Annotated in this window: 45 protein-coding genes and 2 riboswitches (1 of these 47 only partly in view); of the genes, 19 read left to right on the forward strand and 26 right to left on the reverse strand. The window is 68.9% G+C overall.

Annotated features, from left to right (window positions below; translation table 11 throughout):
• The first annotated feature begins 91 nt into the window (after positions 1 to 91).
• Positions 92 to 979, forward strand: a complete 888-nt coding sequence (locus LRX76_RS06460) for a LysR family transcriptional regulator (RefSeq protein WP_231803252.1) — start codon at positions 92 to 94, stop codon at positions 977 to 979.
• 210 nt (positions 980 to 1,189) lie between these two features.
• Here LRX76_RS06460 and LRX76_RS06465 read toward each other — a convergent pair whose 3' ends face one another.
• Together LRX76_RS06465 and LRX76_RS06470 are read right to left on the reverse strand one after the other, a co-directional pair.
• Positions 1,190 to 1,852: a VOC family protein gene (locus LRX76_RS06465; RefSeq protein WP_231803254.1), complete on the reverse strand. Its 663-nt coding sequence runs from the start codon at positions 1,850 to 1,852 to the stop codon at positions 1,190 to 1,192.
• Between the two features lie 39 nt (positions 1,853 to 1,891).
• Positions 1,892 to 2,302: an acyl-CoA thioesterase gene (locus tag LRX76_RS06470; protein ID WP_231803256.1), complete on the reverse strand. Its 411-nt coding sequence runs from the start codon at positions 2,300 to 2,302 to the stop codon at positions 1,892 to 1,894.
• A 297-nt stretch (positions 2,303 to 2,599) separates the two neighbouring features.
• Between LRX76_RS06470 and LRX76_RS06475 the strand changes: the two genes are divergently transcribed.
• The 3 genes from LRX76_RS06475 to LRX76_RS06485 all read left to right on the forward strand — a co-directional run bounded on the left by LRX76_RS06475 (position 2,600) and on the right by LRX76_RS06485 (position 6,093).
• Positions 2,600 to 3,946, forward strand: a complete 1,347-nt coding sequence (locus LRX76_RS06475; RefSeq protein WP_231803258.1) for an MFS transporter — start codon at positions 2,600 to 2,602, stop codon at positions 3,944 to 3,946.
• A gap of 208 nt (positions 3,947 to 4,154) precedes the next feature.
• Complete coding sequence (locus LRX76_RS06480) at positions 4,155 to 5,042, forward strand: fructose bisphosphate aldolase (RefSeq protein ID WP_231803377.1); 888 nt, start codon at positions 4,155 to 4,157, stop codon at positions 5,040 to 5,042.
• A gap of 256 nt (positions 5,043 to 5,298) precedes the next feature.
• Positions 5,299 to 6,093: a hypothetical protein gene (locus LRX76_RS06485; protein ID WP_231803260.1), complete on the forward strand. Its 795-nt coding sequence runs from the start codon at positions 5,299 to 5,301 to the stop codon at positions 6,091 to 6,093.
• Between the two features lie 279 nt (positions 6,094 to 6,372).
• Here LRX76_RS06485 and LRX76_RS06490 read toward each other — a convergent pair whose 3' ends face one another.
• Both LRX76_RS06490 and LRX76_RS06495 read right to left on the reverse strand, forming a co-directional pair.
• Complete coding sequence (locus tag LRX76_RS06490; RefSeq protein WP_231803262.1) at positions 6,373 to 6,651, reverse strand: hypothetical protein; 279 nt, start codon at positions 6,649 to 6,651, stop codon at positions 6,373 to 6,375.
• Positions 6,652 to 6,775: 124 nt separating this feature from the next.
• Positions 6,776 to 7,870, reverse strand: a complete 1,095-nt coding sequence (locus LRX76_RS06495; RefSeq protein WP_231803264.1) for a glycerol dehydrogenase — start codon at positions 7,868 to 7,870, stop codon at positions 6,776 to 6,778.
• A gap of 289 nt (positions 7,871 to 8,159) precedes the next feature.
• Positions 8,160 to 8,255: riboswitch (TPP riboswitch) on the forward strand.
• On the opposite strand from LRX76_RS06495, the gene thiM reads away from it, so the two are divergent.
• From thiM to LRX76_RS06515, 4 genes are all read left to right on the forward strand, one after another.
• A complete protein-coding gene (thiM, locus tag LRX76_RS06500; protein WP_231803266.1) occupies positions 8,248 to 9,075 on the forward strand; it encodes a hydroxyethylthiazole kinase in 828 nt (275 codons plus the stop codon). It overlaps the preceding riboswitch by 8 nt.
• A complete protein-coding gene (gene thiE, locus LRX76_RS06505) occupies positions 9,072 to 9,740 on the forward strand; it encodes a thiamine phosphate synthase (RefSeq protein ID WP_231803267.1) in 669 nt (222 codons plus the stop codon). Before thiM ends, thiE begins: the two co-directional genes overlap by 4 nt.
• On the forward strand, positions 9,737 to 11,164 hold the full coding sequence (gene thiD / locus LRX76_RS06510) for a bifunctional hydroxymethylpyrimidine kinase/phosphomethylpyrimidine kinase (protein ID WP_231803268.1): 1,428 nt from the start codon (positions 9,737 to 9,739) through the stop codon (positions 11,162 to 11,164). Before thiE ends, thiD begins: the two co-directional genes overlap by 4 nt.
• A 164-nt stretch (positions 11,165 to 11,328) precedes the next feature.
• Positions 11,329 to 11,799, forward strand: coding sequence for an NUDIX hydrolase (locus LRX76_RS06515; protein WP_231803269.1), 471 nt, complete (start codon positions 11,329 to 11,331; stop codon positions 11,797 to 11,799).
• 437 nt (positions 11,800 to 12,236) lie between these two features.
• Here the strand turns inward: LRX76_RS06515 and LRX76_RS06520 are convergent, their stop codons facing one another.
• The 9 genes from LRX76_RS06520 to LRX76_RS06560 form a co-directional block, all read right to left on the reverse strand.
• A complete protein-coding gene (locus tag LRX76_RS06520) occupies positions 12,237 to 12,689 on the reverse strand; it encodes a hypothetical protein (protein ID WP_231803270.1) in 453 nt (150 codons plus the stop codon).
• Positions 12,690 to 13,099: 410 nt separating this feature from the next.
• A complete protein-coding gene (locus tag LRX76_RS06525; protein ID WP_231803271.1) occupies positions 13,100 to 13,438 on the reverse strand; it encodes a UDP-N-acetylglucosamine-peptide N-acetylglucosaminyltransferase in 339 nt (112 codons plus the stop codon).
• A gap of 104 nt (positions 13,439 to 13,542) precedes the next feature.
• Entirely contained in the window at positions 13,543 to 13,869 is a 327-nt protein-coding gene (locus LRX76_RS06530) for a nucleotide pyrophosphohydrolase (RefSeq protein WP_231803272.1), read from the reverse strand.
• Between the two features lie 224 nt (positions 13,870 to 14,093).
• Positions 14,094 to 14,420: a thioredoxin family protein gene (locus tag LRX76_RS06535; RefSeq protein WP_231803273.1), complete on the reverse strand. Its 327-nt coding sequence runs from the start codon at positions 14,418 to 14,420 to the stop codon at positions 14,094 to 14,096.
• Positions 14,392 to 14,901: a flavodoxin gene (locus LRX76_RS06540; protein WP_231803274.1), complete on the reverse strand. Its 510-nt coding sequence runs from the start codon at positions 14,899 to 14,901 to the stop codon at positions 14,392 to 14,394. Before LRX76_RS06540 ends, LRX76_RS06535 begins: the two co-directional genes overlap by 29 nt.
• A gap of 98 nt (positions 14,902 to 14,999) precedes the next feature.
• Complete coding sequence (locus LRX76_RS06545; RefSeq protein WP_231803275.1) at positions 15,000 to 16,040, reverse strand: ribonucleotide-diphosphate reductase subunit beta; 1,041 nt, start codon at positions 16,038 to 16,040, stop codon at positions 15,000 to 15,002.
• Between the two features lie 284 nt (positions 16,041 to 16,324).
• Positions 16,325 to 18,778 carry a ribonucleoside-diphosphate reductase subunit alpha gene (locus tag LRX76_RS06550; protein ID WP_231803276.1) on the reverse strand — a complete coding sequence of 818 codons (2,454 nt, stop codon included), beginning with the start codon at positions 18,776 to 18,778 and terminating at the stop codon, positions 16,325 to 16,327.
• A gap of 173 nt (positions 18,779 to 18,951) precedes the next feature.
• Positions 18,952 to 19,180, reverse strand: a riboswitch (cobalamin riboswitch).
• 289 nt (positions 19,181 to 19,469) lie between these two features.
• The gene (locus LRX76_RS06555; protein ID WP_231803277.1) at positions 19,470 to 20,135 is read right to left on the reverse strand and encodes a hypothetical protein; all 666 of its coding nucleotides are present in this window, start codon (positions 20,133 to 20,135) and stop codon (positions 19,470 to 19,472) included.
• A 743-nt stretch (positions 20,136 to 20,878) separates the two neighbouring features.
• On the reverse strand, positions 20,879 to 23,581 hold the full coding sequence (locus tag LRX76_RS06560; protein WP_231803278.1) for a bifunctional acetate--CoA ligase family protein/GNAT family N-acetyltransferase: 2,703 nt from the start codon (positions 23,579 to 23,581) through the stop codon (positions 20,879 to 20,881).
• A gap of 464 nt (positions 23,582 to 24,045) precedes the next feature.
• Between LRX76_RS06560 and LRX76_RS06565 the strand changes: the two genes are divergently transcribed.
• The 4 genes from LRX76_RS06565 (at position 24,046) to LRX76_RS06580 (ending at position 29,912) form a co-directional block, all read left to right on the forward strand.
• Entirely contained in the window at positions 24,046 to 24,843 is a 798-nt protein-coding gene (locus LRX76_RS06565; RefSeq protein WP_231803280.1) for a DUF4198 domain-containing protein, read from the forward strand.
• Positions 24,844 to 24,979: 136 nt separating this feature from the next.
• Positions 24,980 to 25,924, forward strand: a complete 945-nt coding sequence (locus tag LRX76_RS06570) for an EF-hand domain-containing protein (RefSeq protein WP_231803282.1) — start codon at positions 24,980 to 24,982, stop codon at positions 25,922 to 25,924.
• Positions 25,925 to 25,938: 14 nt separating this feature from the next.
• Positions 25,939 to 27,399 (forward strand): DUF2271 domain-containing protein, encoded by a 1,461-nt coding sequence (locus LRX76_RS06575; RefSeq protein WP_231803284.1) that lies wholly within the window; start codon positions 25,939 to 25,941, stop codon positions 27,397 to 27,399.
• A 131-nt stretch (positions 27,400 to 27,530) separates the two neighbouring features.
• Entirely contained in the window at positions 27,531 to 29,912 is a 2,382-nt protein-coding gene (locus LRX76_RS06580; RefSeq protein ID WP_231803286.1) for a TonB-dependent hemoglobin/transferrin/lactoferrin family receptor, read from the forward strand.
• A gap of 101 nt (positions 29,913 to 30,013) precedes the next feature.
• On the opposite strand, the gene LRX76_RS06585 is transcribed toward LRX76_RS06580, so the two are convergent.
• Positions 30,014 to 30,487, reverse strand: a complete 474-nt coding sequence (locus LRX76_RS06585) for a GNAT family N-acetyltransferase (protein WP_231803288.1) — start codon at positions 30,485 to 30,487, stop codon at positions 30,014 to 30,016.
• 168 nt (positions 30,488 to 30,655) lie between these two features.
• On the opposite strand from LRX76_RS06585, the gene LRX76_RS06590 reads away from it, so the two are divergent.
• The gene (locus LRX76_RS06590) at positions 30,656 to 31,291 is read left to right on the forward strand and encodes an alpha/beta hydrolase (RefSeq protein WP_231803290.1); all 636 of its coding nucleotides are present in this window, start codon (positions 30,656 to 30,658) and stop codon (positions 31,289 to 31,291) included.
• An 85-nt stretch (positions 31,292 to 31,376) separates the two neighbouring features.
• Here the strand turns inward: LRX76_RS06590 and LRX76_RS06595 are convergent, their stop codons facing one another.
• On the reverse strand, positions 31,377 to 32,456 hold the full coding sequence (locus LRX76_RS06595) for an Ldh family oxidoreductase (protein WP_231803293.1): 1,080 nt from the start codon (positions 32,454 to 32,456) through the stop codon (positions 31,377 to 31,379).
• A gap of 1,081 nt (positions 32,457 to 33,537) precedes the next feature.
• Complete coding sequence (gene mgtE / locus LRX76_RS06600) at positions 33,538 to 34,908, reverse strand: magnesium transporter (protein ID WP_269450740.1); 1,371 nt, start codon at positions 34,906 to 34,908, stop codon at positions 33,538 to 33,540.
• A 341-nt stretch (positions 34,909 to 35,249) separates the two neighbouring features.
• Here mgtE and LRX76_RS06605 point away from each other — a divergent pair, with 341 nt between their 5' ends.
• Positions 35,250 to 37,079, forward strand: coding sequence for a monovalent cation:proton antiporter-2 (CPA2) family protein (locus tag LRX76_RS06605; RefSeq protein ID WP_231803295.1), 1,830 nt, complete (start codon positions 35,250 to 35,252; stop codon positions 37,077 to 37,079).
• Positions 37,080 to 37,204: 125 nt separating this feature from the next.
• Here the strand turns inward: LRX76_RS06605 and LRX76_RS06610 are convergent, their stop codons facing one another.
• Positions 37,205 to 38,338 carry an alkene reductase gene (locus LRX76_RS06610; protein ID WP_269450762.1) on the reverse strand — a complete coding sequence of 378 codons (1,134 nt, stop codon included), beginning with the start codon at positions 38,336 to 38,338 and terminating at the stop codon, positions 37,205 to 37,207.
• An 11-nt stretch (positions 38,339 to 38,349) separates the two neighbouring features.
• A complete protein-coding gene (locus LRX76_RS06615) occupies positions 38,350 to 39,690 on the reverse strand; it encodes an SGNH/GDSL hydrolase family protein (protein ID WP_231803299.1) in 1,341 nt (446 codons plus the stop codon).
• A 113-nt stretch (positions 39,691 to 39,803) separates the two neighbouring features.
• On the opposite strand from LRX76_RS06615, the gene LRX76_RS06620 reads away from it, so the two are divergent.
• Positions 39,804 to 40,706: a LysR family transcriptional regulator gene (locus tag LRX76_RS06620; RefSeq protein ID WP_231803301.1), complete on the forward strand. Its 903-nt coding sequence runs from the start codon at positions 39,804 to 39,806 to the stop codon at positions 40,704 to 40,706.
• 317 nt (positions 40,707 to 41,023) lie between these two features.
• On the opposite strand, the gene LRX76_RS06625 is transcribed toward LRX76_RS06620, so the two are convergent.
• From LRX76_RS06625 to LRX76_RS06635, 3 genes are all read right to left on the reverse strand, one after another.
• Complete coding sequence (locus LRX76_RS06625; protein ID WP_231803303.1) at positions 41,024 to 41,974, reverse strand: alpha/beta fold hydrolase; 951 nt, start codon at positions 41,972 to 41,974, stop codon at positions 41,024 to 41,026.
• A gap of 66 nt (positions 41,975 to 42,040) precedes the next feature.
• Positions 42,041 to 42,268, reverse strand: coding sequence for a hypothetical protein (locus tag LRX76_RS06630; RefSeq protein WP_231803305.1), 228 nt, complete (start codon positions 42,266 to 42,268; stop codon positions 42,041 to 42,043).
• Positions 42,269 to 42,410: 142 nt separating this feature from the next.
• The gene (locus LRX76_RS06635) at positions 42,411 to 43,241 is read right to left on the reverse strand and encodes an SDR family oxidoreductase (RefSeq protein WP_231803307.1); all 831 of its coding nucleotides are present in this window, start codon (positions 43,239 to 43,241) and stop codon (positions 42,411 to 42,413) included.
• 104 nt (positions 43,242 to 43,345) lie between these two features.
• Between LRX76_RS06635 and LRX76_RS06640 the strand changes: the two genes are divergently transcribed.
• The gene (locus LRX76_RS06640) at positions 43,346 to 43,966 is read left to right on the forward strand and encodes a TetR/AcrR family transcriptional regulator (RefSeq protein WP_231803309.1); all 621 of its coding nucleotides are present in this window, start codon (positions 43,346 to 43,348) and stop codon (positions 43,964 to 43,966) included.
• 190 nt (positions 43,967 to 44,156) lie between these two features.
• Positions 44,157 to 45,530 (forward strand): D-serine/D-alanine/glycine transporter, encoded by a 1,374-nt coding sequence (cycA, locus tag LRX76_RS06645; RefSeq protein ID WP_231803311.1) that lies wholly within the window; start codon positions 44,157 to 44,159, stop codon positions 45,528 to 45,530.
• A 345-nt stretch (positions 45,531 to 45,875) separates the two neighbouring features.
• On the opposite strand, the gene LRX76_RS06650 is transcribed toward cycA, so the two are convergent.
• The 5 genes from LRX76_RS06650 to LRX76_RS06670 form a co-directional block, all read right to left on the reverse strand.
• Positions 45,876 to 46,232, reverse strand: coding sequence for a hypothetical protein (locus LRX76_RS06650; RefSeq protein ID WP_231803313.1), 357 nt, complete (start codon positions 46,230 to 46,232; stop codon positions 45,876 to 45,878).
• On the reverse strand, positions 46,229 to 49,543 hold the full coding sequence (locus LRX76_RS06655; protein ID WP_231803315.1) for an RHS repeat-associated core domain-containing protein: 3,315 nt from the start codon (positions 49,541 to 49,543) through the stop codon (positions 46,229 to 46,231). The genes LRX76_RS06650 and LRX76_RS06655 overlap by 4 nt, the downstream gene beginning before the upstream one ends.
• A gap of 51 nt (positions 49,544 to 49,594) precedes the next feature.
• Positions 49,595 to 51,790, reverse strand: a complete 2,196-nt coding sequence (locus LRX76_RS06660) for a DUF6531 domain-containing protein (protein ID WP_331716757.1) — start codon at positions 51,788 to 51,790, stop codon at positions 49,595 to 49,597.
• A gap of 160 nt (positions 51,791 to 51,950) precedes the next feature.
• Complete coding sequence (locus LRX76_RS06665) at positions 51,951 to 55,262, reverse strand: ankyrin repeat domain-containing protein (protein ID WP_231803317.1); 3,312 nt, start codon at positions 55,260 to 55,262, stop codon at positions 51,951 to 51,953.
• A complete protein-coding gene (locus LRX76_RS06670; RefSeq protein ID WP_231803381.1) occupies positions 55,255 to 55,515 on the reverse strand; it encodes a YcgL domain-containing protein in 261 nt (86 codons plus the stop codon). The genes LRX76_RS06665 and LRX76_RS06670 overlap by 8 nt, the downstream gene beginning before the upstream one ends.
• Before the next feature lie 224 nt (positions 55,516 to 55,739).
• Here LRX76_RS06670 and LRX76_RS06675 point away from each other — a divergent pair, with 224 nt between their 5' ends.
• Together LRX76_RS06675 and LRX76_RS06680 are read left to right on the forward strand one after the other, a co-directional pair.
• Positions 55,740 to 56,936, forward strand: a complete 1,197-nt coding sequence (locus LRX76_RS06675; protein WP_231803319.1) for a beta-ketoacyl-[acyl-carrier-protein] synthase family protein — start codon at positions 55,740 to 55,742, stop codon at positions 56,934 to 56,936.
• A protein-coding gene (locus tag LRX76_RS06680) for a beta-ketoacyl synthase chain length factor (protein ID WP_231803321.1) crosses the window boundary here: on the forward strand, positions 56,933 to 57,671 show its 5' portion. Its footprint extends 47 nt past the window's final position; only the first 739 of its 786 coding nucleotides appear in the window; the start codon lies at positions 56,933 to 56,935; the stop codon falls past the right edge of the window. Before LRX76_RS06675 ends, LRX76_RS06680 begins: the two co-directional genes overlap by 4 nt.

Raw genomic sequence — 57,671 nt, forward strand, 5'->3', positions numbered from 1 at the left:
TGTCGGGGTGGGTGTGACGCCAGTATTCGCCTGCGGCGACCTCGCGTCCAATATATGATCCACGCCACCTCCATATCTTTTGGATATGCCAGTGGACCTGCGTCACCTGCGCTACTTCCTGGCCGTGGCCGAGGAGGGCAACTTCACCCGCGCCGCCGCCCGCATCGGCATCGCCCAGCCGCCGCTGAGCCAGCAGATCCGCGCGCTGGAAGAGGAGCTGGGCACGCCGCTGTTCCGCCGCACCCACCAGGGCGCCGAGCTGACCGAGGCCGGCGCGGCCTTCGTGCACGACGTGCGCCGGGTGCTGGCCGACGTGGAGTCGGCCACCGACGCGGTGCAGCGCGTCGCCCGCGGCGAGCGCGGCCGCCTGCGCGTGGGCTTCACCGCCTCGGCCGCGTTCAACCCGGTGGTGCCGGCGCTGATCCGCAACTTCCGCCGCGCCTGGCCGGACGTGACCCTGGTGCTGCTGGAGACCAATACCGCCGGCCTGCTCAAGCAACTGCTCGAGGGCAAGATCGACGCCGCCTTCGTGCGTCCCAGCCGCTCCACCCCGGGCGGCCTGTCGCTGCTGCACTTTCCCGACGAGCCGATGAAGATCGCGGTGCCGGCCGCGCACCCGCTTGCCCGCAGGACGCGGCTGCCGCTGTCGGCGCTGGCCGGCGAGCCGTTCATCCTGTTCCCGCGCAACTTCGGCTCCAGCCTGTACGACGAGATCAGCGATGCCTGCCACCGCGCCGGCTTCCCGCTGCAGGTCAGCCAGGAAGCGCCGCAGATGTCGTCCATCGTCAACCTGGTGGCGGCCGAGCTGGGCGTGTCGGTGGTGCCGCAGGCGATGACCCAGGTGCGGCTGGCCGGCGTGCGCTACCTCGACATCGAAGGCCCGGTGCCGCGCGCGCGGCTGGCACTGGCGACGCTGCCGGACCCCACACCGCCGATCATCCTCGACCACCTGCTGCAACTGGCCCGCGAGCTGGCCTAGGCCGCCTAGCTTTCCCTTCCCCCGCGTGCGGGGGAAGGTGCCCGAAGGGCGGATGGGGGCTGCCTGAAGCATGGGAAAAGCAACAGCAGAAGCCCCCCATCCGGCGCTGCGCGCCACCTTCCCCCGCAAGTGGGAGAAGGGAAAGGGAACTGGCTTGTCACTGTCTGGTGATGAAGAGATAGCGCAGGCGGGAGAAGGGATGGAACGTTGCTAACTGCCAACGACACGCCAGCCGGCGGCATCCTCCAGCACGCCGGCCCGCACATCCGCCAGCGTCACCCGCAGCCCGTCGCCGCGCGGCAACCGGGTGTGGTCGGGAAACCAGCGCCGCCCGGCGTCGCCGAGGATCAGCAGGCCGTGGTCGTCGCCCAGCGGCGCGAACACGGGGGTCGGCGGCGAGAACGGCGCCAGCCCGAATGCCTCGGCGCAGGCGGCCGTGGCCGCGGCCACGTCATGCACGGGCAGGCCGATCTCGCTCACCGACAGCAGCTCGCCCGGGCCGAACGCACCGCGCCCTTCCACCTCGATGCCCTGGCGCGCGATCAGCTCCAGCACCGCGCCGTCCGGCCCGTCGAAGTACACCGATTCGGAGCGCCAGGCGCCGCCGAAGCCGAAGCGCGTGGTGCCGTGCGCATCGGCCAGCAGCGGCACGCGGGCCGACAGCCACGCCGCCGCCTCGGCCAGCCGGTTGCGCGGGATGTTGAAGGCGATGTGCCAGGCGCGCGTGCCGGCGGCCCCGGGATACGCCACGATGCGGCTGGCGCCGGCGAGCACCGCGCCGTCCGCCGCCAGCGGCAGGCCCAGCACATCGCGGTAGAACGCCACCGTCGCCGCCGGGTCCGGTGCCGGCATCTCGATCCGTACGATCCGCATCCTCGCCTCCCGTCGGCCGCGTCGTGGTCCGCTCCGGACTCAGGCCGCCGCGTCGGGCAGCGGCGGGGCCGGGGTGGGCTTGCCCTGCGTGTCCAGCGCCACCATCACGAAGTGGCCGCGCGTGCACAGCAGCCGCGTGCCGGTGAGCAGGTTCTCGGTGATCACCTCCACGTCCACGTGCATCGACGTGCGCCCGACCTTGACGATGCGCGCGATGGTCTCCACCAGGTCGCCCTTGTGGATGGGCTGCTGGAAATCCACCTGCTCCGAGCGTGCGGTCACCACCGTGCTGCGCGCATAGCGCGAGGCGACGATGAACGAGGCCATGTCCATCCATGCCAGCGCCTGCCCGCCGAACAGCGTGCCCAGGTGATTGGTGTGGTCCGGAAAGACCATCTCCAGCAACCGCGCCTCGGTGGGACGCTCGAGCGCTTCGGTGTTCGGTGCCATGCAGGGTTCCTTGAGTGGGGGGGCATCATGAAACCACAGCCGGGCCGACGGCCGCGTCCGCGACCCGGGCACCGGCGACGGCCCGCCGGCACGGCGCGCGGGCCGATCCCGGTCGGCGCGGTGCCGGCGAGGCCGCCGGCAGGAATGCCGCAGTGCACCATTGAACTGGGAGATGCGCGCACGATCGCCGGGCTTGGACGACGATCCCCGGTGTATGGGCGGAAGACCGGCAATGGCTCGTCTGCGGCGGGGCGCCCCGTATACTCCGGGATCGCTCAACCAACCCCAAGCTGACTGATGACCTCTACAACGACCTCTGCTCCGGTCGGGCCTACCAGCCTGCGCCGCTCTGTTTCCAACACGCTCAAGGGCTCCGCCGGCAACCTGGTCGAGTGGTACGACGTCTACGTCTATTCGGTCTTCGCCATCTACTTCGAATCCAAGTTCTTCTCCCCCGAGGACAAGAACGCCACGCTCTATGTCTGGGGCATCTTCGCGATCACCTTCCTGATGCGCCCGATCGGCGCCTGGTACTTCGGCCGCTTCGCCGACCGCTACGGCCGGCGCCTGGCGCTGACCGTGTCGGTCACCATGATGGCCGTGTGCTCCTTCGTGATCGCGCTCACGCCGACCAACGCCGCCATCGGCATCGCCGCACCGGTGATCCTGCTGCTGGCGCGGTTGCTGCAGGGCTTCGCGACCGGCGGCGAGTACGGCGCCAGCGCGACCTACATGTCCGAGGCCGCCATCCCCGGCCGCCGCGGCTTCCTGTCCTCGTTCCACTACGTCACGCTGGTCGGCGGGCACGTGCTCGCCCAGCTGACGCTGCTGATCATGCTGCAGTTCATGGAACTCGAGCAGATCTCGGACTGGGGCTGGCGCGTGGCCTTCGGCATCGGCGGCGCCTCGGCGATCGTGGTGTTCTGGCTGCGCCAGACCATGGACGAATCGCTGCAGTCCTCCTCGATCGAGGCGGCCAAGACCGGCCACGCCAAGAAGTCCGGATCCCTGCGCGAACTGTTCGTCCACCAGTGGCGGCCGCTGCTGCTGTGCTTCCTGATCACCGCCGGCGGCACCATCGCCTTCTATACCTACTCCATCACCGGGCCGAAGATGATCCAGAGCATCTTCGCCGGCGGCGACGTGCTGACGGGCACCATCATCAACCTCATCGCCCTGACCTTCCTGATGGTGCTGCAGCCGATCGGCGGCTGGCTGTCGGACATCGTCGGCCGCAAGAGCCTGCTGGTGTTCTTCGGCGTCGGCGGCGTGCTCTACACGTGGTACATGATCACCGCGCTTCCGCAGCAGACCGAATGGCTGCCGGCGTTCGCGATCCTGGCCGTGAGCTTCATCATCCTGACCGGCTACACGTCGATCAACGCGGTGGTGAAGGCCGAGCTGTTCCCGACCCACGTGCGCGCGCTCGGCGTCGGCCTGGGCTACGCACTGGCCAACTCCGCGTTCGGCGGAACCGCGCCGCTGCTGTACCAGGGCGCACTGAAGTCCGGCCACGTCAACGCGTTCATCGGCTACGTGACGGCGATCATCGCGGTCTCCCTGGTGGTCTACGTCTTCTTCCTGAAGAACAAGGGCGCGAACTGGCTCGACGACGAGAAGGCCATGCGCGAACGCGCGCGCTGATGCGCGGCTCCCCGGGACGTCCGCCGGCGTCCCGGGATTGCTGCAGCATCGGGACCACGGCTGTCTGCCGGGAACCGCGCCCGGGGCGAGCCGGCCCCGGTTAATCGTGCCGGCTGCCGCGCGGGGCATGATACGGGCCGCATCTTCGCGCCCATTCCAGGCGACATCCGCCCAACACATCGACAACACAGGAGAACCGACCGTGGCAGTGAACAAGCAGCAACTGGACAGGATCGCTTCCGGCAAGGGTTTCATCGCCGCGCTCGACCAGAGCGGCGGCAGCACGCCCAAGGCGCTGAAGCTGTATGGCATCGACGAATCGGCCTACTCCGGCGACGCGGAGATGTTCGACCTGGTGCACCAGATGCGCGCCCGTATCGTCACCAGCCCCGCCTTCAACGGTGAGCGCGTGCTCGGCGCGATCCTGTTCGAGCGCACCCTCGACGACAGCTTCGCCGGCCAGGAAGCGGCGACCTACCTGTGGGAAACCAAGCAGGTCGTGCCGTTCCTGAAGATCGACAAGGGCCTGGAGGACGAGGCCGACGGCGTACAGCTGCTCAAGCCGATCCCGGACCTGGCCGCACTGCTCGCGCGCGCCAAGGCCAAGGGCGTGTTCGGCACCAAGGAACGCTCGGTCATCAAGGCCAACAACGCCGCCGGCATCGCCGCCGTGCTCGACCAGCAGTTCGCGCTGGGCCAGCAGGTGCTCGACGCCGGCCTGATCCCGATCATCGAGCCGGAAGTGGACATCAAGGCCGCCGACAAGGAAGCCATCGAGGCCGAATTGAAGCAGGGCCTGCTGGCGCGGCTGGACAAGGTGGATCCGCAGACCCCGGTCATCCTCAAGCTCACCCTGCCGAGCGTCGACGGCTATTTCCAGGAGCTGGTCGACCACCCGAGCGTGCTCAAGGTGGTGGCGCTGTCCGGCGGCTACGCCCGCGACGACGCCAATGCGAAGCTGGCCCGCAACCCCGGCGTGATCGCCAGCTTCAGCCGCGCGCTGACCGAGGGACTGAGCGCACAGCAGAGCGACGACGCGTTCAACCAGGCGCTGGACACGGCGATCGAATCGATCTACCGCGCATCGATCGCCTGACGCGGACTGCCCCAACGGCGTAGCCCGGGCACCCGGGCCACGCAGGACCACCAGCGGGACCGTCCGTAGGAGCGACTTCAGTCGCGATGGGGCTCTACCGGTAGAGCCCCATCGCGACTGAAGTCGCTCCTACGGGTCGCTCCTGCCAACAACCTGGCTGCTTGTCATCGCTGCGCCCCGGCGACCTGCCCCTGTTCCAGCCGATCCGACTCCGCCTCGCGGCTCGCCCGATCCCGGCACCTTCCGGCTCGACCCCATGCGCGCATTCGCCCTTCTCCTGATCCTGCTGCCGTGCGCCTCGTATGGCGCCACGCATTCGCCGGAGCGAACCGACAGGATGCTTTTCGTCGGCAACAGCCTGACCTACTACGGCAACATGCCCGCGGTCTTCTCCGCACTGGCGAGCGCCAACGGCAGGCCGACGCTCAGCGACATGATCGCCAAGGGCGGTGCGACGCTGACCGAGCGGGTGTCCGACGGGTCGGTCGCGCGGGCGCTGGACGGACGCAAGTATTCCGCGCTCGTCCTCCAGGAACGCGGCGGCGACCTGATGTGCGCCTTCGGCCCCGACTCCTGCATCCAATCGCGGCAGGCCATCCAGTCCCTGGCGCAGCTCGCCAGTGAAAAAGGCGTGCACGTGGTGCTCCTGGGCACCTACCAGGCCAATCCGGCGGCATCCCGGAGCCTGGTCGAAAGCGAGTCCGCGGCTGCGGCAGAGGCGGGAATCCCCCACATCGAGGTTTCCGGGAAACTCCAGCGGCTGCGAGCCACCGCGCCGGAACTGTCATGGTTCGGCCCGGACGGCATGCATCCGGGAAAGGACCTCGCCCTGCTCGATGCGGTGCTGGTCTACCAAGCACTCCATGACTCGCTCCCCGAACCCGGGCCGCTCACGGTCAAGGCCCCGATCTACGGCAACAACAGCGGCCTCACCGAAGCACTGAGACAGGCCGACGCCCCGCCGCCGCTGCCATCCACCCCGGGCGAAGTGGAGTATCCGGCCGATACGCTAAAGAAGTTGCTTGATGCGATGAGGGACAGGGACAGCTGACGGCTGTCCATCCAGTCCGACGCGATTGCGCGATGCCGTGGAAACTGCACCGCATGCTGCGCTCCTCCATGGCTGCACGAATGCACCACCTGATCGGGTAAGACCGCCACGCCGCCTCAGCCGATGGGTTGGCGCCAGTCCACGGAGGTCGAGCCCGCCCCCCAAGAGCGGAGTACCGTGCCGCTGGCCCTGGAACGATGGTGCAGCCTCCTGGCCGGGCATGCACAACGACTGACCACCCGGCAGCCATCTGCGATACGCCCTGCCGGCGAAGCATCGTCAGGTGCCCGGTGGAGTTCCCGCCGCCCGCGGTGATCGCCGGGCAAGCAGAAGGCGCCAGCCACGGCCAAGCAGGCCGATGCCGGCGACGACGAGAAGGCCGTACGCGGCCAGCTGCCCCAGGGCATGGCCATGCGCGTAGGCGGCATCGTGCGTGGCCGGCCAGATCGCCGTGATGCTCGACGGAAGATGCCTGGCGCCACGGAGCAGCAACACGGCGCCGGAAAGCAGGAGCAGATACGGAGCGAATGCGCGAATGTTCGACATCACCTGAGCCATGCGAGTGGGTAGAGGAAAAGCTTTCTTGCCACCCGGCTCTCCCCGCTGCAACGGAGAGCGGGTTCGATCGAGTCGTCGGGAGGCAAGAAGCGGACCCTTCCGCCATTGGACCACAGACGCGCCTTCAATCCACCGCCTGGCTGAAGGCATCCACCGCGCGGATGGCGTGCGCGACATCCTCGGCGGAGAAGTTCGCGCTGAGGTTGCGCAGGGTGTCGCCTTCGTTGTTGGCCAGCGCCCCGATCCTGACCAGGTCCTCCCAGCTGGCATCCTCCAGGTGCAGTTCCTCGAGCGTGGTCGGCATGGCGATGGAGCGATAGAAGCGGATGTAGCTGGCAATCTCCTCGTCCGACCGCTGCTCCAGCACCATGTGCGCCAGCGTGCCGTAGGCCACCTTCTCGCCATGGGTGAGGTGGTGGATGTCGCCCTGGATCGCGGTGAACCCGTTGTGGATCGCGTGCGCCCCGGCCAGGCCGGCGTTCTCGAAGCCCAGCCCGGAAAGCAGGGTGTTGGCCTCCACCACGGCCTCCACCGCCGGCGTCACCAGCTGCTGGGCGACCGCGGTGTAGGCGCTGAACCCATAGGTGAGCAGGGTCTTCTCGCAGGCCTCGGCGATCGCCATCGCGGCGACCGTCGGTGCCCCGCCCACCATCGAGGCGCTGTTGGAACGCTTGACCGCAAGCGCCTCGACATAGGTGGCCAGCCCGTCGGCGATGCCCGAGGCGAACAGGCGGACCGGGGCCTGGGCACAGACCCCGGTATCGACCAGCACCAGATCCGGGTTCTTGTCGTAGAAGCGGTACTTCTCGAACACCCCGTCGTCGCTGTAGATCACCGACAGCGCGCTGCACGGCGCATCGGTCGAAGCGACCGTGGGCACGATCAGCACCGGCTGTTTCAACTCGTCGGCGACCGCCTTGACCGTATCGAGGGTCTTGCCGCCGCCCAGGCCCACCACCAGCGCGGAGCCGAACTTCCGCGCCAGTTCGGCGAGCCGCAGGATCTCGGAGTTGGAGGACTCCCCGGCGAAGGGCTCGCGCTGGTAGTCGACCTTGCCCGCGAGCGCGGACTCGACCCGCTCGCCGACGATGTCCCACACGATGTCGTCCGCCACCAGCAGGGCCCTTGGCCCGAACCCGGCGGCGTACTCGCCCAGCTGGTCGAGAACCCCGTTGCCCTGCACGTACTTTGCCGGCGAAGAGAAGATGAAATTGCGCATTTCCACACTCCCTGATCAAGACGGTTGGATGACGCACCTGCTGGCCCGATGGTATTCCAGGCGGCCTGGGCACCGATGCGATCGTTGGTCGCATCGACCGGCGTCATGGCCCCTGCCGTGTCGTGGCGTCCAGGCAACGGACACCGTAGCGAACGCCTGTTGCAGCTGGCGTTCGCGCCGGCCAGGCGGGTCTGCCGGGTACTTTGTCCGGGCCTCCGTCCACTGCAGGACGAGCGGACCGCGGGACCAAGCCGCCCGACCCGCGGCCGACGCCATGTGCTAGATTCCGCCCAATGATTCGGGGTGCCCGCGGTCGCGGGCTGAGATCACACCCGTCGAACCTGATCGAGTTAGGACTCGCGAAGGGAAGTCAAACGATGAACGCTGCAGTACCGTTTCCGCCGTCACCGGGCGAGGCCCTGCGCCTGCTCCGCGCCCGCACACCCCTGGTCCAGTGCATCACCAACTCGGTGGTGACCGGCTTCACCGCGAACGTGCTGCTGGCGCTCGGGGCGACGCCCGCGATGGTCGACATTCCCGGCGAGTCGTCCATCTTCGCCGCCATCGCCGACGGCGTGCTGGTGAACCTGGGCACGCCCACCCCGGGACAGAGCGCGGCCGCGCTCGAGGTTCCCGCCGCCACCCGGCGATGGGTGCTCGATCCGGTCGCGGTCGGCGTCCTGCCGGTGCGCACCGCCCTGGCCTCGCAGCTGCTCGCCGCCCGCCCGGCGATCGTCCGCGGCAACGCCTCGGAGATACTCGCGCTCGCCGGGATGGGAGAAGGCGGACGCGGCGTCGATGCGATCGATACCCCGGAAGCCGCGCTGGCGGCGGCAGCGGCGATCGCCCGGCGCTGCGGGGCGGTGGTCGCGGTCTCGGGCCCCGTCGACCTGATCACCGACGGCACCGAGGTCGTGCGCGTATCCGGCGGCGATGCGCTGCTGACCCGGGTGACCGGGGGCGGCTGTTCCCTCGGCGCGACCATGGCCGCCTTCCTCGGCGTGTGCGCGGCGCTGCCCGCGGCCATCGCCGCATCGGTGGTGCATTCGGCCGCCGCCGAGCACGCGGCGGCCCGCGCGGACGGGCCGGGAAGCTTCGCCGTGGCCTTCCTCGATGCGCTAGCGGCGCTGGAGCCGGCCGCGCTCGACCAGCCCGGGCGCCTTGCCCGGCTCGCACTGGACGCGCCCGCGGAGATGCTGCGATGACCGCTGGCTTCGACCTCGCGCTGCACCTGGTCACGGACGAGGAACTCCCCTTCCCGCGACTGCTGGAGATCACCGCCCAGGCACTCGACGGCGGCGTGACCGTGGTCCAGCTGCGGGCCAAGCGCACGCCCGCGCGGCGCCTGGTCGCCCAGGCCTGCGCGCTCTCCGAAGTCACGCGGGGACGGGCGGCGCTGATCGTCAACGACCGTACCGACGTGGCGCTCGCCGCCATCGACGCCGGCGCCCGCGTGGATGGCGTGCACCTGGGACAGGACGACATCGCCCCGGCCACGGCACGACGCCTGCTCGGGCCGCAGGCACTGATCGGCTGGACCGCGGACACGCCGTCCCACCTGGCCGAGGCGATCGCGATGCCTCCCGGCACCCTCGACTATCTCGGCGTCGGGGTGATCCGCGCCACCGGCTCCAAACCCGACCATCCGCCGGTACTCGGCATCGACGGCTTCGCCGCGTTCGCTGCCGCCTCGCCCCTGCCCTGCGTCGCCATCGGCGGCATCGTCGCGGCCGACGTCCCGGCGCTGCGCGCGGCCGGTGCGGCCGGGGTTGCCGTGGTCTCGGCGATCTGCCGCGCGCCCGACCCGCAGCAGGCGGCCCGGGATCTGAGCGGCACGCTCGCCACCGCCACGGGAGCGCAACCGCGATGATCCCACGCGTACTCAGCATCGCCGGCACTGACCCCAGCGGCGGCGCCGGCATCCAGGCCGACCTGAAATCGATCGGCACACTCGGCGGCTACGGCATGGCGGTGGTGACGGCACTGGTCGCGCAGAACACCCAGGGCGTGCGCACGGTGCACGTCCCGCCCGTCGCGTTCCTGGTCGAACAGCTCGATGCCGTCAGCGACGACGTGCGGATAGACGCCGTCAAGCTCGGCATGCTGCACTCGGCACCGCTGATCGCGGCCGTCGCCGACTGGCTGGCGCGCACGCACCCGCCGATCTGCGTGCTCGATCCGGTCATGGTCGCCACCAGCGGCCACGCGCTCATCGATCGCCAGGCCACCGAGGCGATCCGCGGCCTGTGCGACCACGTCGACCTGGTCACCCCCAACATCCCCGAACTCGGCGTACTCGTGGACGCGCCCGCGGCGACCACCTGGGACCAGGCCGTGGCCCAGGCCAAGGCGCTTGCGACCGCCAGCCGCACGACGGTGCTGCTCAAGGGCGGCCACCTCGTGGCCGAGGACTGCCCGGACGCGATCGTCACCGCCAACGACGTGACCGAAGTCGCCGGCCGGCGCATCGCCACCCGCGCCACCCACGGCACCGGCTGCTCGCTCTCCTCCGCGATGGCCACCCTCGCCGCCTCCGGACTGTCCTGGCCCGATGCGCTGGCCCGGGCCAAGACCTGGCTGGTCGGCGCCATCGAGCACGGTGCCGCCCTCGATGTCGGCACCGGCAACGGCCCCGTCGACCACTTCCACGAGTTGCGCCCGCATCTGCCCGCGACCGGCTGGTGCGATGGCGCATGGAAGCGGACGGCGGACCTGCGCGCCCGGGTCGACGCCTGCGCCTTCGTCTCCGGACTGCGCAGCGGCCGGCTCGACCCGGCCCGGTTCCGCTGGTATCTCGCCCAGGACGCGCTCTACCTGTCGGACTACTCCCGTGTGCTCGCACGCGCCAGCGTTCTCGCCGCCAGCGCTGCTGAACAGGCGTTCTGGGCACAGTGCGCGGTGACCGCGCTCACCACCGAGGCCGAGCTGCATCGCTCCCGCCTCGACGGCATCCACAGCGAACCGGCCGCAACCACGCTGGCCTACGTCAACCACCTGCATGCCGTGGCCGGCACCGGCTCGTACGCCGAGGTCGTCGCCGCGGTGCTGCCGTGCTTCTGGCTCTATGCCGACCTCGGCCGGCGCCTGGCCGCAGCCGACCACGACGCCCACCCGTACCACGACTGGCTCGGCACCTACGGCGATCCCGCCTTCGAGGAAGCGACGCGAACCGCCATCGCCATCACCGACCGCGCCGCCGGCAACGCCGACACGGCACAACGCGCGCGGATGACGCTCGGCTTCGAGCGCTCGATGCGGCATGAACTGGAGTTCTTTCTTGCGCCGACGCGGTGATGGGTACGCTCGGTCGCTCCACGCGCCGCGTCGGCGGAAACATCTGCGAGCGGCTTCTTCAACGAACGGATACCGCTCCCCGATCCTTCTCGGGGCGCATACAAAAGGCTGTCATGTCATCGAGAATCACGCGTACTTCCCAAGGCGAACCGGCCCCACGTCCGGTGGCCGCGGCCATCGCCACGGTCTTTCGCGACGGCAAGGTACTCCTGGTGCGGCGAGCCAACCCGCCCGACGCCGGTCGCTGGGGATTCCCGGGCGGGAAGATCGAGAGCGGAGAACGGATAGAAGACGCGGCGGTGCGCGAACTTCGGGAGGAAACCGGAGTCCACGCCGAAGCGCACCGGGTCTTCACTGCCGTCGATGTGTTCGACCGCGATGAGGGCGATCGGCTTCGCCGGCATTTCGTTCTGATCGCGGTCCTGTGCGAATGGAGATCGGGCGAACCCATCGCCGGCGACGACGCGCTCGAAGCACGATGGTTCGGCCTCGACGAACTCGACGACGCGGGAATTGCGCTCAGCCCCGATGTCGCCGAGGTCGCGCGACAGGCTGCCGCTTTGTACGAGCGGGAAGTTGCCGCGCAGTCTAGAGGTCGCCGGGCTGAACTGGAGGATCGGAAGGAGGGAACCTAATCTTGAGGTTTCCGGATTCTTCCAGTTACCTTCTCGGCCGCCACAAGCGGCAGGCTGCCCTCGTCATGGCGGCGTCGACTTGAGCGAATTGCTAGGGCGCATGGCTCGAATACCCTACAGCCGTCTGTGCGTTGTCCCGCAGCGCCAAGTCCTTTCCGAGACCATAACCCAGCACCATAAGCAGAAATGCCAGGCCAGTCGCCGCGCCGACCACCCCAATGATCCTGTTGCGTCGATACTGCGCCGCTGCAAGAAGGATGATGGAACAGCCTAGGAACAGTGGAGCCCAAGTAACGCCCACAAACATAAAAGCAATTGCGGCCACAAATAGCCGACTGCCGGACTGCATGCTTCTACCTCACTCACCGCTTATCTCCTTAAGGCGCCCGAACGCCGAAATTAGGCCGCACCATAAAGCGGCATCCGCTTACGGATTGTTAGGGGCCGGTCTGCGTAGCCTTGCGGACCAACCACCATGTGATCGCAATTGCAAATAGGTTGACTCCAACGAACCAAGGGCTTCCAGTCTGCATCAGCGAGTAGTTGAAGGTGCTACCGAGTAAAAAGTTGGCATTGAGCTTAAGAGGGAAGACTTGGAGTGAAACAGTTGTATGGAAGCCACTGGACAAGAAATAGCCGAAAAGGGGAGAGCCAAAGGCGGGGATCTGGATGAGCCAATACTTGACCGCGGACCGTTCAGCCCCAGGCTTGCCCTCTAGCAACTGCACGCCGCACCAAATGCCGCAAGTATAGATGGCGATAAATCCAATACAGAACGGCCACTCGATAGGATTGCTGCGCGTCAAAATCAAAGAAAGCGCAGCCGCGAAACCCACGGAGCCCCCGCCAAGGGTAAGAATGCCTATCGCCCGTCGCTGCCAGAGTTTCATCACGCCCCCTAACGTCTGAATTGAGCTGACCGGCGAAGCCGGTGCGGCTTGAATGAGTTGTCAGGCGATGATGCCAGGAGTTGGTAAACCACGGACCGTGCTCCCCAGCACCGCCGCCACGTGCCGAGCATGCCACAGATTGTGAGGTCGAGGCTTGCACGTGGTACTTGCCGCTAGACGTGGCAGAAGCCGGAGGCAATCAGCGTAGTGGAACAACCGAGCCAGACGGCGAAGCGATGCCCTGACCGATGGTCGTGGACATGAGGACTACCGCCCGGAGCTGACCAGCGAAGCGCCAGATGTGTTGCCCAAGACGGAAACCACACAATATCAACAACACTACCACCTGACGTCTGGATTAAGCCGCGCCACGAAGCGGCGTCGGCTTGAATAAATTGTCAGGCCGCAGCTCAGTGCGCCTGAGGGTCAAAATACGCCTCCCACGTATTCGGCGAGGAACGTAAACCGGACGCCCGCCTGAAGTAGCTCATAGCTTCTTCGTGATCAGCAGAGTTGATGAGAGCGACTCCAAGATTGAAATACGTATTGCGATCTTGCGAACCCACGCCGATAGCGGCGCGCAGAACCTGAGTTGCCTCTGGATGTTTGCCGGCATCACTTAGCACTGCGCCCAAGCATGTGAGCACCTCTGCGTTCTGGGGTTCCTTCTGTGCGGCCACCCGAAGGATGCGCTCAGCTTCTGCTATGTTCAGCGCGAAACGACCTGGATGCCGCTGAATGTCGTTCATGAGCGCCTTTGCATCTGCGAGAGAGTTCATATGGGGCCTAACGCCTGAGTTAAGCCGCACCGCGAAGCGACATCGGCTTGAATGAACTGTTAGACGGCTATCGTCTACTTGGCGAGCTCGCCCGTCACGTATGCGGAGATCTCGCGCGTGTTCCGGATGAACTCCGCCTCGAGATTAATTCCACACTTGTTGGCCAGAACCATAATTGACCACAAGCAGTCTGACAGTTCATGACCCAGTTTCGCTTGATGGTCATCGATTGTGCGGACGCCGGCGTGGGCCTGGATCAGCTTCGCTAGGTCGCCGACATCACCCATGAATCCGAGCGCCAGCTCCTGCGTGCTCCAGACGCGACCCCAGCGCTTGATCTCCAGCTGTTCGTACAGGTCGTTTAGCTGCAGCGCTGCTTGTTCGAGATCACTGAAGTTCATGTTATGCCGCCTGATTACTATTCAGCCCCAAATACGAGGCGTTGCACCTAGTGTCCACCCTCCGCATCGGCATGGAAACGGAAGAAACGCTTGGCTTGTCAGCGTATCGGGCGATGATCGCCCGGCAACAACGTGGCTTCCGGACCGTGTTATGCGACTTCTATCCGAAAGCGGTGTTATGCAGCGTAATCCACGGCGTAACAGCCCTGACGAACCGTACCGGCCTACAGGTGCCTGCCCACCGCCGCCTCCACCTGCGCCGGCGACTGGAATCCCGCCAGACGCGCCACCTCGGTGCCGTCCCTGTATACGCCCAGCGTCGGCGTCTGCCGCAGGCCCAGGCCGATGAAGAAGGCCTCGCCGACGGTTTCCAGCTTCACCTTGAGCAGGGTGACACCCTGGGCGGCCTCGCTGGCAGCGAACTTCTGCAGCGACATGTCGAGCATGCGGCAGCCGGGGCAGTTGTCCTTGTAGAAGTCCACCAGCAATTGCGGGTGGGCCTTGAGGGCGGCGTCGAATTCGTCAGGCGAGGTGGCGGTGATGGTCTGCATGGGGGTCGTTCTTGTGCGTGAGCGGGTCGTGGTGGGAAGCGAGCACGCCGGCGGTCCATTGCGCGATGCGGGCGGCGTCGCGCTCGCCGTGCGGCATCTGCTCGATCTCGAGGGCGGGATGGCGGCTGCCGAAGAAGCGGGCGATGCGCTTGACCGCGCCGCAGTAGTACTCCATGCCCCACTGGGTCTCGCCGGTACCGAACACGGCCACGTCGATCTCGCGGCCGGCCGCGGCCACCAGCGCTTCGATGTAGCGCTTCATCTCGGACGGGGTGCGGCCGGCGTTGTCGGTCCAGCTGCCCAGCAGGTGCAGGTCGAACCGCGCGGCGCGCGCGGGATCGCCGAGCACGCCGTCCAGGGTCTGGATGTCGGTGTGCAGCTGCACCACCTCGTGCCCGGCCGCCTCGCAGTGGCCGGCGATCTGCCGGGCCACTTCGCGGGTGTTGCCGCTTAGCGAGGCGTAGGCGAGGAGGATGTGCATGGTGGCGGGATTGGGGATTCGGGATTGGGGATTGGGAAAAATCGGTCCGGTTTTCTGCACTTGCCAATCCCGAATCCCGAATCCCGAATCCCAGCTCCTCAAAGATCGTCGAAGCCGTTGTCCGAGTTGGTCTTCTTGTAGCTGGCGTTGCGCATCTCGAAGAAGTCGGTCTTGGTCTCGGTGAAGTTGTCGGCGTAGGCCTTGATCCACGGCATCACGTTGTCGCTGGTCTCGGCGTAGATCTTCTCGATGCCGAGCATGCCGGCCATCTTGTTGGCGCGGTACTGCACGTAGCGGATCATCTCGTCCACGTCGATGCCGTCGATGCCGTCGAGCACCTCGCTGGTCCACTGCGTCTCCAGCTCGATGGCGTGCTTGAAGGCGCCGTGCACGTAGTCGGTCAGCTCGTTGGTCTGCAGCTCCTCGTTCTCGCCGACGATGGCGCGGATCACCTCGCTGATGAACTTGGAGTGGGCCAGTTCGTCGCGGTTGATGAAGCTGATGATCTTGCCGGTGCCGGTCATGCGGTTCTGCCGCACCAGGTTGTAGAAGTAGGCGAAGCCGGAATAGAAGTTGATGCCTTCCAGGATCGAGGACTGGATCAGCGCGCGCAGCAGCGTCTCGCCGGTCTTCTCGCGCATGAAGTCGTCGTAGGCGCCCATGATCGGCGCGTTGCGCTTGATGATCGTGGGATGGGTGCGGGCGATCTCGAACACCCGGTTCTGGTTCTGCAGGTCGGTGATCGAGGCCAGCACGTAGCTGTAGCTCTCGTTGTGGATCACTTCCTGCTGGCCGATGATCGCGGCGTTGGCGTGCGCGGCCGGGTCGGTGATGTACTCGGCGACGTTGTAGATGAAGCGCGTCTGCGGCGAGTCCAGCGTGGCCAGCAGGCCGATGATGGAGTCGTAGGCGTTCTTCTCGCGCGCGGACAGCTCGCCATACTGCTTGGCGTCGCCCTTCATGTCCACCTCGTCCGGGATCCAGAAGTTGGTGGAGAGCTCCTTGTAGGCGCGGTAGAACGACGGGTAGGGGATGTCGTTCCAGTTGAGGATGCCGGAGGTGGTGCCGTTGATGATCCCGGTGGAGCGGTTGGGATGCAGCGGCTCGAGAATCTTGATGCGTTCCAGGGGGGTTGCCATGGTGTTCCTGTCGATGCGCGGCGCGCCGGGGGCGCGCGTGGCGGTTGGTGCGGTTTACGTGTCAGCTTCCGTCGCGGGGAGGCGAAGGCGTGGAGCTGCCCTCATCCGCCCCTTTCGGGGCACCTTCTCCCGCATGCGGGAGAAGGAAGATTCAAGATGTCATCCCGCTTGCGGGAGAAGGGAGGTTCCGCCTGCGCTCCCGCGCGCGGGAGAACCGACGTTCAACGTGCGCTTCCGCCAGCGGAAGTGACATTCCCTTCCGCCCGGGGAAGCGGGGAATCCGGTCAGCTCGAGCACCACTCGCATTCGGCGATGTCGATGTCGTTGGAGCGCACGTAGTAGGTGGTCTTCAGGCCCTCGCGCCAGGCGGTCATGTGCAGCTCAAGCAGGGTGCTGGCGCGGATGGTGCTGGGCACGTAGTAGTTGAAGCTGATGGCCTGGTCGACGTGGCGCTGGCGGCGCGCGTTCTGCCGCACGCTGGCGAACTGGTCCACCCGGTAGGCGCCCTTCTCGTAGTACGGGTAGTTGTCCAGGGTGAGGTCCGGGGCCACCACCGGGCGACGGTAGTCCTTCTTCTCCTCGTAGTAGAACACGCTGTAGATCGGGTCGATCGAGGCGGTGGAGCCGGCGATCTGCGCGGTGCTCATGTTCGGCGCCACCGCCAGCAGCCAGCCGTTGCGCAGGCCGTTGGCGTTCACCTGCGCGGCCAGATCGCGCCACTGCTCGCTGTCGTAGCCGCGCGCCCGGAAGTACTGGCCGGTGTGCCAGTCGCTGCCCTTGAACACCTTGTAGGCGCCCTTCTCCTGCGCCAGCAGCATGCTGGCCTGGATGGTCAGGTAGTTGATGCGCTCGTACAGCTCGTCGCAGTACTGCTCGGCGTCGGGCGAGTTCCAGTCGATGCACTTCTGCGCCAGCAGGTGGTGCCAGCCGAAGGTGCCCAGGCCGATGGCGCGGTACTTCTGGTTGGTGATGGTGGCCTGCGGCACCGGCAGGTCGTTGAGGTCGATGACGTTGTCGAGCATGCGCACCTGGACGCGGATCAGGCGCTCGAGCACGTCCTGGGTCAGCAGGTCCGGCGCGGCGGTGACGGCGCGGCCGAGGTTGATCGAGGACAGGTTGCAGACCACGAAGTCGCCGGCCTTCTTGGTGGTGACGATCTGGTCGCCGCTGATGACCTCCTGGATCATCCGCGTGGGGCTCATGTTCTGCAGGATCTCGGTGCACAGGTTGGACGAATAGACCATGCCCTGGTGCTTGTTCGGGTTCATCCGGTTGACCTCGTCCCGGTAGAACATGAACGGGTTGCCGGTCTCCAGCTGGCTGATCATGATCCGCTTGAAGATGTCGATGGCCTTGACCACCTTGCGGCCGATGCGCTCGTCGGCCACCACTTCCTCGTACTTCTCGCGGAAGCTGCCTTCGCCGCGCGTCTCGTCGAAGAAGTCCTGCAGGTACCAGCCCTTGATCTCCTTGACCTCGTGCGGGTCGAACAGGTACCAGTCGCCGCGGCGCTCGACCGTCTCCATGAACAGGTCGGGGACGCAGATCGAGGTGAACACGTCGTGCGCGCGCAGGCGCTGGTCGCCATTGTTCAGGCGCAGGTCCAGGAACGCCTCGATGTCCTTGTGCCAGATGTCCAGGTACACGGCGATGGCGCCCTTGCGCTGGCCGAGCTGGTCCACCGACACGGCGGTGTTGTTGAGCTGCTTGATCCACGGCACCACGCCGCCGGAGGAGTTGGGCACGCCGCGGATCGAGGAGCCGGACGAGCGCACGTAGCCCAGGTAGGCGCCGACGCCGCCGCCGCCCTTGGACACGCGCGCCACGTCGGTGTTGGAGTCGTAGATGCCCTGCAGGCTGTCGTCGACGGTGTCGATGAAGCAGCTCGACAGCTGGCCGCCGACCTTGCCGGCGTTCTGCAGCGTCGGCGTGGCCACGGTCATGTACAGGTTGGACAGCGCCCAGTAGGCCTCGCCGACCAGCTGCATGCGGCGCTCGCGCCCGCCCGCGCCGGTGCCGGCCTCGTTCTGCATCAGGTACAGGGCGATGGTGAGCCAGCGCTCCTGCGGCAGCTCGTAGACGCGGCGCGAGTGGTCGGTGGCCAGGTAGCGGGTGGCCAGCAGGTACAGGCCGTTGTAGTTGAACAGCTTGTCGCGCTCGGGATCGATCAGCTGCGCCGCCTCGGCCAGCTCGTCCTTGGAGTAGTTCTTGAGGATGTCGATCGAGTACACGCCGCGGTCGGCCAGGCTTTCCTGCAGGCCGACGTAGGAGCCGTACTTCTGCTCCACGTCGTAGAAGCGGTTCTTGCTGGCGCGCTTGTACAGGCGGGCCAGGTACAGGCGCGCGGCGAAGAACTCCCACTGCGGGCTGGTGATGTCCACGCGCGACTCGGCCTCGCGGATCATGTAGTCGACCATGTCGTCGGCCGACAGGCTCTCCTTCTTCTCGATGAAGGAGAACACCCGCTCCTGGTAGTCGCCGATGTCCAGCTGCGGGAACTCGGCGTGGATGCGGTCCAGCGAGCGCTGCAGGCGCGAGCGGTCGAAGGCCATGCGGCGGTTGCCGCCTTCCTTGACGATCCAGGTCACCGCGCGCTGGTCGTTGCTGGGCTCGACGGCGACCGGCTCGGCGGCGGGTTCGGGGGTGGTGGAGGCGATGGGCATGGTGGCGTCCTGGGTGGACTCGGGCCAGTCTTCCTGGCGGGCGTTGGAGGCGGGCAGGCTTTCGGTCTGGGACATGTCTTACTCCATGCGTGGCGCACGCCTTCCGCGACCCGACCCCGTGGGCTGCGGCGGCCGGGCCTGCAGGGTGGTCTGATGGCGTCGCAGGGCCTGCTGCCGCGAGAAACGCGCGGCGGCCATGCTGCGCCAGCCATCTCCCCCCGGAGACTGTTCGGCCGGCACCGCGCGCGGTGCTTCGCGCGGCTGTCGGCAGGTCTTCGGACTCATGGGCACGGAAGGCGGCGCCTTCCTCCCGTCCCCGCCGCTTCCCGGTGCCTGCGGCGCCAGTGCTGTGGGGCGGGTTGGTTCCCAATTACCGCTGCGGGGCAGTGCTGGACTTGACCGTAGAAGGCGTCGCACCAGCTTCCCTTTCAAAGCCGGCAACTTGGGGTCGCCGGCACCGACGGCCACAAGATAGGGGGGTCATTGATCCAGGTCAACACCAAATCTAGGGGCGTCCGTGGAACCCTTGCGGCCCGGTCCCTCGCCCGTGGAACCGCCCGTGTCCGGGCCGCGGATGCCGATCGCGGCTGCGCAGTCAAGCGCCTGGAGGGCGGTTGGAGCGTGCCGGTAAAGCAGGCGTTGCCTCCCGCCGGCGGCCCGCCCCGCGTCCCGTCGGCATGAGCTCATGCCGACAGGGCATCGGGCCCCCCGTGCCCCCGCACCGCGACGACGCGCGGGACGGGCCCGGGGCCGGATGGGCTGCCGCTCAGCGCGTCCAGTGCACCGCCGACAGTGCGGCGTGCAGGCGCTCGCGCGCCTGCTGCGGCTGGAACGGCACCGCGCGCGGCGGGTCGTAGACCTCGGGGCGGGTGCCGCTGACCATCAGGTCGATGGCCACGCAGCGGCCGTTGCGCACGCTGCGGTAGCCGTCGACCTGCATGTAGTGGCTCATCGCCGCGTCGCCGGCGGTGAAGTGGACGAAGGCCACGTTGCCGATCTCGACCTGGTCCGGATCGCCGCTGATCCCGGCCGGCGGCTGCAGGCATTGCGCCACGTCCAGCATGTTGTCGCTGACGCCGATGCGCATCTCCGCGGCGGTGATGTCGTTGGAGCCGTCCAGCACCAGCGCCGCCAGCGCGCGGCCGCGGCTGTCGGCCGGCGCGAACGCCTTCCAGCTCTCGCCGGCCGCATAGTCGCGGTGGAAGTGGCGGTACAGGGTCATGCCGGCCACCGGGTCCAGGCTCAGGCCGATGGCGTCGTCGCTGAAGATCGGCGCCGGCCGCCCGGGCGGCGCCTGCGCCGCGGGTTCGGGCGCGGGTGCGGCGGACGCGCCGGAGGGATGCGTGGCCGATGCCGGGGCGCCGTTGCCGCCGCACCCCGCCAGGAGCAGGGCGGCAGACAGCGGGAAAATCCATCCGAACCGAGTGCCCATGCCGTGTCTCCGCTGCAGGATCGGGCCATGCTGCCGCAACCCGGGTGAACGGAGCCCACGCGGAAGGTGCGAAAGCGCAAAGGTACGACATGCCCACGCGCACCGCCCCCTTCCTTTCGCCGCTCCGAAATCCTGCCGCCGCGTTCCCCCTCCCTTTCGCCGAAGGCGAAGGGGAGGGATGGGGAGGGGTGCACTTGCTTCCCGTCCTTCAACTGCCGGGTTGCCGCAAGCCCATTGCCGAGGGGGCAAAGCTAAAAGCCACAGCAACGGCACCTCTCCCCAGCCCTCCCCTGCGCTTGCGCGCAAGGGAGGGGGCGACAGCCGCCTCGGCTAGCCGGTGCCCGATCGCCGACATCCGTGTACCCGTCGTCCCCGCGCAGGCGGGAATCCAGCGACTGTCTCGATGAAACCGGTCATCCATGGATCTCAGAGTGATTCGTCCTTCAAGGCACAAGCATGGGGTCCCCGCCTGCGCGGGGACGACGGGTTCGGTTTTTCCCCGTGTACTCGGTTTTTCCGGATATTCGGTTCTTCCCGTCTTCCGGATATGAGTCGCACCGCTGCGGCCGACAGCGGCCGGGCGTCTTCTCCCGACAGCGTGCACGAACGCGGGGATCCAGGGTCGCCCTGACCGATCGCGGCGGCGTCCATGACCTCCTGCCTGCGCGGGAGCGACGGCCGGATTTCCCCGGACGCGCAACGGGCGTCCGCGGCGGCGACGACGCACGCCGGCCGGACACCGCCTAGCCCAGCTTGGCGTCCACCGGCAGTTTCACGTTCATCAGCGAGGCGTCGTCCGGGTCGGCGCGCATGCCGAAGCCCAGGCTCTCGCACATCGCCAGCATGTGGCGGTTCTCGCGCAGCACCTGGCCCTCGACCGTCTTCAGCCCCAGCCAACCGGCGTACTCGATCATGATCTTCATCAGCTGCCAGCCGATGCCGTGGCCCTTGAGGTCGGAGCGGATCAGGATGCCGTACTCGCCGCGCTCGTAGTCGGCGTCGGCATGCAGCCGTACCGCGCCGAGCATGTCGCCGGTCTTCGGATCGATCGCCACCAGCGCGATCGAGCGCGCGTAGTCGAGCTGGGTCAGGCGGGCGATGAATTCGTGGCTGAAATGCTTGACCGACTGGAAGAAGCGCAGCCGCAGGTCGTCGTCGGTGACGCGGGCGAAGAAGGCGCGGAACAGCGCATCGTCCTCCGGCCGCACCGGGCGCACGAAGGCGGCGGCGCCGTCGCTCAAGGCGATGTGGCGCTCCCACTGCTTGGGGTAAGGGAAGATGGCGAAGCGCGGATGGCCGCGGCCCTTGTGCAGCCTGCGGGTGGGCGCCACCGCCACGCGCGCGTCCAGCGCGATCACGCCGTCGCGGTCGGCCAGCAGCGGGTTGATGTCCAGTTCGACGATCTCGGGGATGTCGGCGGCCAGCTGCGCCAGCTTGACCAGCACCAGCGCCACCGCGCGCTCGTCGGCCGCCGGCACGTCGCGGTAGCCCTTGAGGATGCGGCTGACGCGGGTGCGGCCGATCAGCTCGTGCGCCAGCCGCAGGTCCAGCGGCGGCAGCGCCAGCGCCTTGTCGTCGATCACCTCCACCGCGGTGCCGCCGCGGCCGAACACGATCACCGGGCCGAAGGTCGGATCGTCGGCGATGCCGGCGATCAGTTCGCGCGCCTTGGGCCGCTGCAACGTGGCCTGCACCACCACGCCGTCGATGCGCGCATCCGGGCGCAGACGGCGCGCATGGGCCAGGATCTCGTCAGCCGCCTCGCGCACCGCCTGCCCGCTGGCCAGGTTCAGGCGCACGCCGTCGACGTCGGACTTGTGCGCGATATCGGGCGAGAGCACCTTCACCGCCACCGCCGAACCGGTCGCCAGCAACGGCGCGGCCGCCGCCGCGGCCTGCTCGCCGTCGGCGGCGAACAGCACCGGCACCGCGGGGATGCCGTAGGCGGCCAGCAGCCGGGTGGTGGCCAACGGGTCGAGCAGGTGCTGCCCGGCCGCCAGCGCCTGCTCGACCAGCGCGCGCGCGGCCTCGGCATCGACGACGAAGTCCTCCGGCAGGCTCGGCGGGGTCTCCATCAGCGCCGCCTGCGCCTCGCGGTAGCGCACCAGGTGGGTGAAGCCGCGCACCGCGTCGGACTCGGTGGCGTAGGTCGGCACGTGGGCGGCGTTGAGCAGTGCGGTGGCGCGGTCGTCGTTGCCCAGCCACACCGCGAACACCGGCTTCTCGCGGTAGTGGTGCGGGCGCTGGCCGAGGGTGCGTGTCAACGCCTGCGCCACGTCGGCCGAGGAGGTGAACGCGGTGGGCACGTTGACCACCAGCACCGCGTCGTTGTCGGGGTCGTCGAGCAGCGCCTGCACCGCCGCGGCGTAGCGCTCGCCGTCGGCATCGACCACGATGTCCACCGGATTCTGCCGCGACCAGTCCGCCGGCAGGTGCTGGTCGAGCTGCTCGACGGTCTTGTCGGACAGGCCGGCCAGGGTGCCGTTGAGCGCAAGCAGTTGGTCCACCGCCAGCCGGCCGACGCCGCCGCCGTTGCTGAGGATCGCCAACCGCCGCCCGGGAAAGGTGCCCAGCCGCCCCAGCGTCTCGGCCGCGGCGAACAGTTCGTCCAGCGCCGTCACCCGCAGCAGGCCGGCGCGGTTGAAGGCGGCGCCGTAGACCAGGTCCGAGCTGGCCAGCGCCTGCACGTGAGTCTCGGCGTTGAGGCTGGCGCGGGCATGGCGGCCGGACTTGACCACCACGACAGGTTTGGCGCGCGCGGCGGCGCGCGCGGCCGACATGAACTTGCGCGCATCGCCGATGTGCTCGACGTACAGCAGGATGGCGCGGGTGCGGTAGTCGGTGGCGAAGTAGTCCAGCAGGTCGCCGAAGTCCACGTCCACCGTCTCGCCCAGCGACACCACCGCCGAGAACCCGACCGAGCGCGCCACGCCCCACTCCACCAGCGCGGCGGCGATCGCGCTGGACTCGGACACCAGCGCCAGGTCGCCGGCCTGCGGGCTGTGTGCGGCGATGGAGGCGTTGAGCCGCGCATGCGGGGCGATCACGCCCAGGCAGTGCGGGCCGAGGATGCGCATGCCGCAGGCACGCGCGGTCGCCTCCACCCGTGCCGCCGGCGATCCCTCTCCCTGGCCCAGCCCGGCGGTGAGGATGATCGCCGCGGCCACGCCACGGCGCGCGGCCACGGTGACGATGCGCGGCACCATCCGCGCCGGCGCGGTGATCACCACCAGATCGGGCACCCAGTCCAGCGCGGTGAGCTTGCGCACCGTGCGCACGCCGTCGATCTCGCGGTAGCGCGGGCTGACCCAGCCGATGCGTCCCGGGAAGCCGGCGTCCTTGAGGTTGCGTACCACCGCCCGCCCCGCCGAATGCTCGCGCGGACTGCCGCCGACGATGGCGACGGACTGGGGACGGAAGACCTGCTGCAGGTGGTAGGTACTCATTGCGGGCGTAGGGCGGGCGGATCGGCTACACGTTACACGGGCACGCCGGGCACGGCATGCCGCGGCGCGATCGCTGGGGCATCCGTTCGGTCCAGGGGTGTCCAGTGGCGATTTTTCCTGCATGCGACCTTCGTGGATGTCGTCCCGGCGCAGCCCTGTCTCTTCATCACAGATGGCAACAGAAAAGTGTCCTTCTCCCGCTTGCGGGGGAAGGTGCCCGAAGGGCGGATGGGGGCTGTTTGGAGCATGGGAGAGCTACAGCAAAAGCTCCCCCATCCGGCGCTTCGCGCCACCTTCCCCCGCAAGCGGGAGAAGGGGATCCGGGGGGATTTCAGATGTCCGGACGCAACGCGCATTCACTTGTTGATAACAATTCCCGTTTAGCGTGTAGAATGCGCGCCGTCAGCCAGCGCCCGACCATGGAGGTCCTGCCAGCGATCCCTCGATCGACAGGACCTCACCCCATGAAACCGCTGAACCTGCTGGCCGGCGCCCTGGCCTGGGCCGCGGCGATGGCCGCCTCGGCCCATACGCCCTATCTGGCTCCCAGCGACTTCGCCCCGCGCCCCGGACAGACCGTGGCGCTGGACGCCTCGTTCGCCGAAACCTTCTTCGTCCCCGAGGCCGCCTTCGACGACAGCCGCTTCAGCGTGACCGGCCCGGACGGCAGCAGCGTCGCGCCGGACACCGTGCAGACGCTGAAGACCCGCACCGTCGCCGAGCACACCCTGCCCAAGGCGGCCGGTACCTACCGCTTCAGCACCGGCCCGCGGCTGGGCGCGCTGTTCCGCACCTGGGAGGTGGACGGCAAGCGCGAAAGCTCGCGCGATCCGGCCACCAGGATCCCCGCCGGCGCCAAGGTGATCTCCGACTTCCAGTCGCTGACCCTGGCCGAGACCTACGTCAGCGTGGGCGCTCCCGACCGCGGTGCGCTGGCCGCGCGCGGCACCGGCCTGGAGTTCGTCGCGGCCACCCACCCGAGCGACCTGTACGTCGGCGAGCACTTCGAATTCATCGTGCAGTACGACGGCAAGCCGTTGCCCGCGCAGAAGGTGGAGATCACCGAGGCGGTGTGGACCTCCGACCGCAAGCCGCACACCGAGACGCTGCTGAGCGATGCCCAGGGACGTGTGCGGGTCACGCTGCGCGACGCCGGTACCTGGCTGGCGCTCAGCCGCTATCGCACGCCGGCCCCGGCCGGTGCGGCGGTGGCCGAGTACAGCAACAGCTACACGCTCACGTTCCACGTACTCGAACAGTAGAGCCGGGCTTGTGCTTGCACCCCCTTTTCGGGGACTCGGCTGGGACTGCACCGGGAAAGCTTCAGCCGAGCCAGCTCGGCTCCAGGCAAGCCTGTGCTTCATCCATGTCCATCACTCCAACAGAAGGTTCCTACCCATGAAGACTGGCGTACTCACCGGCGCGATCCTGTGCGCGCTGCTGTCCCCGCTCCACCTGCACGCCCAGACCGCCGCCAACGCGCCGCTGGTCGGCGGCCACGGCAACAACGTGCAGGCCTTCATCGCCCAGCACGACGGCAACGCCGACGGCCGCCTCACCTGGGCCGAGTTCGAGGCCTTCCGCCGCCAGCGCTTCGATGCCACCGACAGCAACGGCAACGGCACCGTCGACGAGAACGAATACGTGCAGGAATTCGCCGACCGCGTGCGCCAGCAGCTGGAACAGGAGCGCAGCGCGCAGGTCGAGCAGACCAAGGTGCGCTTCGCCGCGCTGGACAGCGACAAGAACGGCACCGTCTCGCGCGCCGAATTCGACGCCGCCGGCGCCAGGACCTGGGAAGGCGGCCAGCGCGCGCTGGCGGAAAAGGCCGCCAAGGACAAGACCGCGAAGGACAAGGCGGACAAGCCCGGCAACGCCCACGATGCCGCCGGCGCGGCCCGCTCCGACCGCCGCCCGGGCCTGCTGGCGATGCCGACCAGCCACAGCGCCGAAGGCTTCCTGGCGCTGTACGACGGCAACGGCGACGGCAAGGTGGACAAGGCCGAGTACGACCGCGACCGCGACGCCCAGTTCGCCCGCAGCGATCGCAACCGCGACGGCGTGCTGGACCAGGACGAGTACCTGGCCGAGTACGAGGAACGCCTGGATCGCCGCATCGCCACCCTGGACCAGGGCGAGGACAAGCAGGCGCACGTGCGCTTCGGCGTGCTCGATGCCGACAAGGACGGCGCGATGACCTTCGCCGAGTACCAGGCCTCGGGCAAGCGCACCTTCGATATGGCCGACCGCAACCATGACGGCACGGTCGACGAGGCCGACGCCAAGCTGCCGCCCCCGCCGCGCCCACAGCCTCCAGCGGCCGCTCGCGGCAAGACCAACTGACGGATCGCACGATCATGCGCAGCCATCCCTCCCGCGTATGGGCCGGCGGCATCGGCCTGTGGCTGGCGCTGCAGGCCGGGGCGTGGGCCGCCCCGCCGGTGCAGCGCGAAGGCGTGCTCGGCACGTCGCTGCAGATGCAGGTGGAAGGCGACGACCGCCACGCCGGCCGCGCCGTCGAGGCGGCGCTGGCCGAGATCGCGCGGCTGGAGGCAGAGCTGAGCACCTGGCGGGCCGACAGTGCGCTGTCGGCCTACAACGACGGCCGCCTCGACGTGCAGGCGCTGCCGGCCGACACCACCGCGGTGCTGCAGGCATGCGAGCAGTGGCGCGAGCGCAGCAGCGGCGCCTTCAGCTGCCGGCTCGGCGGGCCGATCGCGCGCTGGCGGCAGGCGCAGGCCGCGCAGCAGCTGCCCGATCGCGGCGAGCTGCGCCGGCAGGCGCGGGCGCTGGCGGCACTGCAGCCGCCACCCAGCGGCCCGCTGGATACGGCCAGCGGCCTGCGCTACGACGTCGACGGCATCGCCAAGGGCTACATCCTCGATCGCGCGCTCGATCGCGCCCGCAAGGCCGCGCCCGCGGCCCGCGGCATCGCCATCGACATCGGCGGCGACGCCGTGTACTGGGGCACGCGCGCCGACGGCAGCGCCTGGCCGGTGACCATCGCCGATCCGCAGCGACCGCTGGACAACACCGACGGCATCGCCCAGGTGCGGCTGCATTCGCAGGCCATCGCAGCCAGCGGCCACCGCAGCCGCGGCTACGACATCGGCCGCCGCCACCTGAGCCACATCCTCGACCCGCAGGACGGCTGGCCGCTGGCCTTCGCCCCGGCGGCGACCGTGGTGGCCGCCGACGCCGCCACCGCCGACGCGCTGGCCACCGCGCTGACGGTGCTGCCGATCCGCGACGGCATCGCCCTGGCCGACGCCACCGACGGCGCCGCCGCACTGATCGTCAGCGATACCGGCATCGCCTTCGCCTCGGCACGCTGGCCGGCGCTGCTGGCCGGGCAGGCAGCGCAGGCGACGCCGCAGGTGCTGATCGACTACGAGATCCCGCCGCCACCGGCCGCCGCCGGCTACCGCCAGCCCTACGTCGCGCTGTGGATCGAGCGCGAGGACGGCGGCGCGGTGCGCCAGCTGCACGTGCTCGGCGACCGCGGCCGCTGGCTCGGCGAGCTGCCGGCCTGGTGGCGCAACTACGGCCGCAACGACCCGGCCGGCGCGCTCGGCATCGCCCGCCCGACCCGCGCCCCCGGCCGCTACACGGTGGCTTGGGACGGCCGCGACGATGCCGGCCGCGCCATGCCGCCCGGCCGCTACGTGCTGCGCGTGGAAGCCGCGCGCGAGCACGGCGGCCACGAGCTGCTGGCGCTGCCGTTCGCGCTGGACGCGCGGCATGCGCCCCAGGTGCAGGGCCATGGCGAATCCGAGGTCGGCCTGGTTTCGCTGCACGGCCGGGCGGAAGCGCCCTAGCCGACCGATACCCCTCTCTTTCCCAGCAACGCACGACTCGCCGCCCGCCGGCCATCCGCAGCCAGGAAGTCCCCGCACCGCCGCATCGCTGCGGTGCGGACCCGTTCAACCACCCCTCTGCGGAGACATCCATGAAGTTCCGTCCCACCCTGCTTGCGCTGGCAGTTTCCTCCTGCCTGACCGCGCCGATCGCCGTCCATGCCGAGGACGCCACCGCCGCCGACGCGCCGGCGCCCGACACCACCTTCGACCCCATCCACGTCATCGAGACGCGCAAGAAGTCCGACAACCAGAACGTCACCACGCTGTCGTCCAAGGACCTGCAGCAGCAGGGCGCGCAGAGCATGGAGGACGCCATCCGCTACGTGCCCGGCGTGGAGATGGTCGATCTCGGCCGCGCCGGCTTCAACGGCTTCAACATCCGCGGCCTGGAGGCCGACCGGGTGGCGATCACCCTGGACGGGCTGAGCTTCCCGCAGAGCATGGACCCGGGCACCTACCAGCCCTACGAGTTCTTCCGCTCCGGCCGCGGCAGCGTCGACCTGGAGGCGGTCAAGAGCGTGGAGATCGTCAAGGGTCCCGACGCGATCACCGCCGGCAGCGGCGCGCTCAGCGGCGCGGTGATGTTCACCACCAAGGATCCGGGCGACTTCCTCAAGGCCAGCGGCAACGACAGCTACGGCGCGATCAAGTACGGCTACACCGGCTCCAGCGACGAGAACATGGGCACGCTGACCTTCGCCAACCGCACCGGCAGGTTCGAATCGCTGCTGGTGTACACCAAGCGCAAGGGCCACGAGACCGAATCCTGGTACGACACCACCATCGACCGGCTCGGCGTCGGCCGCCGCACGCCCGACCCGATCGACCGCGACAGCGACAACCTGCTGGCCAAGCTCAACTTCCTCGCCACCGACACGCAGACCCTGGGCGTGGTCTACGAGCGCGCGCGCGCCACCAACGACGTCGACAACTGGAGCCGCAGCGACGGCACCGGCTCCTACTACGAGCGCACCGCGGTGGACCGCAACGACCGCGACCGCTACGGGCTGAAGTACACCTGGAAGGCCGGCATCGGCCTGTTCGACACCCTGGAGGCCACCGCCGACCACCAGAAGAACTACATCCAGGGCCAGACCAACGTCCTGGTCGCCAGCGGCACCACCGGCACCACGCCCTGCACCGTGGCCGCGCTGTGCTCGCGCCAGGAGAACCGCTGGGACACGCAGAAGCGCGACCGCGTAGCCATCGACCTGGACAAGAGCCTGGACGCCGGCGGCCTGCATCACGACCTGGTCTACGGTGCCGCCTGGCAGCAGGCCAAGATCCACTGGAACTCGGTCGATTCGCGCTGGGACAACACCGGCGCGCTGGTCAGCCGCGACACCGATCCCTCGCTGTGGCCGGACACCAAGGAAACCGACTGGACCGCCTACGTGCGCGACAAGGTGCGGCTACTGGAGGACCGCCTGATCCTGACCGGCGGCCTGCGCTACGACAGCTACAAGTACGTGCCGCAGACCGCCGCCACCGCCGGCGGCAACTCCGGTTACACCGATGAAGCCGGCAGCGTGGGCACCTCCAAGTTCTCCTCGCCGACCTGGAACCTGGGCGCCGAGTTCAAGTTCACCGACACCCAGTCGCTGTGGACGCAGTTCGGCCGCGGCTTCCGCGCCCCCGGCGTCAACGACATGTACGGCAGCTCCTCGACCACCGAGGTCACCCGCGTCTCCGACGGCGCCACGGTGACGGTCCCGGACGGCAGGAGCAACCCGGACCTGGAGGCCGAGCGCAGCATCAGCATCGAGCTGGGCTGGCGCTACCAGAGCGACCGCCTGCGCCTGGGCGTGTCGGCGTTCCGCGACAAGTACAGCAACTTCATCGACACCGCCGAGTACGTCGCCGACGAGGACGTGCAGTACAGCACCACCGTGCGCGGCCAGACCACCATCAGCAACGGCTACACCTACACCATGCCGATCAACCGCGGCGAGGTGACGGTCAAGGGCGTGGAGGCCGAGGGCATGTGGCTGCTCGCCGACGACTGGCTGGCGCGGCTGGCCTATTCGTACAACGAGGGCAAGGACAACGACGGCCAGCCGCTGGGCAGCATCAGCCCGGCCAAGGCCGTGGCCGGGCTCAGCTACAGTGCGCCGTCGCGGCGCTGGAGCCTGACCGCCAACGTCACCCACCAGGAGCGCAAGGACCCGTCCGACTACGGCACCAGCGTGACCAACGGCAGCTACGGTGCCGAAGTGGTCCCGGTGTACGCCTACAAGGCGCGCGCGTACACGCTGCTGGACCTGTTCGGCAGCTACGACATCACCCCCAAGCTGCATCTCACCGCCGGCGTCTACAACGTGTTCGACAAGGAGTACTACCTGTGGAACCGGGTGCGTACGGTCGGCGCCGGCACCGCGATCTTCTCCGGCGCCACCAGCGAGGCCGGCATCGGCCGCTGGTCGCAGCCGGGCCGCAACCTGCGCGTCACCCTGAGCTACGAGTTCTTCTGAGCAATGCCCGCATGCGGTGCAGGGAGCGATCCCGGCACCGCATGCCATTGCCGGCGCATATCGCGGCAGCTTCCCTCCTGGCCACGACACCGATGCCGGCATCAACCGCCAGGCGGCAACACCCTGCGCATGCGCGCATTGGGAATCGCCACGCCGCGGCGCACCGGCAGGCGGTACTCGACCACCTCGAAACCGAAACGCTCGAAGAACGGCTGCGCCGTGCGGCTGACGTCGGCGGCCAGCTCGGCCAGTCCCCGGCCCCGCGCCTGCCGCAGCAGGTGCTCCATCAGCGCCCGGCCCACGCCCTGCCGCGCGTGGCACGCGGACACGAAGAAGTGATCGATGCAGCCGTCCGGCTGCAGGTCCGCATAGCCGGCGACACGGCCCTCGTGCTCGGCCACCCAGGGCTGCAGCGCGCGGATGCGGGCCGCCCAGGCCGCGCGATCCATGTCCGCCGGCGCCCATGCGTGGACCTGTTCGGCGGAGTAGTCGCGGGCGGCCAGCTCGTGTATCGCGGAGAAGAACACGTCCCACAGGACGGGCTCGTCGCCAATGCGGAAATCGCGGATCCTCACCTGTTGCTCCGGGCCGGCAGGCGCAGGCGACCGCACGCTCGCGATGCCCTCCACGCCGTCGCGCTGTTGTGCATTGCATTGTCTCCCGGCACGATGACCACGTGCCCGCGATGCGCGCACGCCTTGTCCCCGTCGGCTGCCGCCGCCCCTGCCATCCAACACCCCCCAATGCCCATTTTCGTCCCCGGCCCGGCCGGGAAGCTGCAGATCGCCGTGGACATGCCGGCCGCCGCGCCGCGCGGCATCGCCCTGGTCAGCCACCCGCAGCCGCTGCTCGGCGGCTCGCCGCGGCACATCGTCCCCTACAGCGCCGCGCGCCGGCTGCGCGATGCCGGCTGGATCGCGGTGCGTCCCAGCTTCCGCGGCGTGGAGGGCTCCGAGGGCGAGTACGACCACGGCGTCGGCGAGACCGAGGACACCCTGGCCATCGCCGCGCACCTGCGCCAGCAGTATCCCGGGCTGCCGCTGGCGCTGGTCGGCTTCTCCTTCGGCGCCTACGTCTACGCGCGCGCGGCCTGCCGCCTGGAAGCCACCGCACCGGCCGCGGCGATCGCGCTGATGGGCCTGCCGGTCGGCACCGTCCCCCGCGGCCGCGACTACGAGCCCCAGCCCCTGCCCGATCGCGCCCTGCTGCTGCACGGGCAGGACGACGACTTCTCGCCGCTGGCCAACGTGCTGGAATGGGCCGCGGGCCGCCAGCGCCCGGTCGTGGTGTTCGCGGGTACCGACCACTTCTTCAAGGGCTGCCTGCCGCGGGCGCTGGACACCGTGGTCGAGCACGTGCAGCGCGCGGTGGCGGTCTGACCCGGCGCAGGCGGATGCCGGCGCAGCCGCTGCCAGCGCAATGGCCGGGCCTCGACAGGGTACCGATGCGCCCGCGCCTGCAGGTCTAGCGCGCCAGCTCCTCGATCTGCTCGTACAACGCGCGCGGGATCTGCACGCCGTGGATGCGGGCCTGGCGCTCCAGTGCCAGGCGGCGCGCGCCGGCCAGGCGCACGCCCTCTTCCTCCAGCATGGTCGAGACCAGGTCCTCGACGCGGGCGTAGTAGCCGTCCTGTCCGGCCAGTGCGCCGGGATCGATGACGATGAACAGGTGTCCCATCCGCAGCGGGGCACCGTCGTGGGTGAAGAACGAGCCCATTTCAGTGCCCAGGTTGGCGCCGAGCAGGGCGCCGGCCAGGACCTCGACCATCAGCGCCAGCATCGCGCCCTTGGGGCTGGTGGTCGCGCCGATCGGCAGCAGCGTGCCCTCGAGGCCGGCCTTCGGGTCGGTGGTGGGCTGGCCGTCGCGGTCCAGCGCCCAGCCCAGCGGGATCGACTGCCCGCGCTGCGCCGCGGTCATCAGCTTGCCGCGCGCCACCTCCGACAGCGCCAGGTCGATCATGATCGGATCGGCCGGCTGCGCGCCGGCGCGGCGGGGGAAGATCGCGGCGATCGGATTGGTGCCGAACAGCGCGCGCTTGCCGCCGGCCGCGGGCATGCAGGCCGAGGCGTTGGCCACGGCCACGCCGACCATGCCGGCGGCCGCGACCGGGCGCAGGTGGTCGACCAGCACGCCGGCGTGGTGGCTGTTGGTCACCCCGAGCAGCGCCACGCCCTGGCGGCGCGCGATCTCCAGCGCCTGTTGCATGCCCTGGGCGCAGGCGGCGAAGGCCAGTCCGTTGCGGGCATCGATCAGCAGGACCGCGCCGCGCTGGTGCGCGACTACGGGATGCACCGTGCCGAGCACGCGCCCGGAGCGCAGGTGGCCGACGTAGGACGGAATGCGGCCCAGTCCGTGCGAGGCCAGTCCCTGGGCCTCGGCCAGCACCAGCGCTTGCGCCGTCGGCGCCGCGTTCTCCGGCAGTGCGCCGGCCGCCTGCAACGCGCGCTGCACCAGCGCCTGGGCCTCGTCCCATGACAGTCGTACCTGCTCTGGCGCGGGCGGGGGAAGGACGCTGGCTTGATCGGGATCGAGTATCTGGTTCATCGATGGGGGACCTGGATCGGGCCCGGCATCGGTCTTGCCGGGCGATACGTTCCTCCACCTGCGGCGCCGCCGTGTCCGCGGGGCAAGACGGTGCCGAAGGCGGGACATGTCGCCCCGGCGGTCGCGGCGCGGCGCCAGCACCGGCACCGCGCGCGCCCCCGGGCGATCAAGACAATCCTACGCTCGAGCGCTCCGGCTTTCGCCGGCTTCGGGTGCGTCATCCGGTCGCGCCGCTGTTGCGTATGCACTGGACCGAGGTGCCGACATCCATCTGCGCGTCGTCCCCAGTGAAGGCCTGTCTCTTCATGTTCCGGGACAACCCTTCTCCCGTTCATGGGAGAAGGTGGCGCGCAGCGCCGGATGAGAGTGCTTTTGCTGTGGCTTTCCCATGCTCCAACCAACCCCCATCCGCCCTTCGGGCACCTTCCCCCGCAAGCGGGAGAAGGAAACGGCGCTCGCTCATCCGGAATCGCCGCGGAGTCTCCCTTCTCCCGTGCACGGGAGAAGGTGGCGCGCAGCGCCGGATGAGGGCGCTTTTGCGGTGGCTCTCCCATGCTCCAGACAACCCCCATCCGCCCTTCGGGCACCTTCCCCCGCAAGCGGGAGAAGGGAACAACACTCGGCCATCCGGAATTACCGCGGAATCTCCCTTCTCCCGTCCACGGGAGAAGGTGGCGCGCAACGCCGGATGAGGGTGCTTTTGCTGTGGCTTTCCCATGCCCCGACCAGCCCCCATCCGCCCTTCGGGCACCTTCCCCCGCAAGCGGGAGAAGGGAACAGCGCTCGCTCATCCGGAGTCGCCGCGGAACCTCCCTTCTCCCGTTCACGGGAGAAGGTGGCGCGCAGCGCCGGATGAGGGTGCTTTTGCTGTGGCTTTCCCATGCCCCGACCAGCCCCCCCCATCCGCCCTTCGGGCACCTTCCCCCGCAAGCGGGAGAAGGGAACAGCACGATGCCGAGATGTGATGAAGAGACAGCACTTCCGTGGAGGCAGGTTCCAACCGTCAGCCAGGCGCAGCGCCACGCGACACCGTTCCCTGGCCCCGCAGATCCAGCGCGACCTGCCCGGCAATGCTTACCCCCTACAGCAGCGTCCCGCCCAGGATCAGCGCGGCGATGCTGAAGTAGATCACCAGCCCGGTCACGTCCACCAGCGTGGCCACGAACGGGGCCGAGGCGCTGGCCGGGTCGAAGCCCAGGCGCTGCAGGACGAACGGCAGCATCGAGCCGGACAGCGAGCCGAAGGTGACGATCCCCACCAGCGCCGCGCCGATGGTCAGCGCCAGGATCGCCCAGTGCTCGCCATAGTCGTACAGGCCGGTCTTCTGCCACACGGTGATGCGCACCACCGCCAGCACGCCGAGGATCGCGCCGAGCAGCATGCCGGTGGGCAGTTCGCGCAGCGCCACCTTCCACCAGTCGCGCAGGCGCAGCTCGCGCAGCGCCAGCGCGCGGATCAGCAGCGAGGTCGCCTGCGAGCCGGAATTGCCGCCCGAACTCATGATCAGCGGGATGAACAGCGTCAGCACCACCGCCCGTGCCAGCTCGTCCTCGTAGTGCTGCATGGCGCTGGCGGTGAGCATCTCGCCGAGGAACAGCACGCTCAGCCAGCCGGCGCGCTTGCGGATCATCTCGCCGAAGCCGATCCGCATGTACGGCTTGTCGATCGCCTCGACGCCGCCGAACTTGTGCACGTCCTCGGTGGACTCGGCGATCAGCGCATCGAGGATGTCGTCGACGGTGACGATGCCCAGCACGTGCTGCTGCGGATCCACCACCGGGATCGCCAGCAGGTCGTGGCGGCGGATCAGCCGCGCCACCTCCTCCTGGTCGAGCAGCGGCGCCACCGTCACCGGCGGGTTGACCTGGGCCACGTCCAGGATCGGCGCCTGCGCATCGCCGGTGATCAGCCGCCGCATCGTCACCACCTGCACCAGGGCCTGGGTGCCGGGGTCGAGCACGTAGATCGCATACACCGTCTCGCGGCTGCGCTCGACCTCGCGGATGTGCTGCAGGGTCTGCCCGACCGTCCAGTCCGCCGGCACGCCGACGAACTCGGTGGTCATCAGGCTGCCGGCGGTGTTGGCCGGGTAGCGCATCAGCCTGCGGATCGACAGCCGCGCCTCGCTGCCCAGGCGCCAGATCAGGCGCTCGCGCTCGGCCTCGTCCAGTTCGTGGAAGACGTCGGCGGCGCGGTCGTCGGCCATCTGCCCGAGCAGCGCGGCGGCACGGTCGTCGGGCAGCTGCGCGACCAGCGCGCCGGCATCGCGCAGTTCCGGCTGGTCGAGGATGTTCACCGCCCGCGGCAGCGGCAGCGCGGCGAGCACCGCGACGGCATCGTCGCGGTCGAGGGCGTTGATGCGCTCCACCGCGTCGGCGGTGTTGAGCGGCTTCAGGGCGGTCAGGAGTTCGTCGGTGCGCACATCGCACCGGGTGCTGGTGTCTTGGGTCATGGGGGCTCGCCTGCAGGTGCTTCGTCGCTGCGCGGGCGAGCCGTCCGATGTCAGGCGGTCGCCGTCGCGGGCGTCGAAGCGGATCGACTGTGACTGTCGCTGGACATGGGAAAGGACTCCGGGTGATGTGCGCCGCGGGCCGGGGGCCCGCTGGCGGCGGGCGCAAGTCTGCGCGGCGGGGCCGCCGTGGTCAACCCGGCCGGCACCGGCGCCGCGGCGGCGATCCGCGTCCGGCGCGACACGCCGGCGTTGTCCGCCGCCGCATTGCCGGCGATATTCGTGCCGCAATGCGCGGCCGGCTGCGACGTCGCGCCGCATAATGTCCGCCATGGAGCCTGGCAATGAATAGCGACGGTCTGGAACTGGCACTGGTACTGATGCTGGCGGCGATCGTGGCCGTCCCGCTGTTCAAGAAGCTGGGCCTGGGCGCGGTGCTGGCCTACCTGGTCACCGGCGTGGTGCTGGGGCCGGACGGGCTGGGTTTCGTCAGCAGCGGCGACGGCATCCTCGGCGCGGCCGAGATCGGCGTGGTGATGCTGCTGTTCGTGATCGGCCTGGAGCTGTCGCCGGCGCGGCTGAAGCTGATGCGCAGGCCGGTGTTCGGCAGCGGCACGGTGCAGGTGCTGGCGACCTCGCTGGTGCTCGGCGGCCTGCTCCTGCTGGACGACTTCCACTGGCGCAGCGCACTGATCGTCGGCGTGGCGCTGTCGCTGTCGTCCACCGCCATCGGCCTGCAGCTGCTGTCCGAGCGCAAGGCGATGGGCAGCGACTACGGCCAGCTGGCGTTCGCGATCCTGCTGTTCCAGGACCTGATCGCGATCCCGCTGCTGGCGGCGATCCCGCTGCTCGGCGGCCGCCACCACGACACCCTGGAATGGCAGGACGCCGCGCGCGCGATCGGCGCGCTGGCGATCGTGATCCTGTGCGGGCGCTTCGTGCTGCGGCACCTGTTCCGGGTGGTGGCGCGCACGCGCATGCCCGAGGTGTTCACCGCCACCGCGCTGCTGGTGGTGCTGGGCACGGCCTGGTTCATGGAGAAGGCGGGGCTGAGCCCCAGCCTGGGCGCGTTCCTGGCCGGCGTGCTGCTGGCCGACTCGGAGTTCCGCCACGAACTGGAGTCGCAGATCGAGCCGTTCCAGGGCCTGCTGCTGGGGCTGTTCTTCATCGCCGTGGGCATGGGCATCGACCTGGACCGCGTGGCCGCCGAGCCATGGCTGATCGCCGGCGGCGTGGCGATCCTGCTGGTGGTCAAGTTCTCGCTGCTGTTCGGCATCGGCCGGCTGGCGAAACTGCCGGTGCGCAGCGCGCTGATGCTGGGCACGCTGCTGTGGCTGGGCGGCGAATTCGCCTTCGTGGTGTTCCAGGAGGCGCAGCGCGCGCGCCTGCTGGGCGCGGCCAACCACGACCGGCTGGTGGCCATCGTCGGCGTGTCGATGGCGCTGACGCCGTTGCTGCTGATCGGCATGCAGCGGCTGCTGGCGCGGCGCTCGTCGCAGCAGCGGCAAAGCGCCGACAAGGCGCGCGAGGGCCGCTACGACACCATCGAGGACCAGCAGCCGAAGGTGCTGATCGCCGGCATGGGCCGCTTCGGCCAGATCGTCGCGCGCCTGCTCACCGCCCAGCACATCCCGTTCGTGGCACTGGAACACAACCCGGAAACGGTGGAGGACCTGCGCCGCTTCGGCAGCAAGCTGTACTACGGCGACCCGACCCGCTCGGACCTGCTGCGCGCGGCCGGCGCCGACGCCATCGGCGTGTTCGTGGTGGCGATGGACGACCCGGAGACCAACATCCGCGCGGTGCGGCTGATCCGCCGCATGTACCCGCAGGCCAAGGTGCTGGCGCGCGCGCGCAACCGCCAGCACGCGTGGAAGCTGATGGACCTGGGCGCCGAACCCTTCCGCGAGGTGTTCGGCTCCAGCCTGGAGATGGGCGAGCAGGTGCTGGAGGCGCTGGGCGTGCCGGCGGCCACCGCACGCGCGCATACCGAGCGCTTCCGCGAGCACGACGAGCAACTGCTGCGGCGCCAGTACCTGATCTACGACGACGAGGCGGCGGTGATCCAGACCGCCAAGGACGCCCGCGCCGACCTGATGAAACTGTTCGAGGCCGACGTCAGCGACCCGCCGCCGCCCGCGCCGGCAGCGGATCCGGCCGCCAAGGCGGATTGACGCGCGCCCTGCCCGGCAAGTCCGCGCAGGGACGCAGCAATGGAGCCAGGCTCACTTCCCATCGCGCGGAAACTCGACCTGGCCCCGTTCCCGGGGATGGCTGCGCGCCTGCCGGCTCATGCCTTCTACCTGACCTGCGCGACTTCGCTGCGCAACTGCGGCGAGGCAGCGGGATAGTCGGTGTAGCCGACCGCATCGCCGCCGAAGAAGCGGCTGGCGTCGGCCGCATTCAGCGGCCAGCCGTTGCGCAGGCGCTCGGGCAGGTCGGGGTTGGCGATGAACGGGCGGCCGAAGCCGACCAGGTCGGCCCAGCCCTTGCGCAACGCCTCCTCGGCACGCTCGGCCGTGTACTTGCCGGCATAGATCAGCGTGCCGCGATAGATCAGCCGCAGCGCCTCCTTGAACGCGGCCGGCATCTCCGGGGCGTCCTCCCAGTCGGCCTCGGCGATGTGGATGTAGGCCGCGCCGATGTCGTCGAGCACCTTGGCCGCCGCCAGGTAGGTGGCCTGCGGGGTGTCGTCGACGGCGCCGTTGAGCGTGGTCAGCGGCGCCAGCCGCACGCCCAGGCGCCCGGGCCCGGTGACGGCGGCCACCGCCTCGCTCACCTCGCGCAGGAAGCGCAGGCGGTTGCCCAGCGAGCCGCCGTACGCGTCGCTGCGCGCGTTGGCGCGGGAATCGATGAACTGGTTGATCAGGTAGCCGTTGGCGCCGTGCAGCTCGACGCCGTCGAAGCCGGCCTCCAGCGCGTTGGCGGCGGCGGCGGCGTAGTCGCGCACGATGCCGGGGATTTCCTCCAGCGCCAGCGCGCGCGGCATCGAGTGCTGGACCATCTCGCCGGCGCCGGCCTGCGGGCCGCGGCCGTCGGGATCGATGAACACCTTGACGCCCTCGGCCAGCAGTGCCGACGAGGACACCGGCGCGGCGCCGTCCGGCTGCAGCGACACGTGCGACAGCCGGCCCACGTGCCACAGCTGGGCGAAGATGCGCCCGCCAGCGGCATGCACCGCGTCGGTCACCGCGCGCCAGCCGGCCACCTGCTCGCGGCTGTAGATGCCGGGCGTCCACGCGTAGCCCTGGCCCTGCGGGCTGATCTGCGTGCCCTCGCCGACGATCAGTCCGGCCGAGGCGCGCTGGGCGTAGTACTCGGCCATCTGCGGCGTGGCGACGTCGCCGGCGGCGGCGCGCGAGCGGGTCATCGGCGGCATGACGATGCGGTTGGGCAGTTGCAGCGAACCCAGGCGGTAGGGGGTGAAAAGCAGGTTGTCGGTACTCATGGCGATCGGTTCCCGTGGGAGGAGGTTTGCGGTTCAGTCTGCGGCCTGGCGGCGATGCCCGGCAAAGCAATGCCCGGCAGCACCGCATCCAGCTCGACGGCCTCGGCCATGGCACGGTTGCCGGCATCGCCGGGATGCAGGTGGTCGCCGGAATCGAAGCGCGCATCGAACCGGGCCGGATCGCCCGGATCGCGCAGCAGCGCATCGAAGTCGATCACCGCATCGAAGGCGCCGCCGTCGCGGATCCAGGCGTTGAGCTGGCGGCGCAGGGCGTCCTTGTCGGGCTGGTAGTAGTCGTCCAGCGGGGTGCCGGGCAGCGCACCGGCGAACGGCGTCAGCGTCGCCCCGATCACCCGCAGGCCGCGGTCGTGCGCACGCTCGATCAGCTGCCGGTAGCCGGCCACCAGTTCGTCCAGCGTCGGCCGTGTCGCCTGCGGCGCGAAGGCCGTGCCCGGCCAGGCGATGTCGTTGATGCCCAGCAGCACGATCACGCTGCGCACGCCCGGCTGGGCCAGCACGTCGCGCTCCAACCGGGCCAGCGCATTGACGCCCATGCCGTCGGCCAGCAGGCGGCCGCCGGAGATGCCGGCGTTGATCACCGCCACGCCGTGCGGGGCCAGGCGCGCGGCCAGGAAGTCCGGCCAGCGCGCGTCGGCATCCAGACTGGCGCTGGCGCCGTCGCTGATGGAATCGCCGATCACCGCCACGGCACCGGCCGGGGACGCGGACTCGACCTCGATGCCGCTCAGCAGCGGGCGCGCGGTGGTGACCTGCGCCGATGCGGTGTCCAGCACCGTGGCCGCGGCGTGGTCGCCCGGCACGATCCAGGCGGTCTGGCGACCGTCCCAGTGGAAGCCGCCGAGCGTGGCCTCCCCCGGCAGGTAGAGGCTGACGGTCACCCGCGACAACGCCGGCAGCGGCAGCTCGACCGGATCGCTGAGCAGCGGCGCGCCCGGCAGGATGGTCGCGCTGGCCTGGCCGCCGAAGGTGACCCGGCGCAGGCTGCCGGGGACCACCGCCGAGTCCGCCGCCGACACCGCCACCGTGGCGCCGCCGACGAGCAGCGGCCGCTCGCCGTAGGCATTGGACAGCACGATGCGCAGGCGCGGGCCGCCCAGGCTGATGCGCGCGACCTGCCGCACCGTCTGCGCGCGCAACACCGCCGGCACGTTGCTCGGGAACAGGAAGTCCTCGCCCCAGACCGGTTGCGGGCTGGCGGTCCAGCTTGCCACCCGGGTGCGGGCGGGGTCGGACGCCCTGGCCGCCGGCGCCGCGATGCCGGCGGCGGCAAGGCCGAGGGCCAGGGCCACGGCCGGCGCATCGAAGGAAGTCTTCATGTGCAGTGAATTCGAAGTCGATCAGGGAACGAATGATGAGTTCAATGACCAACAGCGACTAGACTGCCCTCCGGAAAAATACTTGTGAGTTGATCTCACCCAAGGAGGCGTCGATGGCGCGATTGGAAGTCAACCGCTCCGGCGAGCTGGAAGTGTTCGTGCGGGCGATCGAGCTGGGCGGCTTCTCGGCCGCGGCCCGCGTGTTCGGCATGACCCCCTCGGCCGTCAGCAAGCTGGTGACGCGGCTGGAGCAGCGCCTGGGCACGCGCCTGCTCAACCGCTCCACCCGCCAGCTGCAGCTGACCCCGGAAGGCTGCGCCTTCTACGAGCGCGGCGTGCGGGTGCTGGCCGACCTGGACGAGGCCGAGCGCTGCGCCGGCGTCAACGGCACCCCGCGGGGCCGGCTGCGCATCAACGCCAACGTGCCGTTCGGCCACCACTTCCTGCTGCCGCTGGTCCCGGCCTTCCTCGAACGCTACCCGGACGTGAGCCTGGACATCGTGCTGACCGACGAGGTCATCGACCTGCTGGAGCAGCGCACCGACGTGGCGGTGCGCGCCGGCCCGCTCAAGAGTTCCAGCCTGACCGCGCGCAAGCTCGGCCAGACCCGCATGGTGGTGGTCGCCGCGCCGGCCTACCTGGCGCGCCACGGCACGCCGGCCAGCCCGGACGAGCTGGCGCAGCACAACCTGCTGGGGCTGAACTACACGCGCGCCCAGCAGGGCTGGCCGATGCGCCAGGGCGGCGTGGACAGCCTGGTGCCGGTGACCGGCAACGCCCAGGCCAGCGACGGCGAGGCACTGCACCGGCTGGCCGTGGCCGGGCTCGGGCTGGCGCGGCTGGCGGTCTTCCAGGCGCGCGCCGATATCGCCGCCGGGCGGCTACTGCCGGTGCTGGAAGAGTTCAACCCGGGCGACAGCGAGCAGATCCACGCCGTGTTCGTGGGACAGGGCGGCTACCTGCCGCTGCGGGTGCGTGCGCTGCTGGACTTCCTGGTCGAGCACGTCGCCATCTGAGAACCACGCAAGGCCTTTACCCATATAAGGAAGGCAGCGCCGGGGAGGGATGCGTCGTCGGGGAAACCAGCGAGCAGCGGACGGGCTGTCGCGCTTCCCGACCAACCATCCCCGGTCAGGTCGGAATACGCTCGATCACGTGCCCGCCTTCATCGGCGGTGCCCTCAGGGCCTGGAAAGACCTGCACCACTCAGGCATGGGGCGGGCCTTGGCCCGCCGCAGGATGGCCGGACTGCGCGACTGCGAGGTCCTGTCGCGACCGAACTCGCTCCTTTCGGAGCCCGGGGCCGCTCGAAGGAACCCCGCCGTTGCCGGCATCAGTCCACGGGCGCAACCGCGGCGCGCGGCCGCTGCAGGAAATCGACGATGGCCCCGACCCAGGCGGCGTGGCCGTCCTCGACATGGGCGACATGGTCGGCCTGCGGCAGCGTCACCCAGCTGCGATCCTCGCTGCCGAGGCGGGCGTACAGCTTCGCGTTCTCCTCCTGGGTGGCGAGCGGATCGTGGGCGCCGCGGATCAGCAGCACCGGCAGCGTCGTCACCGCTTCCGGCCGGAAGCGGAACTGCCGCTGCTCGCGCCAGTCGCTGCGTACCGGGTCGGCCGCCAGCGCCTGGGCGACGTACGCGTCGCGCACCTGCGGCGGGAAGGCGCCGGCGACGACGAAGTCGGAGGCGGCACCCTCGGCGGTGGTGCGCTCGCGCGGAGGCTGCGCGGCGGACGTTTCCTGCGCCACGCCGGCATCGACATCGTCCGGAAAGCCATACAGCACCGAGGCCGACAGCGCCTGCGGATGCGCCTGCGCCACCAGCAGCGCCAGCCGCGCGCCGTTGGAATAGCCCAGCAGCGTCGGCGCCGGCAGTTGCGGGTGCCGGCGCGCGATCCACTGCAACGTCTCCGTCACGTCGGCCACGGCGCGGTCGGGCGTGTTCCAGCCGCTGCGATCGCGCGGGGTGCCGCCGTAGCCGCGCAGGTCCAACGCATAGGTCGCATAGCCGGCGCCGGCGAACGCCGCCAGCACCGAGCGCGCGTCGGCCGGCTCGCCCGGGACCTGCAGGTCGAAGTTCGGCAGCGAGCTCCAGGTGCGGCCGTGCACCAGCAGGATCGTCCCGCGCGGGTTGGCCGGCAGTCGCGACCATACCGACAGCGGCAGGCCGTCGTCCGCCTGCACCTGCCAGTGCCGCGTCTGCGGCCCCGGCTGCGGTTGCGCCTGCACGGCGAAAGAAGGAAGCAGGGCGAGCAGCAACGCCAGGCAGGCGGTTCGGATCATCGCGGCAGTCCTCTTTGCGGATCGGCGGGTTCCGGCCACGTGAGCACTGGCCGGGGGCAACCGGCATCATCGCCGCAGGCAGGCGCGCGCGCCATCGCCGCCGGGCACGAACTGATCACCGCAGGCGATGCCGCCGATGATTTCATGAATCAAAGCATGGCCTCCGGCCACGCCATTTCTTGGATTCTTGCTGCAGCGCAGTGCCTTTTGCACAACGCACGATCCGATATCGAATTGTGCGAGACCGATGGCGAGCGACGTGTTCCTGCCCGGCTGTGGGCCGCTATGCCTCATTGGATGCTGATCGACTGCGCCCTTAGTGCCTGTTCACGACCTCAGGATGGGGGCGGCCGCTGTGCCTCGGCAATGAAAAGCACGAGAGCCGTTTGTAGGAGATCGTGAACAGGCTCTGTAGTCGGTCCGAACGTCATCGCTCCTACGAAAGGCCCCCTGTCGGTCCGTCCTTGTAGCTGGCCGCCAGCACGCGCTTGGAGATGTTGGCCACGACACTGCGTGGGGCAAACCGGGTGGACAGCGCGCGCAGGAAATTCTTCCTGCCAACGATCTTGGACAGCCCTCCGCGTAGCATCAACTCGATGCCCTGACGCGCAACGTCAGCGGGCTCGTCCCGATGCTGGAAATGACTGGTGGCGATGCCCTGCGCATCCACCGCACGGAAGAAGCCAGTGGCCGTAGGACCCGGCGACAGGCAGCCAACGCTGACGCCGCGGTCCTCGAACTCCTTCGCAAGAGCCTCGGAGAAGTTCAGGACAAAGGATTTGGAAGCGCCATAAGCCGCGAAGTATGGCGAGGGTTGATAAGCGGCCGTCGAAGCGATGTTCAGGATCTTCCCCGAACGCCGAACCAGCATATCGGCTCCAAACAGACGGCAGAGAGTCGATACCGTGACGACATTCAACTGCAGCATCTTCTCCAGCTCCGTGCGGTCAAGCACGGCATGGTCGCCATATAGCCCCACGCCGGCGTTGTTGACGAGCCAATCGATGGCGATGCCAAGTTGCTGCACTTCGTCGTAGAGCTGGGCCGCTGCGCCCGTATTTCCCAGATCAATCGCGATTGCATGAACCTGGATGCCGTGCTCAGTACGCAGCCTGTCCGCAAGCTGATCGAGCTCGGCTCGGCGGCGGCCGACAAGAACAAGTTCGCAATGGCGGGCAGCAAGCTGGCAAGCCATTTCCCGACCGATTCCGGAACTGGCGCCGGTGATGAGCGCGATAGGGTTTCCTACAGGGCGGCGGCTGGTCATGGAGTCTTCGCAGATGGAGTTTGGATGTTTATATCTAAACACATCTTAGATTTCAATCCAAGCAGCGTAAAGATTGACGTGATAGCCTGTCTTCCATGGGTAGATTGAGCAAAAAGGCGGGTGCTTATCACCACGGCGACCTCCGGAGCGCGCTGCTCGATGCGGCCGTGAAAGTCGTGGAGAAGGACGGGGTGAATGCCCTCACGCTGCGAACGCTCGCCAGCAGCGCCGGCGTGTCGTCCGCTGCGCCGTATCATCACTTCGAAAGCCGCGAGCAGTTGCTGGCAACGATTGCTGCCGAGGGCTTGGTCGGCCTTGTGTCCGAAATGCGGCGCTGCAGCGCCACTGCCGCCAACCCGCACCTCAGACTCGAGGCCCTGGGACGCGGCTACGTGCGGTATGCGCTGACGCATCGCGGGCACTTCCGGGTAATGTTCCGGCCGGAGCTTAGAGAGCGTCTGGGCAAGGAGATGAACCGGGAACTCGGCGAGGGGTTGGTGTTGCTTCGCGAGGCAATCATGAGTTGCCAGAGCGCTGGACTGGCGCCTGCCGGGGACGTGAACCGCCTGATTCTGCTCGCGTGGTCCGCTGTGCACGGCGCCTGCCAGCTATGGATCGATGGGCCGCTTTCATATGAAGGACTGGTGGCCGGTGAAGACGTCCTGGATTCGACCGTGGCAGGCACTCTTATGGAACTGATGACACGGACAGCGATAACCGGGTAGCGGCAACGGGGTCGGGTCGAGTTGTTGCGCGCATGTTCGGCATACTCATCCTTCGTCAATCACCGCGCAGTCCGGATCGCTTGAGTGACCCTGACCCGTTCTCACCGCCATCGCCGTCGGCACGGGGAGTCGGTCGCCAACGGCCCGCGGCGGATGTACTTTGGGCTCCCCCCTGTCGGTCGACGGATCCATGTCTGAACCCTCGGAAGCACCGGAACATCTCAAGCGCAGCCTCTCCAACCGCCACCTGCAACTGATCGCCATCGGCGGTGCGATCGGCACCGGCCTGTTCATGGGCTCGGGCAAGACGATCAGCCTGGCCGGACCGTCGGTAATCTTCGTCTACCTGATCATCGGCGCGATGCTGTTCTTCGTGATGCGGGCGATGGGCGAGCTGCTGCTGTCCAACCTGGAGTACAAGTCGTTCATCGACTTCTCCACCGACCTGCTGGGGCCGTGGGCCGGGTTCTTCTGCGGCTGGACCTACTGGTTCTGCTGGATCATCACCGCCATCGCCGACGTGATCGCGATCGCCGCCTACGCCCAGTTCTGGTTCCCCGGGCTGGCGCCGTGGGTCCCGGCGGTTCTGTGCGTACTGCTCCTGCTCGCGCTCAACCTGGTGACGGTGCGGCTGTTCGGCGAACTTGAGTTCTGGTTCGCGCTGATCAAGATCGTGGCGATCTGCGCGCTGATCCTCACCGGTGCGGGCATGGTGGCCTGGGCGTTCCGCTCGCCGGACGGGCACGTGGCCTCGCTGTCCAACCTGTGGAACGACGGCGGCATGTTCCCGATGGGCATGGCCGGGTTCTTCGCCGGCTTCCAGATCGCAGTGTTCGCCTTCGTCGGCATCGAGCTGGTCGGCACCACCGCGGCGGAGACCGCCAACCCGGTGCGCAACCTGCCCAAGGCGATCAACTCGATCCCGCTGCGCATCATCGTGTTCTACGTGCTGGCGCTGGCGGCGATCATGTGCGTGACGCCGTGGCGCGAGGTGGTGCCGGGCAAGAGCCCGTTCGTGGAGCTGTTCGTGCTGGCGGGCGTGCCGGCCGCGGCCAGCCTGATCAACTTCGTGGTGCTGACCTCGGCCACCTCGTCGGCCAACAGCGGCATCTTCTCCACCAGCCGCATGCTCTACGGCCTGGCCGAGGAGCGGCACGCGCCGAGGGGGTTCGCGCGGCTCTCGCGCGCGGCGGTACCGGCGCGCGGGCTGCTGTTCTCCTGCGGCTGCCTGCTGGCCGGGGCGATGCTGGTGTACGTGGTACCCAACCTGGTGACCGCCTTCACCCTGGTGACCGCGCTGTCGGCGGTGCTGTTCATGTTCGTCTGGTCGCTGATCCTGCTGGCCTACATCGCCTACCGACGCAAGCGCCCGCAGCAGCACGCCGCCTCCGTCTTCAAGATGCCCGGCGGCGTGGCCATGTGCTGGGTGGTGCTGGCGTTCTTCGCCTTCGTGATCGTGCTGCTGACGCTGCAGCACGACACCCTGCAGGCGCTGCTGGCCAGCCCCGTGTGGTTCCTGATCCTGGGCGTGGGCTACCTGGCCAAGCGGCGCGCATTGCTGTAGCCGCGCGTGGTCATACCTCGCCGCCGGTCCGCGAGGTGCGGGGCGGCGGGACGCGGCACGGCGCGCTTGCCATTGGCAGTGTGGGCGAAGCTGCGGGGGCGGGCCCCGATGGAGGTGGTCAACCAATTACTGCCGGCGTAACGCTAGTTAGGTTTGTCGTTTCTCGCTATCCTTGGCTGGTGCGATTAACGCGGCTGGGGGCGTCATCTATTGTTTAACCTCGCCTTCCGCCACAACCTCCGTTTATTACAGATCAAGTAATTTTATTTGTACCAGTTGTTACAACTGCAACAGCAGCCGCTAAGAGGAAGCTCCGCGTGAGCGAGGCTTCGGTGGGGGGAGGGGCTACTTCAATTCGATTCTTTTCGATTGAGTGTTCGTCTTGGCTCGGACGATCTTTTTCAGCACGCAAACCGTAACCTCAAAAGACAGATAGACAACTCCCAGAACCGCGAGATATGTCCATCCACTCGCAATGCTGGGGCCGCAATAGATTTCAGTAAGACACCTGAAGATTCGTGCCGTGATGCGCACTTCATTCCAGAGAGCAACTGCCGCAATAAGCGCGACAAGAACTAAAGCCCATTTCTCGCCCCTCGTGCTTCTCAGCACTTGCCAAGCCCGTAGCGGAAGCACACCAATAGCCACAAGGCCAACGAAGCCGAGTACGTAGATCAATGCGCTGAGAAGGGACGCGCTCATGGACCCTTCTTAAACTGACGAAGCAGATCGCCGGGCCAGAACGTACCCGCCTGCACTTTCGGGAACGAAGGGTTCCCGCTTAACGCCGACGAAGACATTACTGCACACTGGAAAGATGCCGCTGAGGGAAGATCGGCAGCTTGATTGATGATGTTTTCTTCTTCCTTGCGAGAGGTGTTCTTACAGGTCGACTCGACCTTTTGGCCTTTGTGATGCTCTATGAATTTTTTGATATCCGCGGCTTCTCCTGTCACAAGGCCACTACTTCCGCCGCCATTCACTGCACCATATGATCCAGCAGGATCGTAAAGCGCCGGCCCACCTGAGCCATCGCCACCCGATGTGTAAACAGCCGCATGATCTCTAACACCAGCGGGACCAACTGTTGTCAACAAACAAGTCTCTAGACCGAGAGTATCCACTGCCATGATTGGATTCCCCCCGACATAGGCATAGGTATTCAACCCACCCTCCAACCCGATTGGATCACTCTGCAGATACCGTCCGCTCCCCGCATCGTAGTCCCGGAACCCGTTCTGCCACAGCCCCGTCTCGGCATCGTGGTACTGCCCGGGGAAGCCCAGGTTCAAGCCGCCGATGCTGTCCGCGGTCACCCTGCGATCGAAGGCGTAGTTGCTCGCCCGCCAGACCACCGTCTTGCCCGTGTTGGTCGCGATCTCCGGCCGTCCCAGGTGGTCGGTGTGCACGAAGTAGCGCTGGCCGTTACGCACCATCCCTACCAGTTCGCCACCGAACCACAGGTAGTTGGTCCACACCCCCGCCTTGTTCTCCGCCAGCATGGTGTTCTGCCCAGCGTAGACGAAGCGCGTGTTGGTGCCAGCCACCGTCTTGCTGCTGCGCTGGTCCTGCGCGTTGTACACGTAGCTGGCGCTCGTCCCCGCCTTGCTTGCCGTGGCCAGCCGGCCGAAGCCGTCATAGCCGTAGCTGGCCGTGCCGTCGGTGGTGATGCTGCCGTTGGCGTCGTGGACGAAGTTGCGGGCACTGGTTCCGGTGATCGCCGTCAGCCGGTTGCTGCCGGCAGCCACGCCATACAGGTCCGTCGCTCCGCCCCATGCATGGCTGGTGCGGTTGCCGTTGGCGTCGTAGGCGAAGGACTGGTTGGCATTGCTGGCCGTCACCGCAGTCAGCCGGTCCAGCGCGTCGTAGCCGTATTCCTGGGTGAGCCCGGCGCTGATGTAGTTGGTGATCTTGGTGATGCGATCGCTGCTGTCGTAGGCCAGCAACAGGCTCTGCAGCGTGGTGCCGCCGTTCATGGTGGTGATGCCGGTCAGGCGCTGGTCGCCGGCGTTGTAGTTCTGATCGTAGTACAGGTTGCGTGTCAGGCCGTTGCCGTACTTCCAGCCGGTGGCGGGACCGAATGCCCGGTACTGGGTGCCCGCCACCACGTTGCTGACCGTGCCGCCGATGTTCACCGTCATCGTCCTCAACAGGCCGCCGCTGTAGCCGTAGCCTACCGCCGTTCCGTCCGGATAAGCGATGGCGTTCAAGCGGCGGATGTTGTCGTAGTAATAGAACGTCGAGTGGTCGATCGACTCGCTCGCCACCACGATCCAGTCGCGACGGGTCGCCAAATCGCCGTGCGGGGTATAGGCGAAGTGGGTGGCACCCCCGCTGGGGTCGCCGATGTTGCACAGCCGGCCCTTGCCGTTGCCGCACCAGTCGTAGCCGTAGTCGCGCACCTGGCCACCGGCCTTGACGGCAGTCAGGCGTCCCAGCCCGTCGTACGCATAGTTCGTCACCGTCTTGTCCGCCCGGGTCATGGAGGTACGCTGCCCGACCGCGTCGTAGGCGAAGGTGGTGGTTCCGGTATCGGGACTGACTTGCTTCCATAGCTGGCCGAAGCCGTCGTAGTTGTAGCCGGTTGCCTTGCCCCGCGGATCGGTGACCTTGATGATGCGATCGCCCTTGTCGTAGGCGAACTGGGTCACCTTGCCGGCCGGATCGGTGACCTCGAGCAGTCGGCCGCGGGCATCGTAGGCCATGGCGGTGCGGCGGTTCAGCGCGTCGATCGAGGCGGTCCTGCGTCCTTCCTGGTCGTACTCGTAGCGATACGCCTGGCCGTTGTTGCCGCGCTCGGCGATGACACGCCCGAGTTCGTCGTACTCGGTGGTGCTGCTGGACACCACGGTCACACCGGTATCGCCGGACGCAGGCGCCCGCACGTTCACCGTGATCGTGGAGGAAGACGCCGAAGCGCCGCGGGTGTCCTTGACCACGGCGCGGAACTGATGGCTACCTTCGCCCAGGCTGGATATCGAGTACTCATACGGGGCGGCGGTCAGCGTCTTCACGCTCTGCCCGTTTACCAGGAACGCCACGCTGGCCACGCCGTCGTCCGGGTCCGAGGCGCTGGCGGAAAGCTTGAGCACGGACAGCGTGGGGACACTGGTGCCGTTGGCCGGGCCAGTGAGCTGCACCGAAGGATACTTGTTGGCCGGCACGGTATAGACACCGGATTGCGCGATGGCCGGATTGGACGAACCCACCGGGGAAATGCCGTGGACATAGATCTTCTTGCCGGCATGCTGGGCAACGAACGGGGCAAGGTCTATCCAGAAGCGATGACCGCCGCCGGCTTTGCACGCCTCGGTCACACCCGCCTCGTTCGACCGGTCGGCACGGAAACTGCCGACGAAGGTGCCGCCGGCACCGGCCGCCCCTCCTACGTACACGTGCACGTCGATCGAACGCTCCAGATTGGTGGAGCAGGCCCAGCCGCTGAGATGGCCGCTGCTGATGCCGTCCACACGCCCGGTCACCAGGGACAGAAGCACCGTGACCTTGACGTTGGGCGTGATGGCGCCGAACCACGCCACCCCGTCCTGCACCATGCGCCACTGGAAGTTCTGGGTGCCCGGCTTGGTGGCCTGCGCAGTGAAGCTGAAGGTGGCGGTCTGGCCACTGGCGACCTCGCCTGGCGGGTCCACGCGATGCTGGCCCCAAGTCATGTTGTCACCCGGGTTCTGCGACCCGAGACGATAGGCGTCCGATGCCTTCCAAGTAGCGGTGCCCGTGTTCTTCAGCGTCACCGAAACCGGATAGCTCTGCCCGATCACCATCGTCGTCGGCACCGATTGCCCCACGTACTGGGAAGCGCGCACCGGCGTCACCGGGACCGGATCGGGATCCTCGGGACAGAGTTCGCGCTGTACCCCCGCCTCCTGTACCGCCAGCGGCTGGGTATCGCACATGGGCAGTGCCCAGGCTTCCGACGCGACCCCGAGCATGATGCAGAGCATCGCAAGCCGACGCAGCCATCCGGCTCCACCACGACCATTACGCATGTCCATTCCCCCGAATTCCTTTTGCTTGCCAGTACAGCCATGTACCGCGAAGACGACCTATAGCGTCTCCAGCACTTCAACCTTCGTCACCTGCGAGGCCTTGTTGTACAGGTAGTGCTTGCGCTCGTAGCCGCCGCCGGTACGCGGCTTGACTTCCTCCACCAACCGCAGCGCGGCGTCGTAGCGGTAGTGGCGGCCGGTTCCATCAGGGTGGCGCACGCTGGCGATCTGGCCGGCGCCGCCGTAGGCATAGGTGGTCGTCCTCCAGTCGCCGTTGATGTAGTCCTTGCGCTGGACCACGCGGCCACGCGCATCGTAGACGTACTCGACGACATCGCCGTTCGGCCCGGTGATCTGGCCGGGCAGGCCAAGCGCGTTGTAGGCGGCATACACCGTCTTGTGGCCCAGGCCGTTGGCGGCGCTGACCAGGTCGCCCGCCGCGGAATAGCGGTAGGTGATCGCGTCCGCCGCGCCACCGAGCGGACCATCCACCACCACAGACGACAGCAGGCCATTGGTGTGCTTGCCGTAGCTGTAGCTGGTGACCTGCGACCGGCCCTGCCCATGAGAGGTCAGGTCGACCACGGTCTGTCTGGCGATGCGTCCATCAGCGGTGTATTCGTAGCGGGTCTCGCGGTCGCCGGCGATGGTTTCCTTCAGCAGCCGGTTGTTGGTCGTGTCCCAGGCATAGGTGGTCGTGCGCTCCGCGCTGGTGCCCTTGGCCTCGACCTTCTTCAGCAGATGCCCCTGGGCGTCGTAGTCGAAATCGGTGTAGTTGTCGGCGAAGTCGCTGACGACGTCCTCGTAGCCATTGGCGTCGTAGGTCTTTTCCTTGTAGCTGGCGGGGCAGTGCGCCGTGGCCACGCCCGACACCTCGGTCAACTTGTCGTCGACGTAGACGTAGGTCGTCCTGCGGCCCAGCGGGCTGGTCTCGGTGACCGACAGCTTCTGCGGAATCGTCTTGGTCTCGGTGGCGGCGGCAGCCACCGCCTGGGCGCCCATCGACATCGCCGGGGCCTCAACCGAGCGCGGCTGGTAGCAGACACGGCCACTGCCTGGCTTGTAATCGCAGTAGCCGCGGGGTTCGTCGTCGTTGAACCCACCCGGCGGTACCGGCCTGGGCGGTGGCGTCACTGTCTGCGTGGAGGTCACCGAGTAACTGAATCCATAGCGCTCCACATCCCCGGCATGCACCGTGGAAATGGCGCGACCTTCGGCGTCGTAGGCGAAGGTCGAGTAACGGATGCCGTTGAAGGACTTGCCGGTCAATCCGCCTGGAAACCGGCTGTCCTCGTAGTGGTAGCTGATCCTCGTCGCAGGCGATCCCGGCAGGGTGGTGCGCGCCAGTCGGCCATAGCCTGCACCGCTGCCGAAGACGTTGCCGGTGTACTCGTAGCGATAGATGTTGCCGGCCGGGTCCGTGGCCTGGGTCACCACGCCATTGGTCCAGACGAATTTCATCGCCCGCCCGGAACTGTGCGTCACCTGCTTCAGGTACTTGCCCGAATAGGTGAACTTCCAGGCCACGCCGTGTTCGTTGCGGCGCTCGACGATGTAGCCCTCGGCGTTGTACTGCTCGATGCCGTTCTCCTCGTTGTAGAGGGTGTAGCTGCCGTCCGCGTTGCGCAGCGCGAATGCGATCGGCGCGGCTTTTTCTTCCAGGTAGTGGCCGGTCGCGGCATCGCGCAGGAACTTGATGCGGCGTCCGTCGGGGCGCTGCGCCCACAACGTGGTGCCGGACAGCACCAGGCTGTAGTCGAGATTGCTCAACCAGTAGCTGCCGAACAGGCCGCGTGCGCTCCAGAAGGCGTTGTAGGTGCGTTCCAGATAGAGTCCCATTTCCCCGGCAGAGGCAAAGTCCAGCTCCGGCTCGACTTTGTTGCCCGTAGAAATCACCACCGGATTGCCACCGATCACACCCGTGCGTTCGCATTGCGAGGCAAGATTGATCTTGTCGTTGGTGGGCTGCGCGGCAGTCCCTTTGGAGCCGGAGATTACTCCCACTCCTCCGCCTACTTCCGGACGGACTGGACCGGCACCTGGTCCTCTGAAATCGTCGGACGTGGACTCCCAGTGGCAACTCTCGACGGCCCGGGTCTGATAGCTGCTCCCATCCCACCATCCTGTGCTGCTGATGGAACACACTTGGATCATGGCTTCGGCTGGCTGAGCGAAAAAAGCCGCCAGGCACAACAGCAGCCTTACGGACATGCCGATACCCGGAAATCCTTTACGTTGCTTTTCCCCGTTCATCACTTCCCCTGATCGCAGCGAACCGCCGCCTCATCCTGACTTGATACTCCCTGCCACTCGCCTCCCCTTGCAGGAGGCAAAGTTGACCATTCGCCTGTTTATATTCCTTTCCAGAGGCTGAACGCAACTCCGATTAGACGCGGGTCGCGGCGGTACCGATTCAGCGACTCTCGCGCAGGAACCGGGCCATCGACGAAACCCCCGGCACCGCCGGTTCGAACTGGCCGGCGACGTCGATGAAGCCGCGCATCACCGCGATCTCGCGCGGCGGGCGGTTGAGGGCGTCGCGCAGGTCGGGGTCAGCGCCGGCGCGCAGCAGGCGCTGCACCAGCAGCGGCAGGCCGTGCAGCGCGGCCAAGTGCAGCGGGCCGAAGCCGCGCGGGTCCTGTACGTCGAGGACCACGCCTTCGTCGAGCAGGCGCTCGACGCCGGCCAGCACCACCTGCTCGTCGCAGGCGGTGCCCGGTTCGGCGCGCGCGCCGAGCAGCAGCAGCAGCGGGGTGACCGCGCCGGCGGCGATGCGGTCCGGCTCGGCGCCGGCCAGCAGCAGCGTGTCCAGCAGCGCCAGCAGGCGCGCGCGGTCGCGCGAAGTGAATCCGTACAGCGCCGCGCAATGCAGCGGCGCCAGTTCCTGGGCGTCGCCGGCGTGCACGTCGGCGCCGGCGGCCAGCAGGCGCGCGGCGATGTCGGGCAGGCCCAGCGCGCAGGCCAGCATCAGCACGGTGACGCCGCCGGGCAGGCGGTGCTCGATGCGCGCGCCGGCCTGCAGCAGCGCGGCGACGATCTCGCCCTGGCGCATGCTCACCGCTGCCGACAGCGGGGTGGCGCCGCTGCCGGCGGGGTGCTGCGGATCGGCGCCGCGCGCCAACAGCAGTTCCACTACCTGGGCATGGCCGCTGCCGGCCGCGCGCAGCAGGCCGGTGCAGCCCTGCGCGTCGGTGGCGTCCACCGGCAGGCCGAGGTCGAGCAGGCGGCGCACCGCGTCGGCATCGCCGGCCATCGCCGCGGCCGGCACATCGGCCTCGCGCAGCGGCCGCGGAGGCAATGCCCAGCCGCGCCAGTCGAGCCAGTCGGACAGGTCGCGGCGGCCGATCGACAGCGCCACCCCGAGCGGGGTCTGGCCGTCGGCGGCGCGCGATTCGGGCGAGGCGCCCTGCTGGATGAGCAGTTTCAGCGAGCCCTCGCGGCCGAGCGCGGCGGCCAGGTGCAGCGCGGTCATGCCGTGGCTGTCGCGGGCCTCGCGGTCCACGCCGTGTTCGAGCAGCCAGCGCTGCAGGCGCAGCCAGCCCAGCCGCACCGCCAGCGCCAGCGGCGGATCGCCGGCCGGCGAGGGGCCGAACGGATCGGCGCCGTGCTCGGCCAGTTCGAGGGCGAACTGCTCCAGCCCGCGCGAGGCATGGTCGTGCTGCACGCAGGCGGCCAGGAAGCGCCCCAGCCCGCCGCGTCCGGCCGGGCTGACGCCGTGCTGCAGCATCGCCTGCAGGGTCGGCACCGCGTCCACGCCGCGTGCCAGCAGCGCGAACATCGGTACGTCGCCGACGGCATCGGCCACTTCCGGGTCGGCGCCGTGTTCGAGCAGCCAGCCGGCACGGCCGGGATCGAGCACCAGGGTCGGGTCGTGCAGCAGTTCGCCGAGTTCGCGCGGCCCGCACAGGGCCGCCAGCGCCGCCATGCCCTGGTAGTTGCCGAGCTGCAGGCCATCGCGCAGCAGCGCCAGCGGCGGCCGGTCCGGCAGCACGGTGACCGCATCGCCCTGGCCATCGTTGACCGCCGCCGGCAGCGGGTAGGCCGGGTCCAGCGCCGACACCACCGCCCAGCGGCCGGCCTCGGCGGCGATGTCGACCGCGCGGCGGCCGGCGTGGTCAGGCTGGGCCGGGTCGATGCCCAGTTCCAGCAGCCGCCGCACCAGCGCCGCCGACACCCGCTCGGACTGGCAGGCGAGCATCACCGCGTTGCGGCCCTCGGCATCGATCGCCACGACATCGGGCCTGGACGCCAGCAGGTGTTCGAGCGCGCTGCCGCGGGCCTGGCGGGCGGCATCGAGCCACGGCGTGCGTCCGCCCTGGTCGCGCGCCTCCAGGTTGGCGCCGGCGGCCAGCAGTGCGTCGATGACGGCGACGTGGCCGGCCTGCGCGGCCTCGTGCAGCGCGCTGCGGCGCTGGCGGTCGCGCGCATCCACGCGCGCCTTGTACTTGAGCAGCAGCTGCACGCCGGCCGGGTCGTCCTCCTCGGTGCCGGCGGCGGCCAGCAGTACCGGGGTGCCCTCGGCCGGCTCGGGGCGGGCGCCGCGTTCGAGCAGGAACTTGGCCAGCCGCCAGTTGCCGGCCTGGCACGCCAGCGCCAGCGGCGACAGGCCGTCGTGGTTGAGCGCGTCCAGGTCGGCGGCGGCATCGCGCAGCAGCGCGGCCACGCCGGGATCGGAGCTGCGCGCGGCGTGATGCAGCGCGGTATTGCCGTCGCCGTCGGTGGCGCGCGGATCGGCGCCGTTGGCCAGCAGCGTCATCACCGCGTCGGGGCGGCCGTGCCAGCTGTCGCGGGTAGCCGCCAGCAGCGGAGTCATGCCGCGATGGGGATGGTTGACGTCGACGCCGCGGGCGATCAGTTCGCGCAGCAGGCGAAGGTCCGGCAGTACCGCGGCCAGCACGCCGAGGCTGCGCTGGTCGCGCCAGTCCTCATCGGGCAGGCCATGCGGATCGGCACCGGCCTCGAGCAGTTGCAGCGCGTGATCGACGCGGCCGTTGCGCGCGGCCTCGTACAGCGCCTGCTGCTGTTCATGCGCCGGCACCGGCTGCAGCGGCTCCGCCTGGGTGACGGCGAACAGGTCGACCAGGGTAGGCGGGGCGAGGGCGGCGGCGGCCGGCAGCTTCTGCAGCCACACGTGCAGGCCCAGCGACAGCAGCGCGTACAGCGCGGCCATCGGCCAGCGCACGTGGGTGGGCAGCAGCCCCGGCCAGGCCAGCCCCACGCCGCCGGCGCACAGCACCAGCACCAGTACCGCCACGACGAGCCCGCGCCAGGATTGCAGGTCCTGCCCTGCCAGTTGCCGCCAGCGCTCGTCGAGCCGTCCGCCTTCGCGGTCGATCTCCTGCCACAGCGGCCAGGTGCGCCACAGCGCCAGCAACGCGGCGCTGACCGCCACGCTCAGCGCCAGCGCGGCGGCCAGGCTGCCGCTGTCGCGCAGCGCCGCCAGCGGCCAGGCCACCAGCAATGCCAGGACCACGAGACCGGTACCCCACATGGCCAGCGGCGGCCAGGCCAGCGCGCGCAGCGCCGGCCACGCCTTCTGCGGCAGCGCCCGGCTGCGCCGCCACCACGACACGCCCAGCGCCAGCGTCGGCTGCGCCAGCCACACGCCCAGCACGGCGACCACGCCGCCGACGGCCGCGCACAGCGCCAGGGCCAGGCCAGCGGCCACCGCGATGGCGGCCACGCGCCTGGGAGCGGCGCTGTCGGAGGCGGCGGGCCTACTCATCGCGCGCACCTGCGTTGCCGCCGATGGGGGGAGGGAACTGCAGGTGGAATCCGCGCGCGGCCAGGTTGGCCCGTACCTGCGCCGCATCGGCCCGGGCCAGCCTGCGCGCGGGCGTCAGCGCCACTTCCAGCACATACGCGAACGGCGCCAGCGGCGCACGCAGCGCTTCGGGGATCGAGGCGAAATCGTCGCGCTTGGCGAGGTAGACGTAGGTGTCCTGCTTGCGTTGGCTTTTGTAGACGTAGGCTTGCATGCCCGCGGGCCGCTGCCCTGCGTTGATCAGTGCCGGGGATTGTGTCGGAAATACGTCACTGGCGAAAGCTTGGCCAGCGTCCAGGCGAGGAACGACGGGCATTGGAGCCGGTTCCGTTCATCAATGTCGCGGCCGCGGACACTGCCGCGCGGCGGCGGATCGATATACTCGCCGTTCACTGTCCCGCAAGATCCGATGTGACCGCAGCTCCGCCGTCGCCTGCCATGGCACCCCTGTCGATCCGTGCCTTCACTGCGACCACCGCCCTCGGTGCGGGCAACCAGGCACAGCGCCGTGCCTTGCACGAACGCCGCAGCGGATTGCGCCACAACGACTTCGGCGCGGCGGACACTCGCCTGGACTGCTGGATCGGCCGCGTCGACGGCCTGGAGGAAGTGCGGCTGCCGGCGGAACTGGCCGAGCACGACTGCCGCAACAATCGCCTGGCCTGGCTGGCGCTGCAGCACGACGGCCTGCTCGAAGCGGTGGCGCAGGTACGCCGGCGCCACGGCGCGGAGCGGGTGGCGGTGGTGATCGGCACCTCGACCTCCAGCATCGGCGCCAGCGAGGAGGCGTACACGCGGCTGGCCGGGGACGGCGACGACGCGCGCTTCCCCGACGACCTGCAGCGGCCGGTCATCCATACCCCGCATTCGCCGGGCGCCTTCGTGCAGCACGCCACCGGCCTGCGCGGGCCGTGCGTGACCGTGGCCACCGCCTGTTCCTCCAGCGCCAAGGTGTTCGCGCAGGCGGCACGGATGATCGCCGCCGGCGTGGTCGATGCGGCGCTGGTCGGCGGCATCGATTCGCTGTGCGGCAGCGTGCTGTTCGGCTTCAACTCGCTGCAGCTGGTGTCGGCCAGGCCGTGCAAGCCGTTCGACGCGCATCGCGACGGCCTGTCGCTGGGCGAGGCAGGCGGCTTCGCCGTGCTCGAACGCGCCGACGCCGGCGACGGCGAGCTGCAGCTGCGCGGCTACGGCGAATCCAGCGACGCCCACCACATGTCCGCGCCGCACCCGCAGGGGCTGGGCGCGCAGCTGGCGATGACCCGGGCGCTGCAGCGCGCCGGCATCGATGCCGCCGAGCTGGACCATCTCAACCTGCACGGCACCTCCACCCCGGCCAACGACACGGTGGAGGCGCTGGCGGTGGCCGCGCTGTTCCCGGCCTCGCTGCACGCGGCCTCGACCAAGGCCTGGACCGGCCACACCCTGGGCGCGGCCGGCATCGTCGAATCGGTGTTCGCGCTGCTGGCGCTGCAGGACGGCCACCTGCCCGGCACCCTCAACAGCGAAACCCCCGATCCGGCCTGCGGCCCGCAGATCCGCTTCGCCCCCGAACGACGACCGATCCGCTACGCAATGAACAACTCCTTCGGTTTCGGCGGCAACAACTGCTCGCTCGTGTTCGCCCGCCCATGACCGCGCCGACGCTTTCGGCCCGCGTCCAGGGCGTGGGTTTCTGGGGCCGCGGCCTGCCCTCGTGGGCGGCGGCGTGCGCGTTCGCCGTCACCGGCGCGCTGCCCGAGGCCGCGCCGGCACGGCCCTCGCCGCAACTGCTGGCACCGAACGAGCGCCGGCGCGCGCCGGAGACGGTGGCGGTGGCGCTGGACGTCGCCCTGGCCGCCTGCCAGGCCGCCGGCCGCGATCCGGCCACGCTGTCGTCGGTGTTCACCTCCACCCATGGCGACCTGGCGATCACCGACTACATGTGCCGGACCCTGGCCGGGGCCGACCCGGCCGCGCTGTCGCCGACCCGCTTCCACAACTCGGTGCACAACGCCGCCGCCGGCTACTGGACCATCGGCGCCGGCGCGCACGCTCCGGCCACCGCGATCAGCGCCTTCGACGCCAGCTTCGCGCAGGGCCTGATCGAGGCGCTGGCGCAACTGGCCACCGGCACCGAGGCGGTGCTGCTGGTCGGCTACGACAGCCAGTCCTGCGGTCCGCTCGGGCACACCACGCGCAGCGACGGCCTGCTCGGCGGCGCGCTGGTGCTGGCGCGCACGGGCGAAGGCCCGCAGCTGCGGGCCACGCTGGAGGACGGCGAGGCCGGGACGGCCGCCGGTCCGCTGGCGCGGCAACTGGCCGGCAACGCGATGGCGCCGATGCTGGCGCTGTTCGACACGCTGGCCACGGCCGGCGGCGATTGCACGC

The organism is Stenotrophomonas sp. MMGLT7 (assembly GCF_021168555.1).
Taxonomy (GTDB): Bacteria; Pseudomonadota; Gammaproteobacteria; order Xanthomonadales; family Xanthomonadaceae; genus MMGLT7.

Bases quoted from the DNA above. Each gene is read 5' to 3' on its own strand.
- thiD (WP_231803268.1), top strand. From the start codon at position 9,737: ATGATCCCACGCGTACTCAGCATCGCCGGCACTGACCCCAGCGGCGGC.
- LRX76_RS06555 (WP_231803277.1), bottom strand. From the start codon at position 20,135: ATGGGCACTCGGTTCGGATGGATTTTCCCGCTGTCTGCCGCCCTGCTC.
- LRX76_RS06475 (WP_231803258.1), top strand. From the start codon at position 2,600: ATGACCTCTACAACGACCTCTGCTCCGGTCGGGCCTACCAGCCTGCGC.
- LRX76_RS06550 (WP_231803276.1), bottom strand. From the start codon at position 18,778: ATGTCCCAGACCGAAAGCCTGCCCGCCTCCAACGCCCGCCAGGAAGAC.
- LRX76_RS06625 (WP_231803303.1), bottom strand. From the start codon at position 41,974: ATGATCCGAACCGCCTGCCTGGCGTTGCTGCTCGCCCTGCTTCCTTCT.
- LRX76_RS06570 (WP_231803282.1), top strand. From the start codon at position 24,980: ATGAAGACTGGCGTACTCACCGGCGCGATCCTGTGCGCGCTGCTGTCC.
- LRX76_RS06520 (WP_231803270.1), bottom strand. From the start codon at position 12,689: ATGAAACTCTGGCAGCGACGGGCGATAGGCATTCTTACCCTTGGCGGG.
- cycA (WP_231803311.1), top strand. From the start codon at position 44,157: ATGTCTGAACCCTCGGAAGCACCGGAACATCTCAAGCGCAGCCTCTCC.
- LRX76_RS06560 (WP_231803278.1), bottom strand. From the start codon at position 23,581: ATGAGTACCTACCACCTGCAGCAGGTCTTCCGTCCCCAGTCCGTCGCC.
- LRX76_RS06525 (WP_231803271.1), bottom strand. From the start codon at position 13,438: ATGAACGACATTCAGCGGCATCCAGGTCGTTTCGCGCTGAACATAGCA.
- LRX76_RS06535 (WP_231803273.1), bottom strand. From the start codon at position 14,420: ATGCAGACCATCACCGCCACCTCGCCTGACGAATTCGACGCCGCCCTC.
- LRX76_RS06590 (WP_231803290.1), top strand. From the start codon at position 30,656: ATGCCCATTTTCGTCCCCGGCCCGGCCGGGAAGCTGCAGATCGCCGTG.
- LRX76_RS06540 (WP_231803274.1), bottom strand. From the start codon at position 14,901: ATGCACATCCTCCTCGCCTACGCCTCGCTAAGCGGCAACACCCGCGAA.
- LRX76_RS06490 (WP_231803262.1), bottom strand. From the start codon at position 6,651: ATGGCTCAGGTGATGTCGAACATTCGCGCATTCGCTCCGTATCTGCTC.
- LRX76_RS06675 (WP_231803319.1), top strand. From the start codon at position 55,740: ATGGCACCCCTGTCGATCCGTGCCTTCACTGCGACCACCGCCCTCGGT.
- LRX76_RS06660 (WP_331716757.1), bottom strand. From the start codon at position 51,790: ATGAACGGGGAAAAGCAACGTAAAGGATTTCCGGGTATCGGCATGTCC.
- LRX76_RS06575 (WP_231803284.1), top strand. From the start codon at position 25,939: ATGCGCAGCCATCCCTCCCGCGTATGGGCCGGCGGCATCGGCCTGTGG.
- LRX76_RS06495 (WP_231803264.1), bottom strand. From the start codon at position 7,870: ATGCGCAATTTCATCTTCTCTTCGCCGGCAAAGTACGTGCAGGGCAAC.
- LRX76_RS06655 (WP_231803315.1), bottom strand. From the start codon at position 49,543: ATGGACATGCGTAATGGTCGTGGTGGAGCCGGATGGCTGCGTCGGCTT.
- LRX76_RS06465 (WP_231803254.1), bottom strand. From the start codon at position 1,852: ATGCGGATCGTACGGATCGAGATGCCGGCACCGGACCCGGCGGCGACG.
- thiM (WP_231803266.1), top strand. From the start codon at position 8,248: ATGAACGCTGCAGTACCGTTTCCGCCGTCACCGGGCGAGGCCCTGCGC.
- LRX76_RS06565 (WP_231803280.1), top strand. From the start codon at position 24,046: ATGAAACCGCTGAACCTGCTGGCCGGCGCCCTGGCCTGGGCCGCGGCG.
- LRX76_RS06545 (WP_231803275.1), bottom strand. From the start codon at position 16,040: ATGGCAACCCCCCTGGAACGCATCAAGATTCTCGAGCCGCTGCATCCC.
- LRX76_RS06595 (WP_231803293.1), bottom strand. From the start codon at position 32,456: ATGAACCAGATACTCGATCCCGATCAAGCCAGCGTCCTTCCCCCGCCC.
- LRX76_RS06605 (WP_231803295.1), top strand. From the start codon at position 35,250: ATGAATAGCGACGGTCTGGAACTGGCACTGGTACTGATGCTGGCGGCG.
- LRX76_RS06580 (WP_231803286.1), top strand. From the start codon at position 27,531: ATGAAGTTCCGTCCCACCCTGCTTGCGCTGGCAGTTTCCTCCTGCCTG.
- LRX76_RS06470 (WP_231803256.1), bottom strand. From the start codon at position 2,302: ATGGCACCGAACACCGAAGCGCTCGAGCGTCCCACCGAGGCGCGGTTG.
- LRX76_RS06650 (WP_231803313.1), bottom strand. From the start codon at position 46,232: ATGAGCGCGTCCCTTCTCAGCGCATTGATCTACGTACTCGGCTTCGTT.
- mgtE (WP_269450740.1), bottom strand. From the start codon at position 34,908: ATGACCCAAGACACCAGCACCCGGTGCGATGTGCGCACCGACGAACTC.
- LRX76_RS06630 (WP_231803305.1), bottom strand. From the start codon at position 42,268: ATGAGGCATAGCGGCCCACAGCCGGGCAGGAACACGTCGCTCGCCATC.
- LRX76_RS06620 (WP_231803301.1), top strand. From the start codon at position 39,804: ATGGCGCGATTGGAAGTCAACCGCTCCGGCGAGCTGGAAGTGTTCGTG.
- LRX76_RS06530 (WP_231803272.1), bottom strand. From the start codon at position 13,869: ATGAACTTCAGTGATCTCGAACAAGCAGCGCTGCAGCTAAACGACCTG.
- LRX76_RS06635 (WP_231803307.1), bottom strand. From the start codon at position 43,241: ATGACCAGCCGCCGCCCTGTAGGAAACCCTATCGCGCTCATCACCGGC.
- LRX76_RS06615 (WP_231803299.1), bottom strand. From the start codon at position 39,690: ATGAAGACTTCCTTCGATGCGCCGGCCGTGGCCCTGGCCCTCGGCCTT.
- LRX76_RS06665 (WP_231803317.1), bottom strand. From the start codon at position 55,262: ATGAGTAGGCCCGCCGCCTCCGACAGCGCCGCTCCCAGGCGCGTGGCC.
- LRX76_RS06670 (WP_231803381.1), bottom strand. From the start codon at position 55,515: ATGCAAGCCTACGTCTACAAAAGCCAACGCAAGCAGGACACCTACGTC.
- LRX76_RS06485 (WP_231803260.1), top strand. From the start codon at position 5,299: ATGCGCGCATTCGCCCTTCTCCTGATCCTGCTGCCGTGCGCCTCGTAT.
- thiE (WP_231803267.1), top strand. From the start codon at position 9,072: ATGACCGCTGGCTTCGACCTCGCGCTGCACCTGGTCACGGACGAGGAA.